Origin of the sequence: Streptomyces sp. NPDC060002, from assembly GCF_042737245.1 — a bacterium.
Lineage (GTDB): Bacteria > Actinomycetota > Actinomycetes > Streptomycetales > Streptomycetaceae > Streptomyces.
The window spans coordinates 55216-111957 of sequence record NZ_JBHWUW010000024.1 but is presented as its reverse complement, the minus strand read 5'-3'; the positions used below and the strand labels follow the sequence as shown (position 1 = coordinate 111957).

The 56742-nt window shown below is 72.1% G+C and carries 48 protein-coding genes, 7 pseudogenes and 1 riboswitch (2 of these 56 cut by a window edge); of the genes and pseudogenes, 37 read left to right on the top strand and 18 right to left on the bottom strand.

Annotation, left to right across the window (positions count from 1 at the left end; genetic code table 11):
- The 20 genes and pseudogenes from pgm to ACFWBD_RS21920 form a co-directional block, all read left to right on the top strand.
- A protein-coding gene (gene pgm / locus ACFWBD_RS22015; RefSeq protein WP_385669168.1) for a phosphoglucomutase (alpha-D-glucose-1,6-bisphosphate-dependent) crosses the window boundary here: on the top strand, positions 1-312 show its final stretch. Its footprint begins 1329 nt before the window's first position; the window shows 312 of its 1641 coding nt (coding positions 1330-1641); the start codon falls outside the window, past its left edge; it ends in the stop codon at positions 310-312.
- A gap of 138 nt (positions 313-450) precedes the next feature.
- The gene (locus ACFWBD_RS22010) at positions 451-720 is read left to right on the top strand and encodes a hypothetical protein (RefSeq protein ID WP_385669165.1); all 270 of its coding nucleotides are present in this window, start codon (positions 451-453) and stop codon (positions 718-720) included.
- Positions 717-2990 carry a heavy metal translocating P-type ATPase gene (locus tag ACFWBD_RS22005; RefSeq protein WP_385669162.1) on the top strand — a complete coding sequence of 758 codons (2274 nt, stop codon included), beginning with the start codon at positions 717-719 and terminating at the stop codon, positions 2988-2990. The genes ACFWBD_RS22010 and ACFWBD_RS22005 overlap by 4 nt, the downstream gene beginning before the upstream one ends.
- A complete protein-coding gene (locus ACFWBD_RS22000) occupies positions 2987-3511 on the top strand; it encodes a copper chaperone PCu(A)C (RefSeq protein WP_385669159.1) in 525 nt (174 codons plus the stop codon). The genes ACFWBD_RS22005 and ACFWBD_RS22000 overlap by 4 nt, the downstream gene beginning before the upstream one ends.
- A gap of 336 nt (positions 3512-3847) precedes the next feature.
- The gene (locus ACFWBD_RS21995) at positions 3848-5305 is read left to right on the top strand and encodes an MFS transporter (RefSeq protein WP_385669156.1); all 1458 of its coding nucleotides are present in this window, start codon (positions 3848-3850) and stop codon (positions 5303-5305) included.
- A gap of 168 nt (positions 5306-5473) precedes the next feature.
- Positions 5474-5593 (top strand): annotated as a pseudogene (locus ACFWBD_RS21990) (3-oxoacyl-[acyl-carrier-protein] synthase III C-terminal domain-containing protein); the annotation flags it as partial.
- Positions 5590-5829 carry an acyl carrier protein gene (locus ACFWBD_RS21985; protein WP_385669154.1) on the top strand — a complete coding sequence of 80 codons (240 nt, stop codon included), beginning with the start codon at positions 5590-5592 and terminating at the stop codon, positions 5827-5829. The pseudogene ACFWBD_RS21990 and the gene ACFWBD_RS21985, both read left to right, overlap by 4 nt.
- 101 nt (positions 5830-5930) lie before the next feature.
- On the top strand, positions 5931-6821 hold the full coding sequence (locus ACFWBD_RS21980; protein WP_385669151.1) for a TauD/TfdA dioxygenase family protein: 891 nt from the start codon (positions 5931-5933) through the stop codon (positions 6819-6821).
- Positions 6818-7315, top strand: a complete 498-nt coding sequence (locus ACFWBD_RS21975; RefSeq protein ID WP_385669148.1) for an FcoT family thioesterase — start codon at positions 6818-6820, stop codon at positions 7313-7315. The genes ACFWBD_RS21980 and ACFWBD_RS21975 overlap by 4 nt, the downstream gene beginning before the upstream one ends.
- A gap of 21 nt (positions 7316-7336) precedes the next feature.
- Positions 7337-8905 carry a long-chain-fatty-acid--CoA ligase gene (locus ACFWBD_RS21970; RefSeq protein ID WP_385669145.1) on the top strand — a complete coding sequence of 523 codons (1569 nt, stop codon included), beginning with the start codon at positions 7337-7339 and terminating at the stop codon, positions 8903-8905.
- Between the two features lie 33 nt (positions 8906-8938).
- Positions 8939-9184: a phosphopantetheine-binding protein gene (locus ACFWBD_RS21965; RefSeq protein WP_385669142.1), complete on the top strand. Its 246-nt coding sequence runs from the start codon at positions 8939-8941 to the stop codon at positions 9182-9184.
- Positions 9181-13446 (top strand): amino acid adenylation domain-containing protein, encoded by a 4266-nt coding sequence (locus ACFWBD_RS21960; RefSeq protein ID WP_385669139.1) that lies wholly within the window; start codon positions 9181-9183, stop codon positions 13444-13446. Before ACFWBD_RS21965 ends, ACFWBD_RS21960 begins: the two co-directional genes overlap by 4 nt.
- A gap of 90 nt (positions 13447-13536) precedes the next feature.
- Complete coding sequence (locus tag ACFWBD_RS21955) at positions 13537-14580, top strand: ABC transporter substrate-binding protein (protein WP_385669137.1); 1044 nt, start codon at positions 13537-13539, stop codon at positions 14578-14580.
- Between the two features lie 56 nt (positions 14581-14636).
- Positions 14637-15611: a FecCD family ABC transporter permease gene (locus ACFWBD_RS21950; RefSeq protein WP_385669218.1), complete on the top strand. Its 975-nt coding sequence runs from the start codon at positions 14637-14639 to the stop codon at positions 15609-15611.
- Positions 15608-16408, top strand: coding sequence for an ABC transporter ATP-binding protein (locus ACFWBD_RS21945; protein ID WP_385669134.1), 801 nt, complete (start codon positions 15608-15610; stop codon positions 16406-16408). The genes ACFWBD_RS21950 and ACFWBD_RS21945 overlap by 4 nt, the downstream gene beginning before the upstream one ends.
- Before the next feature lie 83 nt (positions 16409-16491).
- Positions 16492-16757 (top strand): annotated as a pseudogene (locus ACFWBD_RS21940) (ABC transporter substrate-binding protein); the annotation flags it as partial.
- A gap of 3 nt (positions 16758-16760) precedes the next feature.
- Positions 16761-17098, top strand: a pseudogene (locus ACFWBD_RS21935) (urea ABC transporter permease subunit UrtC); the annotation flags it as partial.
- A 189-nt stretch (positions 17099-17287) separates the two neighbouring features.
- Complete coding sequence (locus tag ACFWBD_RS21930) at positions 17288-18136, top strand: PP2C family protein-serine/threonine phosphatase (RefSeq protein WP_385669131.1); 849 nt, start codon at positions 17288-17290, stop codon at positions 18134-18136.
- 50 nt (positions 18137-18186) lie between these two features.
- Complete coding sequence (locus ACFWBD_RS21925) at positions 18187-19239, top strand: MASE1 domain-containing protein (protein WP_385669128.1); 1053 nt, start codon at positions 18187-18189, stop codon at positions 19237-19239.
- A 132-nt stretch (positions 19240-19371) separates the two neighbouring features.
- A complete protein-coding gene (locus ACFWBD_RS21920) occupies positions 19372-20826 on the top strand; it encodes a WGR domain-containing protein (protein WP_385669125.1) in 1455 nt (484 codons plus the stop codon).
- Between the two features lie 42 nt (positions 20827-20868).
- Here the strand turns inward: ACFWBD_RS21920 and ACFWBD_RS21915 are convergent, their stop codons facing one another.
- The 8 genes from ACFWBD_RS21915 to ACFWBD_RS21880 all read right to left on the bottom strand — a co-directional run bounded on the left by ACFWBD_RS21915 (position 20869) and on the right by ACFWBD_RS21880 (position 29706).
- Positions 20869-21936 (bottom strand): LLM class flavin-dependent oxidoreductase, encoded by a 1068-nt coding sequence (locus tag ACFWBD_RS21915; RefSeq protein ID WP_385669122.1) that lies wholly within the window; start codon positions 21934-21936, stop codon positions 20869-20871.
- Between the two features lie 47 nt (positions 21937-21983).
- Positions 21984-22808 carry a DUF1684 domain-containing protein gene (locus ACFWBD_RS21910; RefSeq protein WP_385669119.1) on the bottom strand — a complete coding sequence of 275 codons (825 nt, stop codon included), beginning with the start codon at positions 22806-22808 and terminating at the stop codon, positions 21984-21986.
- Positions 22805-24655: a dipeptide ABC transporter ATP-binding protein gene (locus ACFWBD_RS21905; protein WP_385669116.1), complete on the bottom strand. Its 1851-nt coding sequence runs from the start codon at positions 24653-24655 to the stop codon at positions 22805-22807. Before ACFWBD_RS21905 ends, ACFWBD_RS21910 begins: the two co-directional genes overlap by 4 nt.
- 38 nt (positions 24656-24693) lie before the next feature.
- Complete coding sequence (locus tag ACFWBD_RS21900; RefSeq protein WP_385669114.1) at positions 24694-25683, bottom strand: ABC transporter permease; 990 nt, start codon at positions 25681-25683, stop codon at positions 24694-24696.
- Complete coding sequence (locus ACFWBD_RS21895) at positions 25680-26639, bottom strand: ABC transporter permease (RefSeq protein WP_385669111.1); 960 nt, start codon at positions 26637-26639, stop codon at positions 25680-25682. The genes ACFWBD_RS21900 and ACFWBD_RS21895 overlap by 4 nt, the downstream gene beginning before the upstream one ends.
- Positions 26640-26647: 8 nt before the next feature.
- Positions 26648-28270, bottom strand: a complete 1623-nt coding sequence (locus tag ACFWBD_RS21890) for an ABC transporter substrate-binding protein (protein ID WP_385669108.1) — start codon at positions 28268-28270, stop codon at positions 26648-26650.
- A gap of 213 nt (positions 28271-28483) precedes the next feature.
- Positions 28484-28600, bottom strand: coding sequence for a putative leader peptide (locus ACFWBD_RS21885; protein ID WP_385669105.1), 117 nt, complete (start codon positions 28598-28600; stop codon positions 28484-28486).
- Positions 28601-28634: 34 nt separating this feature from the next.
- A riboswitch (SAM riboswitch) is annotated at positions 28635-28744 on the bottom strand.
- 146 nt (positions 28745-28890) lie between these two features.
- Positions 28891-29706: an SAM-dependent methyltransferase gene (locus ACFWBD_RS21880; RefSeq protein ID WP_385669102.1), complete on the bottom strand. Its 816-nt coding sequence runs from the start codon at positions 29704-29706 to the stop codon at positions 28891-28893.
- 240 nt (positions 29707-29946) lie between these two features.
- Here ACFWBD_RS21880 and ACFWBD_RS21875 point away from each other — a divergent pair.
- Both ACFWBD_RS21875 and ACFWBD_RS21870 read left to right on the top strand, forming a co-directional pair.
- A pseudogene (locus ACFWBD_RS21875) lies at positions 29947-30183 on the top strand (kinase); the annotation flags it as partial.
- A 261-nt stretch (positions 30184-30444) separates the two neighbouring features.
- A complete protein-coding gene (locus ACFWBD_RS21870) occupies positions 30445-30996 on the top strand; it encodes a YciI family protein (protein WP_385669099.1) in 552 nt (183 codons plus the stop codon).
- Between the two features lie 103 nt (positions 30997-31099).
- On the opposite strand, the gene ACFWBD_RS21865 is transcribed toward ACFWBD_RS21870, so the two are convergent.
- Positions 31100-31417 (bottom strand): antibiotic biosynthesis monooxygenase family protein, encoded by a 318-nt coding sequence (locus ACFWBD_RS21865; RefSeq protein WP_385669096.1) that lies wholly within the window; start codon positions 31415-31417, stop codon positions 31100-31102.
- 276 nt (positions 31418-31693) lie between these two features.
- On the opposite strand from ACFWBD_RS21865, the gene ACFWBD_RS21860 reads away from it, so the two are divergent.
- The 3 genes and pseudogenes from ACFWBD_RS21860 to ACFWBD_RS21850 form a co-directional block, all read left to right on the top strand.
- Positions 31694-32971, top strand: coding sequence for a ricin-type beta-trefoil lectin domain protein (locus tag ACFWBD_RS21860; protein WP_385669093.1), 1278 nt, complete (start codon positions 31694-31696; stop codon positions 32969-32971).
- Positions 32953-33387, top strand: a complete 435-nt coding sequence (locus ACFWBD_RS21855; RefSeq protein WP_385669090.1) for a ricin-type beta-trefoil lectin domain protein — start codon at positions 32953-32955, stop codon at positions 33385-33387. The genes ACFWBD_RS21860 and ACFWBD_RS21855 overlap by 19 nt, the downstream gene beginning before the upstream one ends.
- A pseudogene (locus tag ACFWBD_RS21850) lies at positions 33300-33593 on the top strand (RICIN domain-containing protein); the annotation flags it as partial. The gene ACFWBD_RS21855 and the pseudogene ACFWBD_RS21850, both read left to right, overlap by 88 nt.
- Before the next feature lie 266 nt (positions 33594-33859).
- Here ACFWBD_RS21850 and ACFWBD_RS21845 read toward each other — a convergent pair.
- From ACFWBD_RS21845 to mmsA, 3 genes are all read right to left on the bottom strand, one after another.
- Positions 33860-34969, bottom strand: a complete 1110-nt coding sequence (locus ACFWBD_RS21845) for a substrate-binding domain-containing protein (RefSeq protein ID WP_385669087.1) — start codon at positions 34967-34969, stop codon at positions 33860-33862.
- Positions 34970-35053: 84 nt separating this feature from the next.
- Positions 35054-36352, bottom strand: coding sequence for a multiple monosaccharide ABC transporter permease (mmsB, locus tag ACFWBD_RS21840; RefSeq protein WP_385669084.1), 1299 nt, complete (start codon positions 36350-36352; stop codon positions 35054-35056).
- Positions 36349-37899: a multiple monosaccharide ABC transporter ATP-binding protein gene (mmsA, locus tag ACFWBD_RS21835; protein ID WP_385669082.1), complete on the bottom strand. Its 1551-nt coding sequence runs from the start codon at positions 37897-37899 to the stop codon at positions 36349-36351. Before mmsA ends, mmsB begins: the two co-directional genes overlap by 4 nt.
- 213 nt (positions 37900-38112) lie before the next feature.
- Here mmsA and ACFWBD_RS21830 point away from each other — a divergent pair, with 213 nt between their 5' ends.
- The 3 genes from ACFWBD_RS21830 to ACFWBD_RS21820 all read left to right on the top strand — a co-directional run bounded on the left by ACFWBD_RS21830 (position 38113) and on the right by ACFWBD_RS21820 (position 41467).
- Positions 38113-39381, top strand: a complete 1269-nt coding sequence (locus ACFWBD_RS21830; RefSeq protein ID WP_385669079.1) for an ROK family protein — start codon at positions 38113-38115, stop codon at positions 39379-39381.
- 51 nt (positions 39382-39432) lie between these two features.
- Positions 39433-40191 (top strand): IclR family transcriptional regulator, encoded by a 759-nt coding sequence (locus tag ACFWBD_RS21825; RefSeq protein WP_385669076.1) that lies wholly within the window; start codon positions 39433-39435, stop codon positions 40189-40191.
- A 229-nt stretch (positions 40192-40420) separates the two neighbouring features.
- Positions 40421-41467, top strand: a complete 1047-nt coding sequence (locus ACFWBD_RS21820) for a PP2C family protein-serine/threonine phosphatase (protein ID WP_385669215.1) — start codon at positions 40421-40423, stop codon at positions 41465-41467.
- 91 nt (positions 41468-41558) lie between these two features.
- Here the strand turns inward: ACFWBD_RS21820 and ACFWBD_RS21815 are convergent.
- Positions 41559-41732, bottom strand: a pseudogene (locus ACFWBD_RS21815) (alpha-N-arabinofuranosidase); the annotation flags it as partial.
- A 92-nt stretch (positions 41733-41824) separates the two neighbouring features.
- Between ACFWBD_RS21815 and ACFWBD_RS21810 the strand changes: the two are divergent.
- The 6 genes from ACFWBD_RS21810 to ACFWBD_RS21785 all read left to right on the top strand — a co-directional run bounded on the left by ACFWBD_RS21810 (position 41825) and on the right by ACFWBD_RS21785 (position 49794).
- On the top strand, positions 41825-43648 hold the full coding sequence (locus tag ACFWBD_RS21810; protein WP_385669073.1) for a glycoside hydrolase family 15 protein: 1824 nt from the start codon (positions 41825-41827) through the stop codon (positions 43646-43648).
- 325 nt (positions 43649-43973) lie between these two features.
- Positions 43974-46130 (top strand): SpoIIE family protein phosphatase, encoded by a 2157-nt coding sequence (locus tag ACFWBD_RS21805; RefSeq protein ID WP_385669070.1) that lies wholly within the window; start codon positions 43974-43976, stop codon positions 46128-46130.
- 154 nt (positions 46131-46284) lie between these two features.
- Positions 46285-47136, top strand: coding sequence for a restriction endonuclease (locus tag ACFWBD_RS21800; RefSeq protein ID WP_385669067.1), 852 nt, complete (start codon positions 46285-46287; stop codon positions 47134-47136).
- A gap of 141 nt (positions 47137-47277) precedes the next feature.
- The gene (locus tag ACFWBD_RS21795; RefSeq protein WP_385669212.1) at positions 47278-47943 is read left to right on the top strand and encodes an alpha/beta fold hydrolase; all 666 of its coding nucleotides are present in this window, start codon (positions 47278-47280) and stop codon (positions 47941-47943) included.
- 223 nt (positions 47944-48166) lie between these two features.
- A complete protein-coding gene (locus ACFWBD_RS21790) occupies positions 48167-48406 on the top strand; it encodes a hypothetical protein (RefSeq protein WP_385669064.1) in 240 nt (79 codons plus the stop codon).
- Between the two features lie 158 nt (positions 48407-48564).
- A complete protein-coding gene (locus tag ACFWBD_RS21785) occupies positions 48565-49794 on the top strand; it encodes an aminotransferase class V-fold PLP-dependent enzyme (protein ID WP_385669061.1) in 1230 nt (409 codons plus the stop codon).
- A 10-nt stretch (positions 49795-49804) separates the two neighbouring features.
- Here the strand turns inward: ACFWBD_RS21785 and ACFWBD_RS21780 are convergent, their stop codons facing one another.
- The 3 genes from ACFWBD_RS21780 to ACFWBD_RS21770 form a co-directional block, all read right to left on the bottom strand.
- Positions 49805-50704, bottom strand: coding sequence for an SDR family oxidoreductase (locus ACFWBD_RS21780; protein WP_385669058.1), 900 nt, complete (start codon positions 50702-50704; stop codon positions 49805-49807).
- A 105-nt stretch (positions 50705-50809) separates the two neighbouring features.
- A complete protein-coding gene (locus ACFWBD_RS21775; RefSeq protein ID WP_385669055.1) occupies positions 50810-52441 on the bottom strand; it encodes a phytoene desaturase family protein in 1632 nt (543 codons plus the stop codon).
- On the bottom strand, positions 52434-52943 hold the full coding sequence (locus ACFWBD_RS21770; RefSeq protein ID WP_385669052.1) for an SRPBCC family protein: 510 nt from the start codon (positions 52941-52943) through the stop codon (positions 52434-52436). The genes ACFWBD_RS21775 and ACFWBD_RS21770 overlap by 8 nt, the downstream gene beginning before the upstream one ends.
- A 198-nt stretch (positions 52944-53141) precedes the next feature.
- Here ACFWBD_RS21770 and ACFWBD_RS21765 point away from each other — a divergent pair, with 198 nt between their 5' ends.
- The 3 genes and pseudogenes from ACFWBD_RS21765 to ACFWBD_RS21755 all read left to right on the top strand — a co-directional run.
- Positions 53142-53729: a cell envelope biogenesis protein OmpA gene (locus tag ACFWBD_RS21765; RefSeq protein WP_385669049.1), complete on the top strand. Its 588-nt coding sequence runs from the start codon at positions 53142-53144 to the stop codon at positions 53727-53729.
- Positions 53730-53943: 214 nt separating this feature from the next.
- Positions 53944-54087: a hypothetical protein gene (locus ACFWBD_RS21760; RefSeq protein ID WP_171401420.1), complete on the top strand. Its 144-nt coding sequence runs from the start codon at positions 53944-53946 to the stop codon at positions 54085-54087.
- Positions 54086-54378, top strand: a pseudogene (locus tag ACFWBD_RS21755) (SGNH/GDSL hydrolase family protein); the annotation flags it as partial. The gene ACFWBD_RS21760 and the pseudogene ACFWBD_RS21755, both read left to right, overlap by 2 nt.
- 40 nt (positions 54379-54418) lie before the next feature.
- On the opposite strand, the gene ACFWBD_RS21750 reads toward ACFWBD_RS21755, so the two are convergent.
- A complete protein-coding gene (locus ACFWBD_RS21750; protein WP_385669046.1) occupies positions 54419-54892 on the bottom strand; it encodes an MSMEG_6728 family protein in 474 nt (157 codons plus the stop codon).
- Between the two features lie 85 nt (positions 54893-54977).
- On the bottom strand, positions 54978-56742 hold the 3' portion of the coding sequence (locus ACFWBD_RS21745; RefSeq protein WP_385669043.1) for a catalase. The gene runs 512 nt beyond the window's last position; the window shows 1765 of its 2277 coding nt (coding positions 513-2277); its start codon lies off the right edge, out of view — the gene reads right to left on this strand; its stop codon occupies positions 54978-54980.

The window sequence follows — 56742 nt, the reverse complement described above, 5'->3', positions numbered from 1 at the left end:
CCCGCCTACGCGCGCATCGACGCCCCGGCCACCCGGGAGGAGAAGGCGCTCCTCGGCAAGCTCTCGCCCGCGCAGGTCACCGCCGACACCTTGGCCGGGGAGCCGGTCACCGGCGTGCTCACCGAGGCCCCGGGCAATGGCGCGTCGATCGGCGGCATCAAGGTCACCACCGCCAACGCCTGGTTCGCGGCCCGCCCCTCGGGCACCGAGGACGTCTACAAGATCTACGGCGAGTCCTTCCTCGGCCCCGACCACCTCCGCCGGGTCCAGGAGGAGGCCAAGGACGTGGTCGACGCCGCACTGGGCGGCTGAGCCGCCCGGGGCGAACAGGCATCCATGTGACGCGCGCCACACCCATGCTCCGGAACCCGGTCGGCGGCCGCTCCGACTACTGAAGCGGTACGGCGCGATCCCGGCGACGTCGTACGACGTGACCTGGAGACGCGGCTGATGGACGTATCCCGGAATTCCGCCTTGTCCGGCGTGGGCGCGGCCTTACGGAGGGCGGGCCCCCCACCCGCCCTCTGCGGCTTCCTCCTGCTCATGGCGCTGATCTTCTCGGTGTCCTACGCCGTCGGCGCCGCCTCCGGCCCCGTGGCGCCCGGCATGCACGGACCCGGGACGAACAGCGACGGTGGCGGCGGCGGGGGAGTGGAAGACGTCGACGACATGGGTGACATGGGCGGCATGGCCGACATGCAGGGGGGCGGCCACGGATGAGCACGGAACCGGTGACCGCTCCGGTCACCACCGATCTGACCGTCGGCGGCATGACCTGCGCGGCCTGCGTGACCCGGGTCGAGAAGAAGCTCGGCAAGCTGGACGGCGTCACGGCGACCGTCAATCTGGCCACCGGGCGGGCTCGAGTGAGCCACCCGGCGGACATCGGCCCGGACGAACTCGTCGCGACCGTCGAGCGGGCCGGCTACACGGCCGCCCTGCCCGAGCCGCCCAGGAGCAAGGAGCCCACGGACGGCGGCGACGCGTCCGAGGGGACCCGGCGGGAGCGGCACCGACTGGTCGTCACCGCCCTGCTCGCGCTCCCCGTGCTCGTCCTGTCCATGGCTCCCGGCCTCCAGTTCCGCAACTGGCAGTGGCTGTGCTTCGTGCTGGCCGCACCGGTCGCCGTATGGAGCGCCCGGCCCTTCCACGAGCGTGCCGCACGAGGACTGCGGCACTCCGCCGCGACCATGGACACGCTGGTGTCGCTGGGCGTGGTCGCGTCCTTCCTCTGGTCGGCGTACGCGCTGTTCCTCGGGGGCGCCGGCGACCCCGGCATGCGGATGCCGTTCACGCTCGTGCCGACCGCCTCGGACGGCGTCGCGCACATCTATCTCGAAGCGGCCGTCGGGGTACCGCTGTTCGTGCTGGCCGGACGGTTCCTGGAGGCGCGGGCCCGGCACGGAACCGGGGCGGCGCTGCGCTCGCTGGCCCGGCTCGCCGCGAAGGAGGTGTCCGTCCGCGACGCCGACGGGGGCGAACGGCTGGTTCCCATCGAAGAGTTGATGGTCGGTCAGCTCTTCATCGTGCGGCCGGGGGAGCGGGCGGCCACCGACGGCGCGGTGGTGGAGGGCAGTTCGGCCGTCGACCTGTCCCTCGTGACCGGCGAGAGCGAGCCCGTCGAGGTGGGACCGGGATCCGCGGTGGTCGGCGGCGCCGTGAACGCCGGCGGGCTGCTGCTCGTACGGGCCGAGGCCGTCGGGTCCGACACCCAACTCGCCCGGATCACCCGGCTGGTGACCGAGGCGCAGGCCGGGAAGGCGCGGGCGCAACGGCTGGCCGACTCGGTGGCCGGGGTCTTCGTGCCCGTCGTGCTGGCGCTGGCCGTCACCGCCCTGGGGTTCTGGCTGGGCGCCGGGGCCGATCCCCAGGCGGCGATCACCGCGTCCGTGGCCGTCCTGGTCGTGGCCTGCCCGTGCGCGCTGGGCCTCGCGACCCCGACCGCGCTGATGGCCGCGACCGGCCGGGGCGCCGAGCTGGGAATCCTGGTCACCGGTCCGCAGGCGTTGGAGGGGCTTCAGCACCTCGACGTCGTCGTCCTGGACAAGACCGGCACGCTGACCTCCGGACACATGAGCGTCGCCCGGGTCACCGCGGTACCGGACGGCCTCGGCCGCGACACGGCACTGCGGCTGGCGGGAGCCGTCGAGCAGGGCTCGGAGCATCCGCTCGGCCGCGCCCTCTGCGCGTACGCCCGACGCGAGTCGGACGAGCGGCGGCTGCCCAGGGTGAGCGAGTTCGGCGCGCTGCCGGGGCGGGGAGTGCGCGGCCGGGTCGAGGGGCGGTTCGTCGAAGTCCTCGCGCCGGACGAGGAGTTGCAGGGCGCCCTCCGGGACGCCCTGGCGGCGGCCGAATCCGCCGCTCGTACGCCCGTACTGGTCCGGGTGGACGGCAGGGCCGAGGCCCTGATCGAGGTCGGGGACGTCGTACGCCCCGGAAGTCATCACGCGGTGGACCGGCTGCGGCGGCTCGGTGTGCGCCCCGTACTCGCCACCGGCGACCGGGAGGCGCCCGCGCGTGCCGTCGCCCTGGCGCTCGGCATCGAGGAGGTGCATGCCCGCCGCAGTCCCGAGGACAAGGCGGCCCTCGTGCGCGAGTTGAAGGAACAGGGCTACCGGGTCGCGGTCGTCGGGGACGGGGTGAACGACGCCGCCGCACTGGCCGGCGCGGATCTCGGGATCGCCATGGGCAGCGGCACGGACGTGGCCATCGGAGCGGCCGACGTCACCCTCGTCCGCGGCGACATCGAGGCTCTGGCGGACGCGGTCCGGCTCGCCCGGCGCACGCTGGGCACGATCCGCGTCAACCTGGTGTGGGCCTTCGGCTACAACGTCGTCACCGTCCCGCCGGCCATGGTCGGCCTGCTCAACCCGATGGTCGCCGCGGCGGCCATGTCGGCGAGCTCGGTGCTGGTCGTCGCCAACAGCCTGCGGCTGCGCGCCTGGCAGCCCTCGCGCTCGCGGGTGGCGGCGCGAAGGGGCACCCGATGACCGAACAAGGAAGGTGGCGGCCCTCGCGCCGCCGGCTCACCGACACGCTGCTCGCCGCGCTCGCGCCCGTCGCCGTGTGCGGCCTCGCCCTCGGCGGACTGAGCACGTGGACCGCCTACGGCAACGCCGGCAGCCCGGCCCGGATCAAGGTCACCGACGGCAAGGTGTTCCTGCCTTCCGCCGGCGTCTTGGAAACGGCCGCGTTCTTCCGGGTCACCAACAGCGGGGGCTCGGCGGACCGGCTGCTGAAGGTGACCACCGCCGAGGCCGGCGCAGGCTCGCCCCGCCTCAGCCGGCACCTCATGACCGGCACCAACTCGGCCTCCGCGCGGCCGGTCGGCTCCGTCACCGTCCCGGCCGGCGAGAGCCTCGACATGTCACCGAACGGCCTCGACGTGATACTCCCGGCGAAGCAGGGCTGGCGGTCCGGCGACCTCGTCGCGTTCACCCTGCACTTCGAACACGGCGGGGCGGTCCGCACGCTCGCGGTGGTGGTCCGGCCGGGCCAGGACACCACCTGACCCGGCCGGGGAAATCGATCCGGAATCCCGGGAACTCGGGGACGCCCATGGCCGACTACTGATTCGGGACGACCGTCCCGAAAGGAGGGGGCAGGAATTCGCCAGGCGTAATCCCTGGTTTTCGACCTGGTATTCCCTGTCCGACAGTTTCCGGCTGTCGGTCCGTCATGCTGCCCAGAAATTTCGGAAACGGCGACGACACGGAAATACGGACTGCGGGAAAACAGCCATTCCCAATCCGGATTCCGACTGCTACGGTGACGGAAATCGATCGACCGGCCGGAATTCCGGTCCAAGGAATTCCGAATACTGTGATTCTGAGGGGGGTGATGGATGATGTCCCTGTTCGTTCTGGCGTTGGGGCAGCTCGTCATCTCGCTCGACTACAACATCGTGTACGTCGCCCTGCCGGACATCGGCGCGGGCCTCGGGTTCTCCGACCACGACCTCCAGTGGGTGGTCAGCGCCTATGTCGTGGCCACCGGAGGCTTCCTGCTCCTGGGCGGCCGGGCCGCCGATCTGCTGGGCCGGCGCCGGATGTTCGTCCTCGCGGCACTGCTGTACGCGGCTTCCTCCCTGGTGGGCGGCCTGTCGGAGACATCGGGGGTCCTGGTCGCCGTCAGGGCGGTCCAGGGCATCGGCGGTTCCCTGCTGTTCCCGGCGACGCTGTCCCTGATCAACACCCTGTACGCGGAAGGGCCCGAGCGGAACCGGGCCCTCGCGGTGTGGGGCGCCGCCGGAGCCGCCGGGCTCTGCTTCGGGTCCCTGCTCGGCGGGGTGCTGGTGCAGGCGTTCGGCTGGCCCTCGGTGTTCTTCGTCAACGTGCCCGTCGCGGCCGCCCTCGCGGTGGCCGGCCGGCTGCTCTTCCCTCCGGACGCGCCGTGGGACCGCTCGCGGCGCTTCGACGTGGCGGGCGCGCTGACCGCGACGGGCGGGGTCACGCTCCTGGTGTTCCTGCTGGTGCGGGCCCCGGCGAAGGGCTGGCACTCGCCCACGGCGCTGACCTGCGTGACGCTCTCGGCCGTCCTGCTGACGCTGTTCGCCGTCGTGGAGCGGCGATCGCGTGAACCGCTCGTCCCGGCACGGCTGTTCGCCCATCGCGGGCTGTCGGTCGCCATGGCGGTGACAGCCCTGTTCAGCGCCACGTTCAGCTCGGTGCCGTACTTCCTCACCCTGTACTTCCAGACCGTCTACGGCTACAGCGCCGTCGCGACCGGCCTCGCCTTCCTCGTGCCCGCCCTGGTGATCGCCGCAGGCACGCAGGCCGGTGGACGGGCCGTGGCCGCCTTCGGCGTGCACCGTGTGCTGGTGGGCGGCATGGCGCTGGGGGCGGTCGGCGCGGCGGCACTCGGCCTGGGGCTCACCTCGGACGGCTCGTATCCACGACTGCTGCCCGGGATCGTGCTGCTCGGGCTGGGGCAGGGTGCCGCGTGGACGGCGATGTGGATCGCCGCGTCCGCCGGAGTGGCCGCCGGCGACCAGGGCGTCGCCTCCGGACTGGCGTCGACCACCCTCCAGGTGGGCGGCGCGGTGGGCCTCGCCGGCCTGGTCGCGCTCGCCGGAGGCGTCGGGCAGAGCGCTTCGGGCCCCGGGCTCCTGGACGGCATCCGGACCGCCGTGTTCGCGACGGCGGGAGCCATCGCCCTCGGCGCCGTCGCACTGCTCGCCCTCCGCGGGAGCGCCGTGACCGCCGGCCCCGCCGAAGCCCTCGCGGAGGGCGGCGATCCCGACGGGGCCGGCCGGCTCGGCGGCAGCGCCGACGACACCCGGGCCCCCGGCAGCGCGAGTCCCTAGGCACCCGCTCCCGACCCCTCTGTCCGACCCACCTCCCGACCCGCACCCCCGACCCGCCCCGCTGTCTCACCTCCACCCGCCGCCTCCGTCTCACCGCTGACCCACCTCCTTTCCCCTTCCCCGGGCCGTCCGGCCCGCCCTCCGTCATGCCAGGAGCAGACCCATGTCCGTCGAACCGTCCGGTCCGGCGACCGGCTTCTGCTCACCGCCTTCGGAGGCGGCCTCACCTGGGGTTCCTGCCTCCTGACCTGGCCCGCGCTCCACCGACAAGAACGGACGACGCCATGAGCACCACCTACGAGCAGCTCGTCGACATCCTCACGGGACTCCACGACGCCCCCGCCGACCGCATCCGCCCCGGGGCGACCCTCGGCGAACTGGGCGTCGACTCACTGACCACGGTCGAGATCAGCATCCGCATCGAGCGCGACCTCGGCGTGACGGTCGGCGAGGACGAACTCGGACCCGAGCTCACCCTCGGCGACATCGCCGGACTCGTGGACGCCCGCCAGACGGCCGCCTGAACCCCGATCGTCTGAATCCACGACCACCTGAGCCCACGACCACCTGAGCCCACGGCGGCCCGAACCCACGTCCGCCCGAACCCATGGAAGGAAGCACCGGTATGCAGATCGAGGAACAGCCCGGCGACGCGATCGGCGCCACGGTCGAGGGCTTCGACCACACCACCGCCTCGGACACCGACATCGAGGCGCTCAAGAGCACCGTCTACACCAGGAAGATCGTCGTCCTGAAGGGGCAGGACCTCTCCCCGCGGGAGTTCCTCGCGCTCGGCAGGCGGCTGGGCCGCCCCGAGACCTACTACGAGCCGATGTACAGGCACCCGGAGGTCCCGGAGATATTCGTCTCCTCCAACGTGCCGGAGAACGGCAGGCAGATCGGCGTGCCGAAGACCGGCAAGTTCTGGCACGCCGACTACCAGTTCATGCCGGACCCCTTCGGCCTCACCCTGATCCACCCCCAGGTCGTGCCGGAGAAGAACCGCGGGACGTACTTCATCGACATGGGACGGGCCTACGAGGCACTGCCCGAAGAGCTGAGGAAGGAGATCGCCGGAACGTACTGCACCCACTCGGTGCGCAAGTACTTCAAGATCCGGCCGCACGACGTCTACCGTCCGCTCTCCGAGATCATCGACGAGGTCGAGCGCAAGACCCCTGCCGTCGTCCAGCCGACGACCTTCACCCACCCGATGACCGGCGAGACGGTTCTCTACGTCAGCGAGGGCTTCACCGTCGGCATCCAGGACGGGGACGGCAACCCGCTCGACGAGGAGCTGCTCAAGCGGCTGTTCGAGGCGACCGGCCAGCTCGACGAGACCTTCGCGCACGACGGCATCCACCTCCAGGGCTTCGAGCGGGGCGACCTCCTGATCTGGGACAACCGCAGCCTCGTCCACCGCGCCCGGCACACGAGCACGCCGGAGCCCACCGTCTCCTACCGGGTCACCGTGCACGACGAACGCCGGCTGCACGACGGGATCAAGGCGGTATGACGGACGAAGCCCTGCTGGCGCAAGTGCTGACGCCGTACAAGGACCACTGCAGGTACCTGCGCTCGGCCGTCGTGACGGAGATCGACGGGCGCGCCACGGCCCGCTGCGAGTTCGCGATCCCCGAGTCCTGCTACATCGACGACACCGGCCATCTGAATTCCGTCGAGGTGAACATCTGCTTCAACCAGATGATGTATTTCCTCGTCGCCAAGTGCGTGCAGGAAGGACTGGGAGCGGGATTCGAGTCCTGGACGCTGGACGACTTCTTCGAGCGCCAGCTCCCGGACATTCTCATCGCCCGGTTCGCCGCCAATTTCCGGCGCCCGATCGATTCCCGGGCGTTCTCGGGGGAGATGGAATTCCGTTCCGTCACCCGGCGCGTCCCGGCGGCCGGTCTCCCGTTCCTCCACGCCGAGACCGCCTACCGCTACCGGGACGCCGGCTCGGGCCGGTGCGACGGCGTGGCGACCCTGGCCTTCGTCAACCTCCCCTGACCCGAGGCGAGAGAAGAATCCATGACCACCGACAGGCTCCACCACCCGGAACTCCGAACGCTCGTCCAGACCACGGGCTTCCACGCCCGGCACCGGCCCACCACCCCCGCGATCCTCTGCGAGGGGCGCACGCTGACATACGGGCAGCTGCACCGCGAGAGCGACCGCGTCGCCCACGCCCTCCGGGCCGCCGGACTCACCCCGGGCGACCGGGTCGCCTACCTCGGCAAGGAGTCCGAGCACTACTACGAGATCCTCTTCGGCTGTGCCAAGAGCGGCACGGTGCTCGTCCCCGTCAACTGGCGGCTCACCGCGCCCGAGGTCGGCCACATCCTCCAGGACTCCGGCACCCGACTCCTTTTCCTGGAGGACGAGTTCGCCCCGATCGTCGACAAGATGCCGACCGCGCCCCCCGAGTCGGTCGTCGCGCTCGGCGAGCGCTTCGCCGCCTGGAAGGCGCCCCACCCCGACACCGGACTGCCGGACATCGCCACCCCGGACACCCCGGTGGCCCAGCTCTACACCAGCGGCACGACCGGACTGCCCAAGGGTGTGGTCCTCGCCCACCGCAGCTTCTTCGCGATCCGTGACGCCCTGGCGAGCGAGGGGCTGGACTGGATCGACTGGCGCGCCGGGGACATCGCGCTGATCGGCATCCCCGGGTTCCACGTCGGCGGTCTGTGGTGGGCCGCACAGAACCTCAACGCCGGAACCACCGTCGTCGCGATGCGCGCCTTCGCCGCACGCCGGGCCGTGGACCTCATCAGGGACCTCGGCGTCACCACCGCCTGCGTCGTCCCGGCCATGCTCCGCATGATGCTGACCGAACCCGGCGTCCGCGCCGAGGACTTCACCACCCTGCGCAAGACGGTCTACGGCGGTTCCCCGATCTCCGAGGCCCTGCTGGAGGAGAGCCTCGCCGTCCTCGACTGCGAGTTCGCCCAGATCTACGGCCTCACCGAGACCGGCAACACCGCCGTCTGCCTGCCCCCGGCCGCCCATGTCCCGGGCGGCCCGCTCATGCAGGCGGCGGGACGCCCGTACCCCGGCGTGCGCGGCAAGGTGATCGACGGGGAGGGCCGGGAGCTTCCGCCGGGCGCGGTGGGGGAGGTCTGTCTGGCCACGCCCGCCCACATGGTCGAGTACTGGGAACTGCCCGAGAAGACCGCCGAGACCCTCGTGGACGGCTGGATCCACACCGGGGACGCAGGCTTCATCGACGAGGACGGCTACCTCTTCATCCGCGACCGCATCAAGGACGCGATCCTCGTCGCGGGCGAGAACGTCTATCCGGCCGAGATCGAGAACGCGCTCGAAGCCCATCCCGGCGTCGCCGAGGCCGTCGTCGTCGGCGCCCCCGACGAGCGCTGGGGCGAGTACGTGCACGCCTTCGTCGTCCCGGCCCCCGTCCCCGCCGGGCCGCCCAGCCCCCGGGACCTGCACACCTTCCTCGTCCCACGGCTCGCGGGCTTCAAGCTGCCCGCCCGCTACGAGTTCATCGACGTCGTACCGCGCAATCCCAGCGGAAAGATCCTGCGCCGTGAACTGCGCGACCGCTTCTGGCGCGACGCCGCACGCAAGGTCAACTAGCGCCCCATCAGGCCGGACCGAGAGAGAAACGACATGCCTGCTCCCCTCACCCTGGACGGCTTCCGCGCGGACCTGGCGGAGTACCTGTACCAGCGGCCCGACGAAGTCGACCTCGACGAGCACCCCCTCCAGGCGGGCCTGGACTCCCTGCGGATCGTCACCCTCCTCGAACGGTGGCGGGCGGCCGGCGTGGACGTCACCTTCGCCGACCTCGCCGAATGCACCTCGTTCGCCCAGTGGTGGCAGCTGCTCTCGACGCGCCGGGGAGGGACGACGTGACCGTGCGCCGTCCGCTGCCGCCCGCTCAGGAAGGCGTGTGGACCGGACAGCGGCTCGACCCGGACAGCCCCGCGTACAACACGGCCGAGTACGTGCACATCCACGGCCCGGTGGACGCGGCCCTCTTCGACGAGGCCCTGCACCTCGTGGTCGCGGAGACGGAGGCCCTGCACGTCGTCTACGGGGTCGACGAACAGGGCCGCCCCTGGGAGACGGACGCCCCGCCCGCCGACTGGCGCCTGCACACGGCCGACCTCACCGCCGAACCCGACCCGCACACGACGGCTCTGGCCTGGATGGACGAGGATGTGGCCCGCCCCGTCGACCTCGCCCGCGGCCCCGTCTTCGGCCACGCGCTGCTGCGGATCGGGCGGGAGGAACACCTCTGGTTCCACCGCGTCCACCACATCGCCCTCGACGGCTTCGGTCTGTCGCTGGTGGCCCGCCGGGTCGCCGAGGTGTACACCGCCCTGGTCGCGGGGGAGCCGGTGCAGGGCAGCGGTTTCGGCACCCTGGCCTCGGTGCGGGACGAGGAGTGTGCCTACCGCGAGTCGCCCCGCTTCGCCGAGGACCGCGCCCACTGGACGGACCGGTTCGCGGACCGGCCGCCCGTGGTGACCCAGGCCGGCCGCGCGGCGCTGCCCGGGCGCACCTTCCGCCGGCGGGTCGCCGACCTCGACGCGGCGCGGACGGAGGCGCTGCGTGCCGTCGCCCGCGACCTGCGGGTCACCTGGTCCGAGCTGCTGCTGGCGGTCACGGTGGCCCGGCTGCACCACACGACCGGCGCCCCGGAGATCGTTCTCGGCCTGCCGGTGATGGGCCGCCTCGGCTCCGTCTCCCTCCGCGTCCCCTGCATGGTCCGCAACATCCTGCCGCTGCGGGTGACGGTCACCGCCTCGGACAGTCTGCGCGACCTCGCCGCCCGGATCTCCCGCGAACTGCGGGCCGGACTGCCGCACCAGCGCTACCGGTACGAACAACTGCGGCGCGACCTCAGACTCCTCGGCGGACAACGGCGGCTGTCCGGCCCGGGCGTCAACATCATGCCCTTCGCCTACGACCTGCGGTTCGCCGGACACCGCAGCACGGTCCACAACGTCTCCGCCGGCCCCGTCGACGACCTGTCCGTCAACGTCTACGACCGCTCCGAGGGCGCTGGCCTGCGCATCGCCGTGGACGCCCACCCGGACCTCTACGACGAGGCGGACGTCACCGCGTTCCAGGAGGGGCTGCTCGCCCTGCTCGCGGCGGCCGTCGCCGCTCCCGACCGGGCGCTGGGCGAGCTGGGGGCCCGCAGGGCCGTCCCGGTACTGGACGGGGGACCGCTGCCCGGCCCGGCACGTCCGGTGCTCGGCCTGATCGCCGAGCATGCCGCCCGGAGCGGCCAAACGGTCGCCGTCGAGCACGACGGCCGCAGCGTGACGTACGCGGAACTCCTCGGCTCCGCGCGCGACCTCGCCCGCCGGCTGGCCGTCCGGGGGGTGGGCCCCGGGGACCTCGTGGCACTCACCCTGCCACGCGGCATCGACGCCGTCACCGCCGTCCTCGGCGTTCTGCTCAGCGGGGCCGCCTACTGCCCGTTCGACCCGACCGCGCCACGGGCGCGCGGCGAGGGGTTGCTGGAGGAGGTCCGGCCCACGCTGGTCCTGACGGCCGACGCCTACGCCACCTTGCCGGCCGACGACCGGCCGGACCCCGGCACGGCTCCACCGACCGCCCCGACGGCCCCGACCGCATCTACGCCCGACGACCTCGCCTACGTGCTGCACACCTCCGGCTCCACCGGCCGCCCGAAGGGTGTCGAGATCGGCCACCGGGCCCTCGCCCACTTCGTCGCCGGCGCCTCGCACCGCTACGGACCGCGACGCGGCGACCGGGTGCTCGGGTTCGCGCCCCTGCACTTCGACACCAGCGTCGAGGAAATCTTCCTCACCCTGTGCGCGGGCGCCACGCTCGTGGTCCGCACCGACGACATGACCGACTCGGTCCCCGCCTTCCTGGACGCCTGCGCCCGGCTGCGGATCAGCTTCCTCGACCTGCCCACCGCCTACTGGCACGAGGTGGCCCACGCCGTCTCGACCGGAGCCGCCGCCCTCCCCACCGAGGTGCGGACCGTCGTCATCGGCGGCGAGGCCGCCCTGCCCGAGCGGGTCGACCGCTGGCGCAAGGCCGTCGGCACGTCCGTGCGGCTGCTGAACACCTACGGCCCGACCGAGGCCACCGTGGTCGCCACCGTCGCCGACCTCCACGATCCCGGCCTCGCACCGGGTGACGTGCCCATCGGGCTTCCGCTGCCCGGCACCGGCGCGGCGGTCGTCGACGGCGAACTCCATCTCCTGGGCGGCAACCTGGCCCTCGGCTACCGGGGGGACCGGCCCCCGGACGCCGCCCGCTTCGCCCCTCTCGACGCCCTGCCCGGAGCCCCCCGCGCCTATCGCACCGGCGACCTGGTCCGCATCGGCGACGACGGGCAACTGCGCCATCTGGGCCGCTCGGACACCGAGTTCAAGATCAGCGGACACCGGGTGCACCCCGCCGAGGTGGAGAGCGCCCTCCTGGGCCATCCGGGAGTGCGCGACGCCGTCGTCGTAGGGCAGGTGCTTCGGGGCGGGGCGCGACGCCTGGTGGCGTACGTCGTCCCGGACGGGCCCGCCCCGGCGGTGGCCACGGTCAGGGAGCACCTGCGCGCCGCGCTGCCCGCTGCGATGATCCCGTCGACGGTCGAGTTCCTGGACCACCTGCCCCGGACGGGCTCGGGGAAGATCGACCGCACCGCGCTCGCGGCGGAACTCCCCGTCACCCCGAGCGCCGTCTCCGGCACGCTGGAGCACACCGTCGCCGCCGCCTGGCAGGAGGTGCTCGGGGCGGCGACCCTGTCCGCGCAGGACGACGTGTTCGAGCGGGGAGCCCAGTCCCTCCAGGCCATCCAGGTCGCCAACCGCCTCGGCGTCGCACTCGCCCGGGAGGTGAAGGTCGCCTGGCTCTTCCAGCATCCGACCGCCGCCGAACTGGCCGGCTTCCTGGAGCAGCGGGCGCGGCCGGTGACGGTCGGCCTGCCGGAGACCCTGCTCGCCGACGCCGTCCTCGACCCCGGCGTCCGACCCGGCGACGGTCCCCGGGCGGGCGGCACACCGGATCGGATCCTGCTCACCGGCGCCACCGGTTTCGTCGGCGTCCACCTGCTGGCGGAGCTCCTGACGAGCACCGGCGCCGAGATCGTCTGTACCGTCCGCGCCCCGAGCCTCGCGGCGGCCACGGAGCGTGTCCAACAGGCCCTCGACACCCATCGGATCGGCCTCACGGACGCGGCACGCGACCGGGTCACGGCGATCCCCGCGGACCTCGCCCGCCCCCGACTCGGCCTGGACGAAGGAGAGTTCGCCGAACTCGCCCGTACCTGCGACGCGATCCTCCACAACGCGGCGAACGTCAGCATCCTGCGCGAGTACGCCACCCTCCGCGCCGCCAACACCGACTCGGCGCGGGAGCTTCTGCGCCTGGCGGCCCCGCGCTCGGTCCCCCTGCACTTCGTGTCGACGCTCTCCGTCGCCCCGCCGCTCGCCCTCGCCGCCGAGGTACCCGAGGAGTTCCTCCCACCCCACCCCGGGCTGCGCAACGGCTACCAGCAGTCGAAGTGGGCGGCCGAGCAACTGCTGCGCCAGGCCGCCGAGCGGGGTCTGCCGGTCACCGTGCACCGGCTCGGCCGGATCGTCGGCCCGGCCGCCACCGGCCATGTGAACGAACGGGACTTCCTCTGGAGTGTGCTGCGGGCCGGGATCCCCGCCGGCATCGTCCCCGATCTGTTCGGGGAGGAGATCTGGACACCGGTCGACCACACCGCGACGGCGCTCGTCCGTCTCTGCCTCGGCCCCGCCGGTGCGGCGACCGTCTTCAACCATGCCGCCACGGCCCCGGTGCGGCTGAGTGACGTCTACGACTGGCTGGAGGAGTACGGCTACCCGCTGCGGCGCCTGACCCTGGACCGGTGGCGTGCCGAGGTGCCGAGGTCCTCCGGTGCCGCCGCGACCACGCTCGCCTTCTTCGACGCCCGGGACGCGGACCCGGGCGATGCCACCGGCTCCGACCTGCGCCTGGGACGGATCCACGCCGACAACGTCGTGAACGCACTGCGCACCGGCGGCATCACCTGCCCGCCCGTCGACAGGGACCTCGTCCACCGCTACCTCGACCACTGCGTCAGCACGGGCAAGCTGCCCGCTCCCACCGGACGGCGGAGCCGTCCGGCAACTCCCGCGAAGTAGTGGGGCATTGCCGGGAACTCACGGGCACCGCCCCCCGACTACTGCAACAGAACCCGTCGTGTCCCGAGCCCCACGCTGCAAGGAGCCCGCATGTCGAAGAAACGGCCGGTCGCCGTCGCCCTGGCCGGCGCCCTCTGTCTGGTCACCACGGCGTGCGGCGCCGGCTCCGCGACCGACACGGCCGACGGCGGCGACAAGGCGTCCGCGGCCGCCGCGAAGACCGGCTACCCGGTGACGCTCGAGAACTGCGGGGCCACCGAGAAGTTCGGCGAGGCGCCGAGCCGGGTCGTCGTCATGAACGGAGCCTCGGTCGCCGAGGTCTCCACGCTCCTCTCCCTCGGCCTCGAAGACAAGATCGTGGCCAACCAGCAGACCTACGGAATGTCCGAGGTCGCGGGACGCGCAGCCGCCATCAAGGCGCTGCCCACCGGTGACGTCAAGCTCAACGACGCCTACGACATCCCGCGCGAGGCGATGATCGGACTGCGCCCGGACCTGGTGCTGTCCACGACCTCGTACGGCTTCGACGAGAAGAACGGCTTCGCCACCCGGGAGCAGTTGACGCAGGTCGGCGCCAACACGTATGTCTCACCTCAGGGTTGCGACCAGGACACCACGAAGATGACCATCGCCGACAGCTACACGCTGCTGCGCGACCTGGGCAAGGTCTTCGGCGTCGGCGACCGGGCCGAGAAGATCGTCGCCGCGTCGCAGAAGCGCATCGCCGACGTCGCCGCGAAGGTGAAGGGCGAGCAGCGGCCCAAGGTCATGGTGCTGTTCTCCAACATGGCCATGGGCGGCAACGACTTCAGCTCGGTCGTCGCCAAGGGCATCTACAACGACATCCTGGCCAAGGCCGGCGGCTCCAACGCCTTCGAGTCGGCCTCCGAGACCTCCTTCGCCGACCTGAGCAAGGAGAAGGTGGCCGCCACCGACGTCGACGCCCTCGTCGTCATCGGCTACAACGACCCCGACCCGGCGGCCTACGCCGAGAAACTGCTGAAGGAGTTCCCCCAGTGGCCCGCCGCGAAGAACAACACGTACGTGGCCCTGTCGGACTCGATGTACCTCGGCCCGAGCAACGACCTGGCGGTCGCGAAGATCGCCGGGATGCTGCACCCCGACAAGGTCTGAACGGACCGAGGCTGTCTCTCGCCGTCGGCGCCCTGCTGGTGGTGCTCGCTGCCGTCATGGTGGCGGCGGTGAGCATCGGCGCGGTCAACATCCCGGTCGGCGACGTGTGGGGGATCCTCCTGCACCACCTCACCGGGCAGGGAACCACCGCCGACCCGGCCCTGGACCAGATCGTGTGGACCTTCCGGGCCCCCCGGGTCGCCCTGGCCGCCCTGGTCGGCGCGGGCCTGGCCGTCGCCGGGGCGGTGCTCCAGACCCTGGTCTCCAACCCGCTCGCCGACCCCGTCGTCCTCGGCTTCTCCTACGGCGCTTCGCTCGGCGCCGTGCTGGTCATCACCCTCGGCGGGGCGGCGCTCGGCGGACTGGGCGGACTCGGGGTGTCGGGCGCGGCGTTCGTCGGCGCGCTGGCGGCCGGCGCCCTGGTGTTCGCCCTGGGACAGCGACAGGGGCGGCTCGCCCCCACCCGGCTGGTGCTGGCGGGGGTCGCGGTCGGCTACGTCCTGCTGTCCGTGACCAGCTTCGTCCAACTGCTCGCGACGCCCACCGAACTGCGCACGGTCATGTTCTGGATGCTCGGCAGCGTCGCCGGCGCCCAGTGGAGCCAACTGCCGACCGTCACGGTGGTGGTCCTGACGAGCACGGCCCTGCTGACCCTGTTCGGACGGCGGCTCAACGCCCTGCTCGCGGGCGACGAGCCGGCCACCGCGCTCGGCGTGGACGTCAACCGGCTGCGCGCCGTCCTGCTGGTCATCAGCGCGCTCCTGACCGGCACCGTCATCGCCGTCGCGGGCGGCGTCGGCTTCGTCGGTCTGATGATCCCCCACCTGGTCCGCCTCACCGTCGGAGCCGACCACCGCCGGCTGCTGCCGCTGAGCGCGCTGCTGGGCGCCGTCTACCTGGTCGTGGTGGACCTGCTCTCCCGCACCGTCAACCGCCCCAACGAACTGCCGCTGGGCATCCTCACCGCCCTGCTCGGGGCTCCCTTCTTCCTGTGGCTGCTGCGCCGCAACAAGGGCCTGGACACCGTATGAGACTGACCGTGGACCAGCTCCACATCACCCTGGACCGCAAGGCGATCCTCCGCGAGGTGAACCTGGAGGCGGCGGGGGGTGACATCGTCGGACTCGTGGGTCCCAACGGCAGCGGCAAGTCCACCCTGCTGCGCACCGTCTACCGCTCGCTGCGCCCGGCCGACGGAGTGGTGCGGGTGGGCGGCGACGACGTGTGGGAACTGTCGGCCCGCGCCGCGGCCCGTCGCACGGCGGCCGTCCTCCAGGACGCCGGCACCACCACCGGCCTGACCGTGACCGAGATCGTCGCGCTCGGCCGCACGCCCCATCACGGTCTGCTGGGCCGTGACGGCGCCGAGGACCGCGAGGCGGTGGCCGAAGCGGTCGCCCGCTGCGGAGTCACCCCCTTCGCGCACCGGGACTACGCCACCCTGTCCGGCGGCGAACGCCAACGCGTCCTGCTGGCCCGGGCCCTCGCCCAGCGCCCTCGGCTGCTGGTCCTGGACGAACTCACCAACCATCTCGACATCCGTGCCCGGTTCGAACTGCTCCACCTCATCCGCGGCACCGGCGTCACCACCCTCGCCGTCCTGCACGACCTCGACCTGGCCGCCCGCCTCTGCGACCACCTCGTGGTGCTGCACGAGGGCGCGGTGGTGGCGGCCGGCCCCGTCCTGGAGGTCCTGACCCCGGACCTCCTGCGTGACGTGTTCGGCGTACGGGGCGACACGGAACGGCATGCCGACGGCGTCGTCCGCATCACCTACGCGGCCGAGCCGCTCGCCCTGGACCGGGAGGCCGAGCCCGCCGAGCGGTGACACGCGTCCGGGCCCCGACCGCAGGTGTACGAATGGGTCTCGATCCGGGCCGCGGCTTGGGCCGCGGGAGCGGGGTGGCAATCATGGGGGCCACGCACCGGCCCGTCCGTCTCCGTACCCACGAGTGGTTCACGGTCGACGACTCGACCCTGAACGTCGCGCTCGTGTACCCGATGCAGGGGCCCGCCGGGGTGTTCGGACCACCTGCGAGACCTGCGCCCGGCTGGCCGCGGAGGGGATCGGCAAGACGGGCGGAGTGCTCGGCAAGGAGCTGCGGCTCATCGAGGTCGACGGGGGCGCCGAGCCGCAGCAGGTCGCGAAGGAGGTGGAGGCGCTGGTGGCCACCGGGCCGTTGGACGATCCCGTGAACCAGCGGATGGTGTGCTTCGTCATCGCGGCCTGCTGCTGATGGCGGGCGCCCACCGGCTGTTCGTCAGCCGGGACGGCGAACTCCTGGTCGCCGTACGCGACTCCGAGGAGCGGGTCCGCTTCCTCGGCCACAACCCGGGCAACGTCGAACTCGTCGCGTACGTCGTCGCCGCCGGCATGGCGAACCAGGCCGGGGCCCTCTTCGTCCCGGCGGTGGGGATCATCTCGCCGGCGCTGATCGGGATCGTGCCGTCCATCGGGTTCGTCATCGGCGCCGCGGTCGGCGGCCGGGCCTCACTGGTGGGCGCGGTGCTCGGAGCGACGCCGTCGTCCGGGCGCGTGCCCACAGGATCACGAGGGTGAGTGTCGCGCACCTGTCGTCGAAGGTGTGTGCGAGGCCGGCTCCGTAGGGCCGTGCCTCAAGGCCGCTATCATCTTGTAAAGATAAAATGTGAGGTTTGCCCGATGAGGCTGCCCTCCCGACGAGCTGCCGTCCCGCCGGAGTGATCAATGTCCCGCAAGCGCCCCACGGACGACGGCGACGAGCTGCTGGCCAGACTCGGTTCGCTGACCGCCCAGGCGCGCGAGCGCGCGGAGCTGCAACGCTCCCGCGTGGAGCTGGCCCTCGCCCTCCAGCGCGGCATGCTGCCCAGGGACCTGCCCGCGGCGCCCGGCTTCCGGCTGGCCGTGAAGTACGCGCCCGCCTGCCACGGCCTCAACGTGGGCGGCGACTGGTACGACGCCTTCGCGATGCCGGACGGGCGCATCGGCCTCTCCATCGGCGACGTCCAGGGCCACAACATAGAGGCGACCGCGTTCATGGGCCAGGTGCGGGTCGGTCTGCGGGCCCTCGCCTCCGTCACCAGCGAGCCCGGCGAACTCCTCGCCCGGACCAACGACCTGCTCCTCTCCCTCGGCAGCGACCTCTTCGCCACCTGCACCTTCATGCGGCTGGACCCCGCCACCGGGGTTCTGGAGAGCGCCAGGGCCGGGCACATCCCGTGCGTGTGGGCCACGGCGGACGGCAAGTCCGGCGTCGCCGAGGACGAGGGCGGACCGCCCCTGGGCGTCCAGGAGGGCATCGACTACCCGGTCACCCGCTACCGGCTCACCAAGGGCGGAGTGTTCGTCCTGCTCACGGACGGCGTGGTGGAGGGGCCGACGCTGAGCGTCGAGGAGGGCCTCGACCAGGTCGTACGGCTCGCCGGTATCGCCGCCGTCGCGGGCATGACAGCGGGCTCCCTCGCCGCGGCGGTGATCCAGGGCGCCGAGCGCGTGGGACACGAGGACGACGCGGCCGTGCTGGTGGTGGGACACGACGGGCTGACGGCGCCGGACGTCCCCCTGGTTCAGCCATAGGGCCGGACAGCGCGCGTCTCGCCTCGCCGACGGGGCCGCCCAGGTGTCTGATGGCTGCTGTGGTGGGTACCCCGGATCTGCGTCGACCAGCCGTCTTCGCCGTGCGGACGCTGGCGGTCGCCCTGGGCTACTACGCGGCCGGGCGGCTGGGGCTCGTGCGCGAGCTCGTCGTCGAGGGCGCGGTGTTCACCCCCATCTGGCCGCCGACGGGCGTGGCGGTGGCCTGTCTGCTGATCCTCGGGATCCGCGCCTGGCCGGGCATCGCGCTCGGCGCCCTCCTCGTCATCATGTCCCTGACCTCGTTACGGCCCGTGGTGATCGGCAACCTGATCGGCAACACCGCCGCCCCCGTCTGCGCGTACCTCATGCTCCGCAAGGTGGGCTTCCGCAACGACCTCGCCCGCTTACGGGACGGCCTGGCGCTGGTCTTCCTGGGCGCCCTCACCGCCATGCTGCTGAGCTCGACCGTCGGCGTCGGGCTCCTCGTCCTCACCGACAAGCTCGCCGCCCACAGCTTCTGGCCCGTCTGGCTGGCCTGGTGGGTCGGCGACGCGATGGGTGTTCTGATCGTCACTCCGGTCCTGCTCGTGCTGTACACGATCACCCGGCCCCTGCGGCTGTCCCGCTGGAAAGAGGCCGTGGGACTCGCCCTCATCTCCTGCGCCCTCGTCCCCCTGGCCACCCACAGCCGCGTCAGCCTGCTCTTTCTCGTCTATCCCCTGCTGATCTGGGCGGCCCTGCGCTTCCAGCTCGCCGGCAGCATGCTGTGTGCCCTCTTCACCTCGGTCATGGCCACCGTCGCCGCGACGGACAGCGTCGGACCCTTCGAGCGGCTGAGCCGCGTCGAAGTGATGGTCAAGCTCCAGGCCTTCAACGGCACGATGGCCCTGACCGCCCTGCTGCTCTCCGCGGTGATCACCGAACAGCACAACACCAGACGCTCCGTGGAACTCGCCTGCCAGGAACTGGTCGAGGTCCTGGAACACCTCACCGCGGGCGACGCCCCACCCGGCCGACCGCCGAAGGACATCCAGGACACGAAGAGCCCGAAGAGCCCGAAGAGCCCGGAGGACACGGAGGACACGGAGAACACGAACAGCTGACGGCGCCGGCGCGTGCACCGCCGCCGGGGCCTGGCCAACGCCGGCTGACGTGATTGTCAGTGCCTGCGCCTACGGTTCGGGGAGTGGGATTCGCCGGAACGGCCGCGGGTCCACCCTGGGGAGGGTTTTGTCATGGCTACCGGGTCCAGCACCGTGTCGACGACGTATCTGGAGCTGTCGCAGGACGACGGCGCCGCGCACAAGTTCTACGAAGTGGCTGTCGACGGCGTGGTGGTGACGGTGCGGTACGGGCGGATCGGCGCCTCCGGGCAGCTGCAGACGACGACGTTCCCCACCACCGAGAAGGCCCGGGCCGCCGCCGCGCGGAAGGTCGGGGAGAAGGTCCGCAAGGGGTACGCCCCGGCCGTCGCCGGGCAGCGTCCCCCACGTTCGGTGACCCGCCGTCAGGTGGCCTCGGCGCCGTCCACCGCGCGCGCCGTGGCCCCGGTGCTCTGGCGGTTCCGTACCGGTTCCTCGGCGTTCGGCATCCACGTGGACGACGACCGCTGCTGGGTCGGCAACCAGTCCGGCGACGTCTACACCCTGGACCACGAGGGTGGCGTCCTGGCCCGCTTCAGCCTGCCGGACGGCGTGAAGTGCCTGGTCGCCGACGACTTCTGGATCTACGCGGGCTGCGACGACGGCAAGGTCTACGACCTGTCCTCGAAGCTGCCGTTCGCGGCGTACGACATCGCGGCGGACGTCGACATCTTCTGGCTGGACATCCACGAGGGCCTGCTGAACGTCTCGGACCGCGACGGCCGGCTCACCGTCATCGACCACGAGGACGAGCACCAGTGGGCCCGCCGCAGCCAGGGCGAGCACGCCTGGATGGTCCGTGCGGACGACCGGGCCGTCTACCACGGTCACCACCGGGGCGTCACCGCCTACGCGCCCGACGGCGGCGGCGAACTCTGGCACACCCCCACCCGCGGCGGCGTCCTGTTCGGCTGGCAGGAGGAGGACGCCGTGTACGCGGGGACCGCGCACAAGGTGGTGCAGCGGCTGTCGAAGGCGACCGGCGCGGTCGAGGCCACCTACGGCTGCGACAGCGCCGTGTACTCGTGCGCCACCTCGCCCAACGGGCGCTTCGTGTTCGCCGGTGACTCGTCGTCGTCCGTCTACTGCTTCGACCGGGACGGCACCCGCCTGTGGAAGCTCGGCACCGGCGGCGGCTCGGCCCTGTCCATGCAGTACCGCGGCGAACGGCTGTATCTGGTCACCACCGACGGCTCGCTGGTGTGCGTGGACGCGAGCGAGACGGCCGTCACCGCCGCCCAGCAGGGCACGGTGCCGGTGGCGCGGGACGTCAAGCTCGCCGAGGCCCTGCCGACGTATGTCCCCGCCACGGCCGCGGCCACGGTGGCCACCGTGGCCCACGCGCCCTCCGGCACGGTCGTCGTCGAGTGCGTCCAGGAATCCGGCCGGGTCCGGGTCCACGTGGTGTCCGACGGCTACGACACGTCCTGGAACGTCCAGTTCCCGCGCGAGATACGAGAGCCCGGCGCACGGTACGTGGTGGACGCCCTGCACACAGCGGCCGGCGGCTTCTACCGGGTCCGTGGCGACATCCGACGGCTGCTCTGACCGGACGGCTCCCTCCCTGCCCCGCTCATCGGCCGGTCCCGTTCATCGCCCGGCCCCGCCCCGGGCGGCGACCGGCCGCGGGGCCGGGGCGGCCGCACCGGCGGGCCGCCAGCCCAGCTCCGGCGCGATCGAGTGCCGGACATCGTGCAGGATCTGCTCGTAGTCGGCCCGGTGGAACTCGTACGGCAGCTCCAGGCGCAGCTCCGACACGGCCGAGACCACGGGATCGGCCGCCAGCTGCTCCAGGATCTGCTCCGCCGTCCCGACCACGTCCGGCGCGAACAGGGTCCGGTTCCCGCCCTGCGGCGCCAGGGTGCGCGCGTGCCGGGCCGCCGCGTACTCGCGGTACCGGGTCCGGGTGGCGGCGTCGGCGCCGTCGAACGGCACGATCACCCGCCCCAGAGCCACCCGCGCCGGACGAGCGGCTGAGACCGTGCGCCGGTACTCGGAGAGCAGGGTGAGCTGGGCCGCGGTGAAGTCGTCGGTGCCCTCACCGGTGACGATGTTGCCGCTGAGCAGATTCAGGCCGTGTTCCGCGGCCCACCGGATCGAGCGCAGGCTGCCGCCCCCGTACCAGACACGGTCCAACAGGCCCGGGTCGTGCGGCTGCAGCCGCGGCCGTTGGGTGTTGCCCGGCGACTGGATCACGGTGTCCGGGCCCCCGAGGTAGTCCCCGCGAAGGTTGTCGACGACACGGGCGATCCGGCCGTACGACAGGTCGAAGCCGCGCCAGTCCCCGTCGTACACCAGATCGCCGAGCAGCTCGGCGTGCGGCATGCCCGTGCTGAACCCGGCCTGAAGCCGGCCGCGGGACAGCACGTCGGCCAGCGCCAGGTCCTCGGCCAGCCGGAACGGGCTCTCGTACCCGATCGGGATGACCGCGGTCCCCAGCTCGATCCGCTCGGTCCGCTGGCCCGCGGCGGCGAGGAACACCGCGGCCGAACCCACCCCGTGTTCGAGATGGCGTTGCCGGACCCAGGCACCGTCGAAGCCGAGCCGCTCGCCGTACTCGAACAGCTGAAGCGTCTCCTCCAGACCGGTGTAGGGATCGTCGTCGGCGAAGTTGCCCGGGGTGAGAAACGCCAGCGAGGTGATGGAGGGGATGCTCATACGGTGCCAGTCCTCAGGGTCGGGGTCGGCTCATCGGCGCTCGGCGGTCAGGACCCGCCGCGCTCGCGGGGGATCTTCTCCCCGGCCTCGACCGGCACCGGCAGCCGGTTCTCCGCGGGCGGCAGCGGGCAGGTGGCCAGATCGGTGTAGGCGCACGGCAGGTTCGCCGCCCGGTTGAAGTCCAGAACGACCGTGCCGTCGGCGGCGGGTGCGTCCAGCGCGAGGGCGCGGTTGGCCGCGTACGTGCTGACCCCAGAGGTCGCGTCGGTGAACAGCACGAGCAGACTCCCCGGGCCGTGACCGGGGAACGCGGTCAGCGCCAGCGGACGCCCGTTCAGCTCGAACTCGACCCGGCCCGGAGCGTCGTACACGTGCTCCAGTCCCTCGACCGCCGCGCCCACGGTCGTCGGCCGGGGCTCGTCGAACGCCGTGTAACGGCCGGTCACCACCCAGCGGGGGTGCGGGGCGTAGGCAGGCGTGCCGGTGAAGCCGGTGCGCAGCGGTGTGTCCGGGTGCCGCGGGCGGATGATGTCCTGCCCGCCGCGCTTGGCCACCTCGATGACGGCGTCGCCCCACACGGCGTCGACCCCGCCGCGCTCCGGGATCACCCCGAAGCGGTGCTCGCCCCGGACGGCCGTCCCGTCGACGAGCAGTTCCTCGCCTTCGTCGAGGACCACGACGATTCCGTCGGCGTCGGTCGACCACGCTCCCGGCGCGTCCGGGAAGCGTTCCGGCCGATCGCTCAGCCAGTGCAGGCCGGTGATCGCCAGGAAGCCGTGCGGGTCGGCGAGTCGTGCCTCCTGCCGGCGATGCCACTCCTGCCAGTCGTCGACGAAGGCGTCGAGGTCTGCCGATGTGTCGTGAACGGTCACTGGTGCTCCTTCGGTTCGGGCGAGGCGGCCCCGGCCGACGCGTGGCGGCCGCCGGGGATCGCCGCGAGCAGTTCGCGGGTGTAGTCGTGGCGCGGGTGGGTGAACAGGTCCTCGGCGGTGCCCGTCTCGACGATGCGGCCGGACCGCATGACGGCGACCTGGTGCGCGATCTGACGTACGACGGCCAGGTCGTGGGAGATGAACAGGTACGCCACTCCCGTGTCGGCCTGGAGCTCGGCGAGCAGGTCGAGCACCTGGGCCTGGACGGACACGTCGAGCGCCGACACGGGTTCGTCGCACACCACCAGGTCGGGCGAGAGCGCGAGGGCGCGGGCGATGGCGACGCGCTGCCGCTGTCCGCCGGACAGTTCCGCCGGGCGGCGGTCCAGCAGCGAGCCGGGCAGCGCCACCCGGTCGAGCAGCTCCCGGGCCCGGGCGAGCCGGGAGGCGCGGTCGCCGACCCGGAACGCGCGCAGCGGCTCGGTGATCACCTCGCCGATCGAGAACCGGGGATCCAGCGAGGCGTACGGGTTCTGGTAGACGAGCTGGGCCCGCCGGCGCAGCCGCCGGGCTCCCGCCCCGCGTGCGGTCGTCACATCGGCGCCGTCGAACAGGACGCTCCCGGAGGTCGGATCGACCAGCCGCAGCACCAGGCGGGCGGTGGTGGACTTGCCCGAGCCGGATTCGCCGACCAGGGCCAGCGTCCGGCCGCGGTGCAGGGTGAGACTGACGTCGTCGACCGCGCGCAGGGTGCGGGCCGCGCCCGCGGCGGCGGGCAGCCGGAACTCCTTGACCAGGTTGCGCGCCTCCACCAGCGGCGCCCGGTCGGGAGCAGGCGCGGTGACCGGGGCCGTGGCGCGCGGCCGGGCCGTGGTGAGGCTGGGCGCGCTGGCCAGCAACCGCCGGGTGTACGCGTGCTGCGGGTTCCCCAGGACGCCCCGGGTGGGGCCGGCCTCGACGACCCGGCCCTCGGCCATGACCACGATCCGCTGCGCCCGGTCGGCGGCCACGCCGAGATCGTGCGTCACCAGCAGCACGGCGGTGCCGGACTCCTCGGTGAGGTGCTGGAGGTGGTCGAGGATGACGCGCTGCACGGTGACGTCGAGCGCGCTGGTCGGCTCGTCGGCGATGATCAGCCGCGGTTTCGCTGCGATGGCGACCGCGATCAGGGCCCGTTGGCGCATCCCACCCGACAGCTCGTGCGGGTACTGCCGGGCGCGGGTGGCCGCGTCGGGCAGTCCCGCCTGGTCCAGGATCGCGATCGCGGCCGACGGAGCGGAGCGGCGGGTCGCCAGCCCGTGGATGCGCAGCACCTCGGCGACCTGCTCACCGATGCGTTTGACGGGGTTGAGCGACACCGTCGGGTCCTGCGGCACCAGACCGATCTGTGCGCCGCGTACGGTACGCAGTTCGCGCTCCGACAGCGCGGTGAGGTCGTGCCGGCCGAAGCGGACGGTACCGGTGTCGATGCCGCCGTTGGCCGCCAGCAGCCGGGTGATCGCGTGCGCGGTCGTGCTCTTCCCGGAACCCGACTCGCCGACCACCGCGGTGACCTGCCCCGGCCATACGTCGAGGTCCACACCCCGCACCGCGCGCACGGTGCCGCCACGGGTGCGGTACGAGACGGACAGGCCCCGCACCTCCAACAGCGCGGACCCGTCCGCCGGAGCCGCGTCCGCCGGAGCCGCGTCGGCCACGGCCTCGTCCGTCGGGGCCTCGTCCGTCGCGGCCTCGTCGGTGGTGGGCCGACCCCTCGGACTGTGGTCGGTCGCGCTGTGGCCGGGCACGGGCCGGTCGGTCACGGCCTCGTGGGTCACGGCCTCGTGGGTCACGGTCTCTTCCGTCACGGGTACGTCCGTCTCGGGTTCGTTCGTCGTGGGGCCGGTCATCGCTGTCGGGACCATTCGCCGTCCAGCGCCCGTGCGATGCGGTTGGTGGCGAGGCCGGTCGCCGCGATCGCCAGTCCGGGCAGCGCGGTGAGCCACCAGGCGTTGGCCAGGTAGTTGCGCCCGTCGGAGATCAACGTGCCCCACTCCGGCGCCGGTGGGGGCGCCCCGTAGCCGAGGAAGCTGAGCGACGACACGGCGAGGATGGCGGCGCCGAACTCGAGGGTGGCGAGCACGACGACCGGGCCCGCCGCGTTGGGCAGGACGTGCCGGCCCAGCACCGAGTACCAGCGGGCTCCGCAGGAGCGCGACGCCTCGACGAAGACCGCCTGCCGCACCCGCAGCACCTCCGCGCGGGTCACCCGGGCGAAGCCGGCCACGCTGGCGATGCCGACCGCGACGGCCACCTTCACCGTTCCGTAGCCCAGCGCGGTGACCAGGGCCAGCGACAGGAACAGCGACGGGATCGACAGCAGTACGTCGACGAAGCGCATCAGCACGTCCTCGACCCAGCGGCCCACGAACCCGGCGACCAGGCCGATGAGGCCGCCGACCACGAACGCGAACCCCACCGCGATGAGAGTCGCCTTCAGCGACAGCTGCGCACCGTGCACCACCCGGGAGAACACGTCACGTCCCAGTTCGTCGGTGCCGAACCAGTGTCCGCCGCCGGGGCTGCGGAAGTTCTCCGCGGGCACCCCGTGCAGCGGGTCCTGCGAGGTGAACAGCCCTGGCCAGAACGCGGCCAGCACCACCAGCACCACTACCAGGACCGAGGCCAGCAGGCCGGGCCTGCGCAGCAGGAACAGCGGGAACCGTCGTGGTCCGGCTCCGCGCCCGGCACTCGCGGGGCCCGGCTCGGCACCGGGATCGACCGGCCGGGCCAGGCCGGCCAGGGCTTCGACGGGTCCCGCCGCTTCGGCAGCTCCCGCCGTTGCGGCCGTTCCGGCGGCTCCGGCGGTGGCATCGTCGGCAAGTGTCCGGCTCATGCGGGACGCACCTTCCTGCTCGCCGCCACCACGATCCGCGGGTCCAGCAGCGGGTAGACGAGATCGACGATCAGATTGGCCGCCACGAAGATCAGCGCCCCGAACACCACGACCCCCTGGACCAGCGGGATGTCCTGGACCGTGACCGCGGCGGCGGTCACCCGGCCCAGACCGTCGCGGGAGAACACCGTCTCGACGACGACCGAACCGGCGATCAGCTGACCGGCCAGCAGTCCGACGACCGTCAGAGCCGGCAACGAGGCGTTGCGCAGCGCGTGCCGCAGATGAATCCGCAGCCGGCCGGCGCCCTTGGCCCGGGCGGTCTCCACATAGGCCTGGTCCAGCGCCGTGAGCAGGCTCTTGGCCAGCACCTGCGCCACCAGGGCGCCGGTCGGGATCGCCAGCGTCACCGCGGGCAGCACCAGGCCACGCAGCCCGTCGTTGCCGAACGCGGGGAACAGCCTCGTCCGGAAGGAGAACAGCTCGACGAGCACCAGCCCGACCCAGAACGTCGGCACCGACACCCCCAGCGGTGGCAACGACAGCAGCAGCTGCCGCAACCACCGCTGGGTGGTGTGGGTCGCCAGGACCGCCAGGCCACCGCCGAGGACCACCGCGAGCAGCAGCGCAGCCCCGGTCAGCTGGAGGGTCTGCGGCAGCGCGTCGGCCAGCGTCGAGGTCACCGGCCGGCCGGTGGACACCGAGTCGCCGAAGTCGCCGCGCACCGCCCTGCCGAGATGGTCGGCGTACTGCGCGAGAACCGGTTTGTCGAAGCCGTACTCGTGCCGCAGCGCGGCGAGTTGGGCCGGATCGACCTGCCCCGTGTCCGCTCCCGCGCCGGCCATCGCCGAGACGGGGTCACCGGGCAGGTAGTCCAGCACGAGGAAGGACACCGTGTAGGCCGCCCACAGCACCCCGAGGGCCTGCGCGAGACGCTTGACCACGTAGAGACGCATGCCGGCCGCTACCCGATCCAGGTGTCGTGCAGCTGGATCCGGCTGGAGGCCTCGAAGGCGAGGTTGTGCACCTTCTTCGCCACCCCCAGCTGGGTCTGCAGCTCCACCACGGGTACGACATACGCGTTCGAAACAATCAACTGCTGTGCCTGGGTGACGAGTTGCTTGCGCTTCGCCGCATCCGTCGTCGCGGCCTGCTGGGTCAGCGCGGTGTCCAGCGCGGTGGCCGGCAGGTGGTAGAAGTTGGCCAGCTGGGTGGAGTACGAGCTGCGCAGGATGTCAGGGTCGGCCCGGGTCACGTTGCCCCACACCGCGTCGAAGTCACCGGACTGAAGGGTGGGGGAGAACTGGGCGATCTGGAGCTGCTTGAGCACCACCTCGACACCGACGGCCTTGAGCTGCTGCTGGATCAGTTCCAGCGCGGGCTGGTTGGTGGCCGCGTTGGCGAACCACTTGACGGTCAGGCTCAGCTTCTTGCCGCCCTTGACCCGGACGCCGTCGCTGCCCGCCTTCCAGCCGGCCGCGTCCAGGAGGGACTTCGCCTTGGCGGCGTCGAAGGCCAGGTCGGCGCCGAGGTCGGTGTAGTCCGGTGTGGTGTGCGCCAGGATGCTGGTCGCCGGCTCGGTGCCGGTCGGGAACACGGCGTCGACGATCTGCTGCCGGTCGATGGCGAACAGGATGGCCTGACGTACCTTCGCGTCCTTGAAGAGCGGCCGGGAGTTGTTGAGCCCCAGGTTGAACACCACGCCCGGGTTGGCCCGTGCCTGGAGGTTCACCGCACCGCCTTGGAGTGCCGCCTCGTTGGCCCGCCCGACGCTGCCGATCGCGTTGACCTGGCCGGACTGGAGGCTGCCGGTGCGCACGCCCGCCTCGGGCACCACCTTGAACACCAGCTTGTCCAGGTACGCCTCGCCCTGCTTGGTCCACAGCGAGGAACCCCAGGCGTACTCGGCGCGCTTGGCCAGGGTGATCGACTGGTTCTGCACGTAGCCGTCCAGCACGAACGGCCCGGATCCGACCACTCCCTTGCTGCACTTCTCCTGCGGGCTCTTGAGCACGCTCGCCGACGACTCGATGCCCAGCGAATGCGTGGCCGTGGCCTGGAGGAACTGCGCGTTGGGCTGCTTGAACTTCACCCGCACCGTGAGCGGGTCCACGGCGGTGGTGCTCTCCACACCGCTCAGGTATCCCTGGGCGAGCGTGCCCAGGGCGCCGAGCTCCGGCACCGCGTCGAAGTTGTCCTTGACCACCTGCCCGGTCAGCGGTGTCCCGTCGCTGAAGGTGACGCCTGATCTCAGGTGGAACGTGAACGTCGTGGTGTCCGAGCTGACGTCCCAGCTCTTCGCGAGCCACGGCACTGTCTTGCCGGTCTTGGGGTCCTGGTCGGTCAGGGAGTCCACGACCTGACGCAGTGAGTAGATGGTGTCGTTGCTGCCCACCTGCTGCGGATCCACGCAGCCGGCGTCGGAACCCACCGCGAAGGTCAGGGTGCCACCCGACTTCGGGCTGCCGCCCGCGCCGCTCGAGCCGCCGCTGTCGCCCGACGAGCAGGCGCTGAGCAGCAGGCTGCCGGTCACGAGTGCGGCGAGCGCCGCCCACCGGTGGGTACGGGAATCCGGATGCGCTGTCACGGGGAGGTTCTCCTACTCCAAGGTCACCGCGCACATGCCGGAGCGGAACGCGGCCATGGCGATGCGCGGAGGGTGCCGGCCACGCACGGGGCACGGACCGACACTGCTCAGAACTGTTCAGGGGGAGGGGGCGTCGATGACTGTGTCGACGGCCATGTCGATGACGGCGTGACCGCGCCGTGGGCGGGGGTCAGCCTGCGAGGTGGGGCGTGATCAGCCCTGACACAGACAGCTGGCGGAACGCTGCAGGTCGATGTGGCGTCGGCGCGAGAAGTTGGAGAACGGCGCCGCGGTCGCGCTCGAGGCACTCAGGTTGCCGCTGTGCCGCACGCTGGACCTCCACCTCTCAGGCCCCTGAACCGGAGCCACGCGCTTGCAGAGTCGGTGACCCTGCCGGGCTTTCACCTGGAGCACCCCACCGCGGAGGAGGGTTGCCGGTCAGCTAGCCAGGGCTTGACGCTGACACTCAATGCCGGGGTCGATCTTACGGAGCGCTGACATTATCCGTCAATATCGGCAGGAGAGTTGAACACCTCCGCCGCACCCGCCGTGACGGCGGGTGCGGCGGAGTGTGATGAGCGCGGGCCGCCCGTCCGGTGAGGGGGCGCCCGCGTAAGTGGCTACGGCTTGCGGGCGAGGCCGCCGTGCTCGGCGATGACGGCCGGGGCGGGGGCGGTTGCCTCCGGGCGCCAGAGGGGGACCGGGACGACCCCGGGCTCCAGGAGTTCCAGGCCGTCGAAGTACGCCGTGATCTCGTCGACGGAGCGCAGGTTGTACGGGACGGCGCCGCTCTCGTTGTAGGCGTCCTGGGCCGCTTCGAAGACCGGGTCGATGCCCCGCGAACCGTCGTTGACGGAAAGGTAGCTGCCGGACGGCAGGGCCGCCATCAGACCGGTGACGATGGAGCGGGCCTGGTCGTAGTCGGCGACGTGGCCCAGGATGTTGCTGAGGATGAGCGCGGTGGGACGGCTGAAGTCGAGCGTCTCGGCGGCGCTCGCCAGGATGCGCTCAGGCTCCAGCACATTGGCGTCGACATAGGAGGTCGCGCCCTCCGCGGTGGAGTAGAGCAGGGCGCGGGCGTGGGCCAGGACCAGCGGGTCGTTGTCCACGTAGACGATCCGGGTCTCGGGAGCGAGACGCTGGGCGACCTCATGGGTGTTCTCGGCGGTGGGCAGGCCGGTGCCGACGTCCAGGAACTGCCGTATGCCCGCCTCGGAGACCAGGTAGGTGATGTTGCGGCGCAGGAACGCGCGGCTGCTGCGGGCGATGGTGACGATGCCGGGGAACACGGCGGTGTAGGCGTCGCCGGCCTGCTCGTCGACGGGGTAGTTGTCCTTCCCGCCCAGCCAGTAGTTCCAGATGCGGGCCGAGTGCGGTACGGAGGTGTCGATCTTCTGATGTGCCGCTGGTCCGGGCGTGGTCACATGGTCGGTCATGAGGGGCGTCCGTCTTTCAGGCGAGGCGTGGGCAGTTCGAGCCACAACTTACGTCCCAACGACCCCGGTACGTACACCCGTTCACATTTTCGATGGGTTCGAACAGTGCCCTCACGGAAGATTCCCGGTTTACGCCCCCATGCGGGCCGGTGCGTCCGTACCGTCGCGCGAGCCGCCGCAGCTCTCCCGGGCCCCCCACCTCGCCCTGTGCGTACCGGTGGTGTCCGCCGTGCCGGTAGCGTGGCCGCCGTGACGGTGGGTACCCCCGAGACCCGGTTGGTCGTCCTGCGCGGCAACAGCGCCTCGGGCAAGTCGGCGGTGGCGGCCGGTCTGCGCGAGAGGTTCGGCCGGGGCCTGGCCCTGGTCGCGCAGGAGAACCTCCGCCGGATCGTGCTGCGCGAGCACGACCGGCCCGGCGCGGCGAACATCGGGGTGATCGAGGCCGTTGCCCGCCATGCCCTGGACGCGGGCATCCACGGCTCCGGTTCCGTGGCGTTCACCACGACGAACGGCAAGCACTCCCTCGCCGCAGACGTCAACGGCGACTGGGCCGGCGACCGGTGAAGATCATCGAGGTGGAGTTCCGCGGCAGGTAGCCGTCCGCCGGACGCGAGGCGGGCGAGGGCTCTCCGGGATCGGTGACCGTCGAGTCACCGAGCCCCCCGGAAGCCCCGCCCGTGGTCGTCCTCGCCGAAAGCCTGTTGAGATACCGGGCCGAGTTGGTAAGGGTCTGCCGGTATGGAGTTCTTCTGCTATCACCGTGATCGGCCCGCCTCCGCCGCCCTGCGCGACGAACTGCTGGAGAAGCACTGGTCCTACATGGACCGGTACGCGGAGCGGATGATCGCCCGGGGCCCGACCTTCGCCGCCGACGGCGACGCGCCCACCGGCAGCGTGCACATCGTCGACCTGCCGGATGCGGCCGCCGCCCGCGGGTTCGCCTTCGACGAGCCCAACTACCAGGCCGGCGTCTACCGGGACGTGCTGCTGCGCCGGTGGCGCAACATGCTGGGCCGCACCATGTGGGACTTCCCCGGTGGCCGCAGCGGCGGCGACCGGTACCTGGTGCTGGGCCTCGGCCCGGGAACGGACGACGGCCTCACCGTGCCGGCCGACCGGGACGAGCTGATCGCGTACGGGCCGCTGCTGTCCGACGACGGTGTCACCCGGGTGGGTACCGCGGTGCTGCTCAGGGCCCCCGACCCCGACTCGGCGCGCGCCGTCCTGGCCCCGCACCGGTACGCCGACGTCGAAGTCCACGACTGGCAGTTCGGCGGACGGCCGTCATGAACCCGGAGTCGCCCTTCGTCCGGCGCGAGGGAGTTCGCCCTGTTAGCGCCGGGTGAAGCCCGAGGCGGGTGGACGGCACGGCGTCCACCCGCCCTGGAGGCGACTACTCGCCCTTCGGCGCCGCCTGCTGCACCACCTCGAAGGACCACACCGAGGACCCGCTGGCCGCAGGCTTCGGACGGTCGCCGCCGCCCTGGTGGGCCGCCTTCATCGGGCCCTCCATCCACGCCTGGAACGACTCCTCGTCACGCCACCGCGTGTACACCAGGTAGTCGTCAGTCCCCTCGACGGGGCGGAGAAGCTCGAACCACTCGAAGCCGTCCGAGTTCTCGACGGCGTGGGCCCGTGCGGCGAACCGCTTCTCGAGGGTCTCCCGCTGTTCCGCCGGGACGGTCAGTACGTTGATCTTGACTACGCTCATGTTCCCATCCTGCCCTCCCGCGACGCCCGGGCGGCGGACCACCCCCTCCGTGAGGTCCGGCTCCGGCCCCGGCGGCCCCTTCTCTAGAATCTGGTCCAGACCAAACTCTTGACAGGGTTATTACTCACTTCTTAAATCACGTAGTGAACTAAGCCCCCGCCAGGGCTGGTTCGCACCCCCCACCCAATAGGCGCGGTCAGTGGCGAGCCGCCCGGCCGCGCCCACGGATGTCATGGCCATGTCGTGACAGCCGTCATGTGTCATGAAGGGAGAGCCATGGCCTCTCCGCGCCCCCGGCGCCTGCTGTTGTCGTTGGCCTCGCTCCTCGTCTTCGCGTCGCTGTCCACCGGGCCTGCGCTGGGCGTGTCCCCGTCCGCGGCGGAATCCTCCGCCCGCGCCGTCGCGGCGCCCCGGGCGGCCGCCGTCACGTTCGCCGAGGAGTTCGACGGGCCCGCCGGTTCCGCCGTGGACGGCGCCCGATGGCAGACCGAGACAGGTGACAACGTCAACAACCACGAGCGGCAGTACTACACCGCGGGCAACCGCAACGCCGCTCTGGACGGACAGGGCCATCTGATGATCACCGCCCGCCGGGAGAACCCGGGCAACTACCAGTGCTGGTACGGACGGTGTGAATACACATCCGCCCGGCTGAACACGGCCGGCAAGTTCACCACGACCCACGGCCGCGTCGAAGCCCGGATGAAGGTCCCGCGCGGGCAGGGCATGTGGCCCGCGTTCTGGATGCTGGGCAACGACATCGGCCAGGTCGGCTGGCCCGCCTCCGGCGAGATCGACGTCATGGAGAACGTGGGCTTCGAGCCGGCCACCGTCCACGGCACCCTGCACGGTCCGGGATACTCCGGCTCCGCGGGCATCGGGGCCGGGTACACCCTGCCCGGCGGGCAGGCGTTCGCCGACGCCTTCCACACCTTCGCCGTCGACTGGAGCCCGAACGCGATCACCTGGTCCGTCGACGGCACCGTCTACCAGCGGCGCACCCCCGCCGACCTCGGCGGACGGCAGTGGGTCTTCGACAAGCCCTTCTTCCTGATCCTCAATCTCGCGGTCGGCGGCTACTGGCCCGGAGACCCCGACGGCAGCACCGTCTTCCCCCAGCAGCTCCTGGTCGACTACGTCCGCGTGAGCACCGACACCGCCCAGCCGGGCGGCGCCGGCCCCATCACCGGCCTCGGCGGCAAGTGCGTGGACGTGGCCGGGGCCAACAGCGCCAACGGCACGGCCGTGCAGCTGTACGACTGCAACGGCACCGCCGCCCAGCAGTGGACGGTGGGCGCCGACGGCACGATCCGCGCGCTCGGCAAGTGCCTGGACGTCGCCTCGGGCGGCACGGCGGACGGCACCCCCGTCCAACTGTGGGACTGCAACGGCTCCGCGGCCCAGCAGTGGGCCGTCCCCGCCGCCCGGGACATCGTCAACCCGCAGGCGAACAAGTGCCTCGACGCCGCGGGCGGCAGCTCCGCCAACGGCACCCGGCTGCAGATCTGGACCTGTACCGGTGTCTCTCAGCAGAAATGGACGGTGACCCGATGACCAGGCGGTTCCCGCACAGCCGCGCGGCACGCGGCGCGCTGGGCGCGGCGTCCGCAGCCGCCCTGCTCACCGGCCTGACGGGCACACCGGCGAGCGGTGCCGCGGCGGCCGCCGGGCAGATCACCGGGATCGGCGGCCAGTGCGTCGACATCGCGGGCGCCGCCACGGCCAACGGCACGGCCGTGCAGCTGTACGACTGCAACGGCACCGCCGCCCAGCAGTGGACGGTGGGCGCCGACGGCACGATCCGCGCGCTCGGCAAGTGCCTGGACGTGACCTCGGGCGGCACCGCCGACGGAACGCGGACCCAGCTGTGGGACTGGGCAGCGCGGCCCAGCAGTGGAGGTTCACCCCGACCAGCGACGGCTTCGTGCGGATCGACAACCGCAACGACGCCCAGCAGGTCGTGGACGTGAGCGACGTGTCCACCGCCGACAACGCGGCCGTGTACGTGTGGACGTACGGCGGCGGCGCCGACCAGCAGTGGCAGGCCGTCGACGAGGGCGGTGGCGCCTACCACTTCGTCAACCGCAACAGCGGCAAGTGCCTCGACGTCCCGTCCGCCTCGACGGCCGGCAGCGTCCAGCTGGTCCAGTACACCTGCAACGGCACGGCCGCCCAGTGCGCTTCCAGAACATGGTGACGGTCTCGCTCGGCGGCACCGGAACCATCCGGCACGTCATCAACGACCGGGGTGGACCGTCCAACTCCACCACCCACGTGGCCAACCTGGTGAACTACCCGTGAGGTGAACCACCTACGAGCCGTCAGCTGCGGCGTGCTGCCCACGAGGTCGGAGCCACCACCCGCTTGAGCCGGCTGCCGGAGCATGACCGACCTCGCCCGCCCCGGAGAGCCTTTCGGGGCGGGCGAAGTCGGTGGTCGGTACTACTTGGTGAGCGGTGCCAGCTTGGGGTCGTTCGCGTAGGCCTCGGCCGCGTTCTCCTTCGTCACGATGACCGGCGGCAGGAGGTAGGACGGGACGACCTTCACGCCGTTGTCGTACGACTTGGTGTCGTTGATGGTCGGCTTGTCGCCCTTCTGGAGGGCCTTGACCATGTTGACGGTCTCCGCGACGAGCTTGCGGGTGTCCTTGTTGATGGTCGAGTACTGCTCGCCCGCCATGATCGACTTCACCGACTCGACCTCGGAGTCCTGGCCGGTGACGACCGGGACCGCCTTGCCGGCGCCCTTGACCGAGGTGAGGATCGCGCGGGCGAGGGTGTCGTTGGGGGACAGGACGCCGTCGAGGGTCTTCTTGCCGCCGTAGGCCGAGGTCAGCAGCGAGTCCATGCGCTGCTGGGCGTTCTCGGCCTTCCAGCCCTGGGTCGCGGTCTGCTTGATGTCGGTCTGCTTCGAGCCGACAACGATGTCGCCCTTGTCGATCAACGGCTTCAGCACCTCCATCGCGCCGTCGAAGAAGACCTTGGAGTTGTTGTCGTCCGGCGAGCCGGAGAACAGCTCGATCGTCCAGGGGCCCTTCGGCTTCTTCGCCTTCATGCCGTCGATCAGGGCCTGGCCCTGGAGCTGGCCGACCTTGAAGTTGTCGAAGGCGATGTAGTAGTCGACGTCGGGGGTGTTGGTGATGAGCCGGTCGTAGGCGATGACGGTGACGCCCTCGTCCTTGGCCTGCTTCACCTGGGTCGCCAGCTGCGAGGCGTCGGTCGCGCCGATGACGATGACCTTCGCGCCCTTGGTGACCATGGAGGAGATCTGCGCCTGCTGGTCGGCGACGGTGGTCGAGGCGCCCGCGTACTGGACGTCGGCCTTGAAGCCCGAGTCCTTCAGGCCGCTGGTGAACAGGTCACCGGCGAGCACCCAGTTCTCCGAGGTCTTGGCGGGCAGGGCGACGCCGATCAGGGAGTCCTTCGCGAAGCCCTTGCCGTCGGCGCTGTCGCTGCCGGTGGAGCCCTCGCGTTCGTTGGAGCAGGCCGTGCCCAGGGTGAGCAGGGCGACGGCGCCGACAGCGGCGATGCTTCTGATGACGGATGTGCGCATGGTGGAGTTGACCCCTTCGTACGGTGCTGGTTGCGGGAGTGCGGTGTGCCGTCGAGCGCGGCGGGGGCGGTGCGGACCCTGGGGTCAGCCCGCGATCTTGGCCTTGTCGGCGTCGGAGTCCGGGGCGCCCGGTGGAGCCGGGGCCGCCGGGTCGACCCGGCGGAACGGGCGCGTCAGCGCGCCGATGATGGAGAAGCGTCCCTGGCTCTTGTTGTAGACGTCGAAGGCGACGGCGAGCAGCAGGACCAGCCCCTTGATGATCTGGACCATGTCGGATCCGACGCCCTCCAGCTGGAGGCCGTTGTTGAGCAGTGCCATGACCAGACCGCCGACGATCGAGCCGCTGACGGTGCCCAGGCCGCCGGAGACCGCCGCGCCGCCGATGAACACGGCCGCGATGGCGTCCAGTTCCCAGCTCAGACCGTCCTGTGGCCCGGAGGCCGAGGAACGGGCGACGAAGATCATGCCGGCCAGTGCGGCCAGCACCGACATGTTCGTCATGACGAGGAAGTTGACCCGCCTGAGCTTCACACCGGACAGTTCGGCCGCTCGCGCGTTGCCGCCGACGGCGTAGATGTGCCGGCCGCCGATGGTGTTGCGGGTGTAGTGCGAGTACACGAGGACCAGGACGATCAAAATGATTCCGGAGATCGGCAGGCTGGTGCCGATCCGGCCGCCGGCGAAGCGGAGCGTCGCGAAGACGATCACGCCGAACATGACGGCCAGGCGGATGCCCGTGACCCACATCGGCGCCAGGTCGGCCTTCATCTCGCGGCGGGTCCGGCGCGCCGTCCACTCACGCCACAGCACGCCCGCGCAGGCGGCCGCACCGAGCAGCAGCGTCAGGTTGTTGTACCCGGTGTCCGGCCCGACCTCGGGCAGGAAGCCCGCGCCGATCTTGCGGAAGCCCTCGGGCACCGGAACCGTGTCGGCGTTGCCGATGTACTGGTTGCCGCCGCGGAACAGCAGCATCCCGGCGAGGGTCACGATGAAGGCCGGCACGCCGATGTAGGCGACCCAGAAGCCCTGCCAGGCCCCGATCGCCGCGCCGACGAGCAGGCCGAGCGCGATGCCGAGGGGCCACGGCAGGTCGTACTCCTGCATCGCCTTGGCGACGACGATGCCGGTGAACGCGGCGACGGAGCCGACCGACAGGTCGATGTGCCCGGCGACGATCACCATCAGCATCCCGATGGCCAGGATCAGGATGTAGGAGTACTGGCTGACGACCGCGATGAGGTTGCCGGACGTGAGCGTCAGGCCGTCGGTCCAGATCTGGAACAGCAGGACGATCGCCACCAGGGTGGAGATCATGCCGAACTGGCGGGCGTTGGAGGTCGTGCCTCCGAAGAGGTTCTTCTGAAGGTCGGTTATTCGGCTCATGGAGTGGGGCTCTTCTTGGTAGCGGTCATCTGCTTCATCAGGAGTTCCGGGTCGGCGTCGCCACGCGCCACATCGCCGGTGACGGTGCCCTCGAACACCGTGTAGATCCGGTCGCACAGGCCGATCAGCTCGGGCAGCTCGGAGGAGATGACGACGACCCCCTTGCCCTGGGCGACGAGCCGCTGGATGATCCCGTAGATCTCGAACTTGGCGCCCACGTCGATGCCGCGGGTCGGCTCGTCGAGGATCAGCAGGTCCGGGTCGGTGAACATCCACTTCGCGAGGACGACCTTCTGCTGGTTGCCGCCGGAGAGCTTGACGACACCCTCGTCGACGCTGGGGGTCTTGATCCGCAGGCTCTGGCGGTACTCCTCGGCGATCCGGTGCTCGCGCACCGGGTCGATGACGCGGCGCCGGGCGATCTTCGACAGCTTGGCGGCCACCATCGAGGTCTTGATGTCGTCCAGCAGGTTGAGGCCGATCGACTTGCGGTCCTCGCTGACGTAGGCCAGTCCGTGCCCGATGGCGTCCGACACGGTCTTCAGCCGGACCTCCTCGCCGTCCTTGAAGACCTGACCCGACAGCCAGGTGCCGTAGGAGCGGCCGAAGAGGCTCATCGCGAGTTCGGTGCGGCCCGCGCCCATGAGCCCCGCGAAGCCGACGATCTCCCCGCGGCGGACGTGGAACGTCGAGCCCTTGCACACCATCCGCTCGTCCGAACTGGGGTGCCGTACCGTCCAGTCGCGGACCTCGAAGAAGACCTCGCCGATGTCGGGCGTGCGGTCGGGGAAGCGGCTGTCGAGTTCCCGGCCGACCATGCCCCGCACGATGCGGTCCTCGTTGACGCCGTCGGCCCGTACGTCGAGGCTCTCGATGGTGCGGCCGTCACGCAGGATCGTGATGGTGTCGGCGACCGCCTCGATCTCGTTCAGCTTGTGCGAGATGATGATCGAGGTGATGCCCCGCTCGCGGAAGCCGCGCAGCAGGTCGAGCAGGTGCTGCGAATCGGCCTCGTTGAGGGCCGCGGTCGGCTCGTCGAGGATCAGCAGCCTCACGTCCTTCGCGAACGCCTTGGCGATCTCGACGAGCTGCTGCTTGCCGACGCCGATGTCCTTGATCAGGGTGTCCGGGTCCTCCCGGAGCCCGACCCGCTCCATCAGCTCCAGGGCGCGGCGCTGGGCCGTCTTCCAGTCGATGGCGCCGCGGCGGCGCGGCTCGTTCCCGAGGAAGAGGTTCTCGGTGATCGACATACCGGGCACCAGGGCCAGTTCCTGATGGATGATCGCGATACCGGCCTGCTCGCTGGCCCGGATGTCGTGGAACCGGACCTGCTCGCCGCGGTAGACGATCTGGCCGGTGTAGCTGCCGTGCGGGTGCACCCCGCTGAGCACCTTCATGAGGGTGGACTTGCCGGCGCCGTTCTCGCCGCAGATCGCGTGGATCTCGCCGTCCCGTACGACGAGGCTGACGTCGGCGAGCGCGGTGACGCCGGGGAAGGTCTTGGTGATCGACCGCATCTCCAGCAGGGTCGTCGCGGTGGGTGTCATGAGTGGTGCTCCCCACCGCCGGGAACGCGCTGAGGCGTACCCGACCCTTCGGGCCTGCGGCATTGCATGGACATCAACTTGCCTCCGATGGCACTGCCCTGTGCCTTCGTGTCCGAGATTTCGTCTGCGGGACCGGACACTAAATCCATTTGTTTTACTAAGTCAATGGGCTGCGGGAGATAGGTTGTAGGGGGAAACGAGAGAGGACCGTGCGTGCGGCAGGCAGGAACGAACCTTCCCAAGGTCGGGCGATACAACCGGGCCGTCGTCCTGGACCAGGTCCAGCTCGCCGACGGCATCAGCCGGGTCGAGATCGCCCAGCACACGGGGCTCACCCCGCAGACGGTCTCGGGCATCGTGCGGCGTCTGCTCGACGAGGGCATTGTGCGGGAGGACGGCGCGAGCAGGGTGTCCAGCGGCGGGAAGCCCCGCACCACCCTGCGGATCAACGCCGAGGCGGGCAACGCGGTCGGCCTCCACTTCGATCCCGTGGAGCTCAGCTGCACCGTGGTCGACCTGCTCGGCCGGCCGCTGGTCGTCAAGAAACGCCCCACCGACCCCGGCACCGACCCTGCCCAGGTCGTCAAGGACATGGCGGACCTGGTCGCCGACGTGCTGGCCGAGACGGGCGTCGCCCGCGACAAGGTCCTCGGGCTGGGCCTCGCCACCCCCGGGCCGATCGACCTCGAGGCGGGCGCGATCGTCGGCGCTCCCCAGCTCGCCCGCTGGACGCGCGTGCCGGTGCAGCGCATGCTGAGCGAGGCGACCGGCCTGCCGGTGACCCTCGACAACGACGCCACCGCCGCCGCGGTCGGCGAACGCTGGTCGGGCAAGGGCAAGGGCGTCGCGGACTTCGCCTACTTCTTCTTCGGCACCGGCATCGGCGGCGGCCTCATCCTCAACCACCAGGTGTACCGGGGCGGTTCACTCAACGCGGGCGAGTTCGGGCACTCCTCCGTGCTGCCGGACGGCCCGGAGTGCTACTGCGGCAACCGGGGCTGCCTGGAACGGCTCGTGAACCCCACGGCGATCGTCGCCGAGGTGCACCGCAGGCTCGCCGCGGGACCCCGTCCGGACAGTGCGCTGGCGAAGCTGTTCGCCGAACATCCCGAAGCGGTCGACCACGCCGCCATCGGGGTGGCCGCGGCGGCCGGCGACCCGGTCGCGGCGGCGGTCATCGACGAGACGGCGGAACATGTGGCCTCGGTCGCGGTCGACATCGCCAACTTCATAGACGTGGACCTGATCGTCCTCGGCGGCCACGGCATCCAGCACCTCGAGTCGCGGTACGTCGAGGTCGTCGCCGCCGCGCTGGCCAGCCGGCCGTTGTCCCGCCACATCCGGGTCGTCGAGGTGGAGGCGTCCTGGCTCGGCACGGACGCGGCGGTGGTGGGCAGCGCGGCCCTCGTCCTGCACGCCACGTACTCCCCGCAGCTGTCGGCCCTGCTGGGCACGGCCGGGGCCCCCGGCGGGATGCGCTAGCCGGGCCCCGCGCGCCTTGCCGGGGCCGGGTGGCGGGCGCAGGCTGGTCCTATGGGTGTGCGGGACGGCCCCACGCTCATCACCTCCGTGCAGCGGGCCTTCCGCTTGCTGGAGGCGGCGAGCGCACACGAGAACGGCGCGCCGGCGAAACAACTGGCGCGCGAGACGGAGCTGCCCCTGGCCACCGCCTACCACCTGCTGCGGACCCTCGTGAACGACGGTTACCTGCGCAAACTCCCGGACGGCGGGTTCATCCTGGGGGACCGGCTCCAGACGCTGCACACCGCGGGCCGCGGGCAGGCGCTGCTCAGCCGGGTCCGGCCCGCCCTCGCCGCCCTGCGGGACGAGTTCGCCACCGCCGCCTACCTCACCTTCTACGAGGAGGGGGAGATCCGGGTCGCCGAGATCGTGGACGGCCCCCGGGCGCCCCGCGTGGACCTGTGGGTCGGGTTCGAGGACGCGGGACACGCCACCGCGCTCGGCAAGTCGGTGCTGCGGGAACTGGACGAGGAGGCCCGCAAGGAGTACCTCTCCCGCCACCACCTCGCCGATCTCACGCCCAGGACCATCACCAGCGCCCCCGAACTGCTGCGGCAACTGGACTCCTCGCCCGTGGCCCCGGCCGTCACGGACCTGGAGGAGTACGCACTCGGCACGGTCTGCGTCGCGGTGCCCGTGTACAGCGGCGACACCCTGGGCTCGCTCGGCGTCTCGCTGCCGGTCGACCGGCTGCCGCGGCTCGAACAGGTGCGGGCCCGGCTGCTCCCGACCGCGAGCCGCGTGACCAGGGGTCTTTCGCTCACCATGTGATCGTTCACTATCTGAAAATCTGATCCTTGTGACGAGTCGGGTCGAACCCGTTTCCTAGAGGAAACGGACATTTCCGAAGTGCCCCGGCGCACGCACAGGTGAGGACTGCGGACAGAGCATGAGTCATGCGCGCAACCACGGCGGCGATCACTGCCCGACACGGCTGTTGAAATCGTTCCGACACCGGGTGGCAGGGCCTCTGCTGCCGGTCCTGATCCTCCTGGCCATCATGCTCGTCGGCCTCTTCGGTGACGCGGGGATGATCTGGCTGCCCCTGCTGTCGGCGGGGCCCGCGCTGGCCGCCACGACCAACGGCCCGCGCGGTGTCCTGTGCGTCGGCCTCCTCGCCGCGGTGGTCGGCGCGACGCTCGGCGCCAGGGCCGGTGCCCCCGGCCGCGAGGTGGCCGCCGTACTGGCCGCCCTGGTCGCCGTCACCCTGGCGAGCGGCCTGGCCAGCGCGCTGCGCGGGCGCCGTGAGCGGGTGCTCGCGGACGTCCGGTCGGTCGCGGAGGCCGCCCAGCACGCGCTGCTCAGGCCGGTGGCGGCGACCGTCGGTCCGTTCGAGGTCGCCGTCCGTTACAGCGCCGCTGCCGCGGAGGCCCGGATCGGCGGCGATCTCTACGCGCTGGTGCCCACCCCGTACGGCGTACGGCTGATAGTCGGCGATGTACGGGGCAAGGGACTGCCCGCCGTGGGGACCGCCGCACTCGTCCTCGGTGTCTTCCGGGAGGCCGCCTACGACGAACCCGATCTCCTCGCCGTCGTCGACAGGATCGAGCGGAGCCTCGCACGCAACCTCGGTACCGACGACTTCGTGACCGCCGTGGTCGCCGGATACCCGCGATCCGGCCAGCTGGAGGTGGTGAACTGCGGACACGCGTCACCGCTGCTGGTGGGCGCCTCCCGAAGCGTCGTGGCGGTGGAGCCCACGCAGCCCGCCCCGCCCCTCGGACTGCGCGCCCTCACCGACCAGAGCCCGAGCCTTCAGGTGCTGCCCTTCGCCGACGGTGACCAACTGCTGCTCTACACGGACGGGGTCATCGAGGCCCGGGACCGAGACCGGGAGTTCTACCCGCTCGTCGAGGGCCTCGAGCGCCACCTCTGCGACGATCCGGCGCTCACGGTCGGCGCGATCCACGACGAACTGCTGGCGCACGTCGGGGGACGACTGCACGACGACGCGGCGCTGCTCCTGATCCGCAAGCCCGCCGTCTCCGCCGCCACGATTCCCCAACCGGCCCTGCCCGAAAAGCTGTTGGGAGACCAGGCGGCGTGAACACCGTGTCGCTTCCCGCCCACTGCGCCGACGGCCGACGACACGCGTCCTGCGGGGCATCGACGCGATGCCCCGCAGACGACGGGTCCGGCTACTCGCCCGACGGGGCGGTCAGCGTGACGCCGAGGGCCACCGGCGTGCCGAGGTTCCGCGTGCCGTCGGCGTTCCAGGTGAACTTCCGCGCCCTCGTCGTCCGGTGCATGTCGCAACCACCGCCCGTGGAGTCGTTGGCGTGGTAGACGATCCGGTCCTCGCTCCCGCCGGGGGGATCCGACGTGCCGGGGCACGCGGGCGGCGTGATCCTTGTGGTGGCGGACGCGGTCCGGCCGGAACTCGGAGCAGGCCGAGAGGATCACCATGCGCCGTTATCCCCCCATCGCGGACCACGGGCTGGTCGGAGACCTCCAGACGGCCGCCCTCATCTCGTCCGACGGAGTGGTCGACTGGTTCTGCGCCCCCCGCTTCGACTCGCCCAGCCTCTTCGCCGCGCTGCTGGACCACGAGCGGGGCGGTCACTTCGCCGTCACGGTCGACGGGGCTGACGTCACCACCCGCCAGCTGTACCTGGCCGACACCGCCGTCCTGATCACCCGTTTCCTCACCCCCGGCGGGGTCGGCGAGGTCGTCGACTTCATGCCGGTCGAGCGTCCGGAGACCGCGACGGACCGGCACCGGCTGGTCCGGGTCATGCGGGTGACCCGCGGCCGGGTCCGCTTCGCGCTGGCCTGCCGCCCGCGCTTCGACTACGGCCGCGCCGTCCACCGCCTCGACCTGCACCCGGGCATCGCGCACTTCTCGGGCCCGGGCACCGACGCGTTCCTGCGGAGCGCGGGGCCGGTGACGCTGCAACGGGACGGCGAGGACGTCCGGGGCGCCGTCGAGCTGGGCCACGGTGAGCGGGCCGCCGTGGTCCTGACCGTGTGCGCGACGGGAGCCGAGCCGCCCGCCCCGCCGACCGCCGAGAGCCTGCGCGCGGACTTCGACGGAACCCGGGGCTTCTGGTACCGCTGGCTCCGCCGCAGCCGCTACCGGGGCCGCTGGCAGGACACGGTCAACCGGTCCGCTATCACGCTGAAGCTGCTCACCTACGCCCCCACCGGCGCCCCCGTCGCGGCGGCGACGGCCGGCCTGCCCGAACAGCCCGGCGGCGAACGCAACTGGGACTACCGCTACACCTGGGTGCGTGACGCCTCGCTCTCGATGCAGGCACTGCTCGGCCTGGGCTTCACCGACGAGGCCCTCGCCTTCCGGCACTGGCTCGGGGAGCGCGTGCGGGACGGCCGCACGGTCACCGGCGAACCCCTCCAGATCATGTACCGGATCGACGGCGACCCCCACCTCGACGAGGAGACCCTCGACCACCTGGAGGGCTACCGCGGTTCGGCCCCCGTCCGCGTCGGCAACGGCGCCGCCGGCCAGCTCCAGCTCGACATCTACGGCGAGGCGGTGCACGCCCTCACCCGCACCGACGACCTCGTCCACGGCGCGGGCTACGACGGATGGCTGGGCCTGGCCAAGCTGCTGGACTGGCTCACGGAGAACTGGGACCGCCCCGACGAGGGCATCTGGGAGACCCGGGGCGGCCGGCAGGACTTCACCTACAGCCGCCTGATGTGCTGGACGGCCTTCGACCGCGGCATCCGCCTCGCCAGGGACTTCGCCCGCCCCGCCGACCTGTCCGGCTGGACCGCCGCCCGTGACGCCATCCTGCGCCAGGTGATGGAACGCGGCTGGAGCCGGCAGCGCGAAGCGTTCGTCCAGCACTACGGCAGCGAGGTCCTGGACGCCTCCCTCCTGCTGATGCCGGCGGTCGGCTTCATCACCCCGCGCGACCCGCGCTGGCTGTCCACCCTCGACGCCATGGAACGGGAACTCGTCTCCGACAGCCTCGTCTACCGCTACGACCCGGCCGCCTCGCCCGACGGACTGCTCGGCAGCGAGGGCACCTTCTCCCTGTGCAGCTTCCTGTACGTCGACGCCCTCGCCCGGGCGGGCCGCGTCGACCAGGCACGCTACGCCTTCGACAAGATGCTCACCTACGCCAACCATGTCGGCCTCTTCGCCGAGGAGATCGGCCCCACCGGTGAACAACTCGGCAACTTCCCGCAGGCGTTCACCCACCTCGCTCTCATCGGGTCCGCCCTCGCGCTCGACGAGGAACTGGCGCGCACGCAGCGCTGAGCCGCCGTGCGCTCACGGAAAGTTCCTCAGTCGGTTCCGGGTTGGACGAGCTTGAAGAGGAGGCGGGCGCCGACGCGCCGGGCGGACCGGCGCAGGCGACTGACCCGCGCGGCCGGACACAGCCTCCCGGCCCGGACGACGGCTTCCGGGCCGGGCGGAGGCGAGGGCCCCGCGTCCGCGTGAGCGTCTGGAACGACCGCTACGGGAGGCATGGCCGGCTGGTCCCGTCGATCCTTCGGCGGACCGGGTCCGGCAGGCGTCGCCGCCCCCGGACGGAACGCCTTTCGACGAGGCCTGCGCGCCCGTACGGCGTAACGTCGTCCTTGTGGACCTGACGGCTGCCGGTCTCGTGTCCCGTGTCGTACGCGAGCTCGGTTCACGAGCGGACGAGCTGATCGCCGAGGTGGAGCGCCGCCTGCGGCGAGAGCTTCCCGAGCTGTGGGACGACCCCGACATCGCGCGCATGGCGTCGGACAACGTCGCCGATCACATCGCCGCCGGACTGTTCGGCCTCGAGCACGCCATCGAGCCGAGCCTGATCGAACCACCGCCCGCCGACGTGGAGCGCGCGCGCCGGCTGGCCCGGCACGGCACCCCGCTCGGCACGATGCTGCGGGCCTTCCGGCTGGCGCAGGCCATCGTCCTCGACCGGCTGCTCGCGGAGATGCCCCGGTTCACCGAAGACGCCGAGCTGGTCAGCGCGGCCACCCGGCAGGTGATCGAGACGTCGGCCGCGTACGTGGACCGCACCTCGGAGCAGGGCGTCGTCGCGTTCCAGGAGGAGCGGGACCGCCGGCTGCAATGGCGGCTGTCGATGGTGAACGAGGCGGGCGTGCGCATCGGCACCACCCTGGACATCGGCCGCACCACACAGGAGCTGGCCGACCACGCCGTCGAGCACTTCGCCGACCTCGTCACCGTCGACCTGCTCGACGCCGCGCTGCACGGCCACGAATCCCCCGACGACGGCCCCCTCCTGCTCCGCCGGACCGCTTGGGCACCAGTGGCCGAGGGCGATCCGGAACCGGGCGCCGCACCGCAGCGGCTCCACATCTGCCCGGACGGATCGCCCGAGGCTCGCGCCCTGGCCACCGGACAGCCCGCCAAGCACCACGGCGACCCGGCCGACGCCGACGCCCCCCGCATCCACTCCGTCCTGGTGGTGCCGCTGCGCGCCCGCGGCGCCACGCTCGGCGTCGCCCGGTTCTCCCGGCACCGCAACCCCGTCCTCTACGACGACGAGGACCTGCTCCTCGCCCAGGAGATCGCCGCCCGGGCGGCCGTGGCCGTCGACAACGCCCGCCGTTACAGCTACGCCCGCGCCACCGCCCTCGCCCTCCAGCGCAGCCTGCTTCCACGCGGCGCGCCGCTGCAGTCCGCTGTCGAGGTCGCCTACCGCTACCTTCCCGCGGGCGACCGGGTCGGCGTGGGCGGCGACTGGTACGACGTCATCCCGCTGTCCGGAGCCCGGGTCGCCCTCGTGGTGGGCGATGTCGTCGGCCACGGCATCCACGCCGCCGCCACCATGGGCCGCCTGCGGACCGCCGTCCGCACCCTGGCCGACATCGACCTGCCGCCCGACGAACTCCTCACGCACCTCGACGACATCGTCCTGCGTCCGTCCGGCGAAGCCTGCGACGACGTGGACGGCGAAGGCATTGCCGACGTGGACGGCGAAACCGCCGGGGACATGGGCGCCACCTGCCTGTACGCCGTCTACGACCCCGTCTCCCGGCGCTTCACCGTGGCCCGCGCGGGACATGTGCCGCCCGCCCTGGTGACCCCGGACGGAACGGCCGAGATCCTGGATCTGCCGCCCGGCCCGCCGCTCGGCCTGGGCGGCCTGCCGTTCGAGGCGGCGGAGGCCGAGCTCCCCGAAGGCAGCCTGCTCGCCCTCTACACCGACGGCCTGGTCGAGTCCCGCGACCACGACGTCGACGCCGGTCTCGCCCGGCTGCGCCACGCGCTCGCCCAGCCGGCCGCCTCCCTGGACGCGATCTGCGACAACGTCATCGAGACCCTGCTGCCGGCCCGGCCGGACGACGACGTCGCCCTGCTCCTGGCCCGCACCCACGCCCTGGGCGCGGACCAGGTCGCCACCTGGGACCTGGCCGCCGAACCCGCCGCCGTCGCCCGGGCCCGCTCGGACGTGTCCCGGCAGCTGAGCGACTGGGGCCTCGAGGAGCTCGACTACACCGCCGAACTGGTCGTCAGCGAGCTGGTCACCAACGCGATCCGCTACGGCCAACCCCCCATCCGGCTGCGTCTCATCCACGACCGCGCCCTCCTCTGCGAGGTCTCCGACGGCAGCAGCACCACCCCCCACCTGCGCCGGGCCCGCGTCTTCGACGAAGGCGGCCGAGGTCTGCTCCTGGTCGCCCAGCTCGCCGAACACTGGGGAACCCGCCACGCCCGCCGCGGCAAGACGGTCTGGGCCGAACTGAGCGACTCCGCCGGACTCTCCCTTCCGGCGTTCTCCTAGGGCAGGCATCAGCAGCGGCGCGCAGAACAGGGCGTGATCGCCCTCGGTCCTCGGGCACGAACTCCTCCCCACCGCTCGCCTCCCGATAGAACCTCCCGGACCTGGGCACACGCTCGATGATCTTCGTTTCACGTACTCGGGAGGAAGCACCGCCATGGCCGTACCCCCGCACGTTCCGCAGCCCGCGCGTAGTCCGCGGCGGTTCGAACTCCGTTCCACGGCCGTGTACTTCGTGCTGCTCGCCATCCTGCTGACGCTGCTGGGCACGGTCGCCCGTACCGCCACGGCCGCGGCACAGAGCCGCCCCGGCTGGGCTGTCGCGCTCGTTCTCGTCGGAGCCGCCAGTGTCGTCGCCGGCCGTCGCGGACGGCGCGGAATCTCGGCGAGGAGGCTCGCGCGCCGCGCCGCGAAGTCCCTGGAGGCGGCCACGGAGACGGTGGTCGAGGCCCTCGACACCGCGCCGCCGGTCGTCGCCTCGGGCCCGGCCGTGTCCCGGGCGGAGTTCGTCGGCGGGGGACTCGACGTGGAACCGACGATCCCGCTCGGTCACTCCCTCGACCAGCTCTCCGGCCCTTCGCTCGACGACGTGCCGGCCGCCACCGAGGAGATCGAATACGAGGAGCTGGACCCCTACGAGTTCGAGGAGGCGATAGCCGAGCTGTGCCGACGCGACGGCTGCACCGAGGTGGAGGTCGTCGGCGGGGCCGGCGATCTGGGCGCCGATGTCGTGGGGAGGACACCGGACGGACGCGTGCTCGTCGTCCAGTGCAAGCGGTACGGCGACACCAACCGCGTCGGTTCCCAGGACATGCAGCGCTTCGGCGGGACGTGCTTCCCCGTGCACGGGGCCGAGGTCGCGGCGGTCGTCACCACCGCCGACTTCACGGCTCCCGCCGTCGAGTACGCGCAGCAATGCGGCATCGTGTGCGTGGACGGCGAGGACCTCGGGCGTTGGCAGGACGCGACGGGCCCGAGGCCGTGGGAGCCGGAGTTCGTGGCGGGCTGATCCGGTGACCGTCCGGAAGATCCGGGTGTACGGCGAGAGAGGTGGCGGGCAGTGCGCGAGGAGTCGGGCGGAGAAGCGGGCGGAGAAGCGGTCGAGGAAGCGGGCGGAGGAGGAAGCGGCGCCGCGGGGAGCGCGTCCGCGTTGGTGGTGCGGCACCGGCCGGCCGGCCCGCCGGGCGCCGCGGTCGTGGTTCTGCACGGCGGCCGGGAGCACAGCCGGGAGGCGTCGCGGGGCTGGCACCTGGCCGCCCTGCGCATGCGTCCCGTCCTCCGGGCGGCCGTGGCCGCGACCGACCGCCAGGACGTGCTGGTCGGCGAGGTGCGCTACCGCTACCGGGGCTGGAACGCGACCGCCGACCCCGTGCACGACACCGCACGGGCCCTCGACGAACTCCGCCGGACGGTCGGCGAGGTGCCCGTGACCCTGGTGGGGCACTCGATGGGCGGCCGGGCGGCGCTACGGGCGGCGGCCGACCCCATGGTGCACGGTGTCCTCGCGCTGGCGCCGTGGTGCCCGCCCGGCGAACCCGTCGACCAACTCGGCGGGAAGCGGATCGTCGTGCTGCACGGAGACCGTGACCGGGTGACCGATCCGGGGGAGTCCGCGGACTACGTCCGGCGGGCCCGGCGAACGGCGGCGCAGGCGGGCCTCGTCCTCGTCCGCCGCGGTGACCACGCCATGCTCCGGCGCTGCGCCGACTGGCACCGTGCCACCGCCGCGATCGTCGCCCAACTCCTGCGACCGGAGCGGGTCATGGAAGGCCTCGCGGGCGAGGCCTGCGCGGCGGACGGCCCCCTGCCGTGGTGACAGTGAGGGGACGCGACTCCGTCCGGCAACGGGTCGCTTTGAGGGCGGCCGGGGCATGTCCCGGGCGTCTCTTCGCAGTCCACCGCGACCGCTTGCGGGCCCCCATGGTCACCCGCACCCGGGCCATCGGGGACAATACGATGACGTCACCGCGGGCGGTTCGGCTGCCGAACCGTCAGGAGGCGTCACAAAAGCGCCGGTTCGACCCGTCGGATCGTCGGCCGTGTCCGAAGCAAGTCCTGCCGCGTCGGCCTGCCCGACCGTCCACGAAAGCAGAGCCCCCTCGGTGATCCCCGTCTTCGACGACACCCCGATCTACCACCGCCTCATCACCGAACGCGGCGATGTGCCCGCGCAGGTGAAGGGCGAGGCCGAACGCATCAAGCGAGACCTGGACCGGGTCATGAGCGCCCCGTCCTCCTTCACCCCCGGCCTGCCCGCGCAGCGGTCGTTCTTCTCGTGACGTCCTGAGGTCCTGACGTCCTGAGCTCCTTCGGGTCCCGAGGTCCTTCGGGTCCCGAGGTCCCGAGGACATGCGTCCGGAGTCCCCGCCCGCGCTGGGTATCGTGGGCCCGCCCGGCATCGGCAGGGCACCCGACCAGGGATGACCCGAGGAGATCCGTGAGCGAGGGCGAAGTCGTCACAGTGCCCCGACCGTTGACGCTGCCCGACGGGCGGCCCGCGCTGGAGGCCTGGACGCTCGACCCGGACCTGCGGCATCTCAACCACGGCTCGTTCGGCGCCGTCCCACGGGTGGCGCAGGAGCGGCAGAACGCGCTGCGGGCGGAGATGGAACGCGCCCCGGTCGCGTGGTTCCCGTCGCTCCCCGGCCGGATCGCCGCCGCCCGCGCGGCCGTGGCCGGTCGGCTGCGGACCGACGCGAAGAACCTGGCGCTTGTGCCGAACGCCAGTGCCGGGGCCAGTGCCGTCTATGCCGCGCTGGCGGCCCGGCCCGGCGGGGACATCGTGGTCACCGACCACGGCTACGGCGCCGTCACCATGGGCGCGGAGCGGCTGGCCCGCCGCTGGGGGACCGGTGTACGCACGGCCCGGGTGCCTCTGGCGGCCGACGCCGAGCAGGCCTACCGAGCGGTGATGGCGCAGGTGGACGAGGGCGTCGCCCTGATCGTCCTGGACCAGATCACCTCCGCGACGGCCCGGCTGCTGCCGGTCGGACGCGTCGGGGCCGAGGCCGCGCGGCGCGGGATCACCCTGCTCGTGGACGGCGCGCACGCCCCCGGTCTGCTGGCCGCGCCCCTGGACGGCCTGGTCTGCGACGCCTGGGTCGGCAACCTCCACAAATGGGGGTGTGCCCCGCGCGGCACGGCGGCGCTCGTCGCGCACGGTCCGCTGCGGGCGGACCTTCACCCGCTGATCGACTCCTGGGGTGCGTCCGAACCCTTCCCGGACCGCTTCGACCACCAGGGCACGCTCGACGCCACCGGCTTCCTGGCCGCGCCCGCCGCACTGGACTTCATCGACGACACCTGGGGCTGGGACACGGCCCGCCGGTACATGGGCGAACTGGCGGACCATGGCGCCCGGGTCGTGACGGAGGCCTTCGGCCGGACCGGGACCCCGGCCGGCTCCGTCGACGTCGGGATGCCCGTCCCGGGGATGCGGCTGGTCCGGCTGCCCGAGGGCCTGGGCACGAGCCGGGTCGCGGCGGACGCCCTGCGCGACCGTGCGACCGCCGAACTGGGCGTGGAGGCCGCCTTCACCAGCTTCGACGGACTCGGCTACCTCCGGCTGTCCGCCCATGTCTACAACACACCCGACGACTACGAGTACTTCGCCGAGACCTGTGTGCCCGTCGTCGAGAAGTGGGCCCGCGAGGCCAGGCAAGCGTAGGCCCCGGCACTCACCGCTCGTTCGGCGTGCCACGCCGCTGTGCCACCGCCGCTTGGTCGGCCCGGCCGCCGGCGCCGAGCGGCCCGGTGGGACGCCACGGTTCCGTGGCCTCCAGACGGGGCAGCGCGCGGCGGGACCGGCGTAGGACCAAGGCGGGCAGCGCGGCACGCGTCACCTGGACCAGGCGCAGTGAGGCCGGGACGTAGACGGCGGTGCGCCGGCGTTCCACGGCCGTGGCGAGGCGCGTCGCCACGAACTCCGCCGGGTAGACGCGGCGGGCGGGCGCAGGCATATGGGCGCGCAGCTCCCGCAGTACCGCATGCCGGTCGGCGTCCCGGATCATGTCCGTGTCGGTCCAGTTCAGATAGGCGATGCCGACGGCCACGCCGTGGTGGGCCGTCTCGGCCCGCAGCGCGTGCGCGAAGGCCTCCACGCCGGCCTTCGAGGCGCAGTAGGCGCTCATCAGGGGTGCGGCCCCCATCGAGGCCAGCGAAGCGATCTGGAGGTAGTAGCCCGCCGTCTCCACCAGGTCGGGCAGGAAGGCGCGTGCCGTCAGGGCGCTGCCCGTGACATTGACGTCGATCACCCGCCGCCAGGAGGCCATGTCCGCCGAGGCGAACGGGCCGCCCTCCGCGATTCCCGCGTTCGCGACGACGACCGAGGGCGGCCCCAGCCGTGAGCGGACGACCTCGGCGGCCCGCTCCAGTGCCTCGCCATCGGTGACGTCGGCCTCGACGGCCAGCGCGGGAGTGGGCAGCGACGCGGCCTCGGACCGCAGCGCCGCCCCCTCGTGACCGATCAGCGCCAGGCGCGCACCGCGCCGTGCGAACTCCCGGGCCAGCGCCGCTCCCACCCCGCGGGCGGCTCCCGTGACCACGACGGTGCGGTCTTCGAGGGGACTGTCATGCACGGCGTGCTCCGTTCGTCGGTTTCTCGGCTTTCCGGCCTCTTGGCTTCTTGGCTCCTTGGCTCTTCGGTTCCTCGGCTTCTCGGTGCTTCGGCGGGAGGGCACCGGTCAGCCGGCAGGCGGGTTCTTCGCGCCGGTGCGGTCCCGGCGGGCGAGCGCCCGCTGTACGAACGTCCCGCCGGGCGGACGGTGCCGGCGCAGCGCGGCCCGGGCGGCGTTGGCGCCCGGCGCGCCGTGGACGCCACCGCCGGGATGGGCGCCGGCGGAGGCCAGGAACAGCCCGCGCACCGGGGTCTCCGGGCGCCCGCTGCCGGGCAGGGGCCGGAACAGGAGCTGCTGGTGCAGCGCGGTCGTACCGCCGTTGATCGCGCCGCCGTGCAGGTTGGCGTCGAGGGACTGGAGCGTGGGCGGGGCGAGGACACGACGGGCGCGGATCAGGGACCGGAAGCCGGGTGCGAATCGTTCGACCTGGTGTTCGACCCGGTCGGCCATCCGTTCCTGCTCGCTCGCGTCCCAGGCACCGGTGATCCCCTCGTCGCCGGCGTCGCCCTCCACCAGCTGGGGCACATGGGTGTAGGCCCAGGCCGACTCGGTCCCGGCGGGGGAGCGGCTGGCATCGGAGGTCGTCATCTGGCCGAACAACGCGAAGGGGCGGTCGGGAACCTGCCGCATGGCGAGCTGGGCGGCGAACCGGGTGAGTTCATTCAGGCCGTCGGCCAGATGCACGGTCCCGGCACGACGCGCCGCCTCGGCCTGCCAGGGCACCGGCCCGTTCAGCGCCCAGTCGACCTTGAAGGTCGCGAAGTCCCACTGGAAACGCTCAAGGTCGGCCAGCAGCTGGGACGGCAGATGCTCCGGCTCCACCAAAGCGCCGTACAGCGCGGGGACGGAGACGTCGGCCAGCACCGCGCGGTCTGCGGCGACCTGCTCCCCGTCGGTGGTGCGCACCCCTACCGCGCGCCCGTCCCGGACCACGATCCGGCTGACCCGCTGCCCGCAGCGCAGTACGCCGCCGTGCGCGCGCAGCCGCCTGACCAGGGCCTCGGTGAGGGCGCCGGAGCCGCCGACCGGCACGGGAAAGCCGTAGGACTGGCCGAGCATGGCCATCAGCCAGCCGAAACCGCCGCTGCCCGCGGCCTCCGGAGCGAGATCGGCGTGCAGGGCGTTGCCGGCCAGGAGCAGCCGGCCGCCCTCGCCCCCGAACTCCTCCTCGCCCAGCCGCCGCACCGGCAGGGCCAGCGTCCTGGCCAGTCGCAGGCCGCCGGCGGCACGCAGCCTGGCCGCCAGCCGGGCCGTGGCCCGCACCGGCGGGAACGGGGTGAACAAGGCGTCGAGGATGTCCGGGCGGAGCTGCTCCCACACCTCGTGCAGGCGGCGCCAGGCGGCTCCGTCCCCGGCGTGGAAGGCGTCGAGGGAGCGGGCGGTGACGTCGAGCCTGCGGTCGAGGACCGCGCAGGCGCCGTCGGTGAGGGGGTGGGCCACGACACCGGGTGCATGGTTCCAGCGCAGACCGTGTTCGTGCAGCCGCATCCTGGACAGGACCGGCGAGGCGGCGGCCAGCGGGTAGAAGGAGCTGAAGAGGTCGCTCACGAAGTCGGGATCCACCGACCGGTCGTGCCGTACCGCGCCGCCGGGCTCGGGCTGTTCCTCGAGGACCTCCACGCTCCAGCCCGCGTCCGCCAGCAGGTTCGCCGCCACCAGCCCGTTGGGTCCGGCCCCGATCACCACCGCGTCAGGCATCGGCGCCTCCCTCGGCGTGCGGGCGCGCCGCCGCGGGCGTCTTCCGGCGGTCGTCGGACCGTCCGCCGCGCGCCTCGGACTCGCACACCTTCGCCAGCCGGCCGAGCAGGGCCCGGTGGCGGATCTGGGTCACCACCTCCACGGCGGCGTTGTGCAGCAGCCCGCCGACGCCCTGCAGCGGATGCTCGTCCAGGATCACCAGGCAGTGGCGGCCCCACGGCCGCAGCTCGAACGCGATCCGCGCCGTGCCGAGCACGCCCGCCCGTGCCTCCAGCTCCAGCACGTCCGGTTCCTCGCAACGCCGTACGACCGTCTCGTTGGACAGGCTGACGGGTCCCACCCGGACCGCGTAGGCGATCTTCGCGTCCACGTGTGGCCACTCGCCCGTCATCTCCTGGGTCGACGACGTGCCCACCACCCACTCCGCGTAGCGGTCACCGTCGGCGAGGACGTCCCACACCGTCTGCGGACTCGCTTTGACCAGCCGATGCCGTACCGCCACCGCGCACCTCCCGTAGTCGCTGACACGAGGCTCGCCGAGTGCCCGTATCGCCGGAGGTCAACCGCCGGGGAGCTCGGGCCGCGGCGCCGATGAACCCGCCCGTTGTCAGTGCCTTCAGGAAGGATGCCGCACATGAGATCAACTTCGGCTCAGCCGGGTAGTCGGTCTCATGTCCCTGCCGAGGAAAGGTCACCGATCATGCCGCCCACCGCCGTCCAGCCGCAGATCCTCGACGTACGTTCCGACGCACATCCCTGGTGGCGTCGTAACGAGGAGGTACCCGGCGCGGCGGGCGCGGTCGTCTTGGCGGCCGGCGTGCCGCGCCAGCGTGGCCCGCTCCCGACGGGCCGCGAGGAGAAGGCACGACCGGCCACGAATCCGGTACCGCGTGCGGCCCGCACGGGCGACGGCGGCGCGGCCCGGGACACGCGGCCCGCCCGCCCGCCCCGTCCCGGCGCCTCGCCGGCCCGCGCCGGGGCCGACGTGCTGCGCATCCTCGCCGATCCGCGCACGCCCGTGTTCGTCACCGAGCACGCCAGTGGACGCCGGGTGTACGGCTACTGGCGGCCGCTCGACGCCGACAGCGGCCGGGGAGGCTGCTATGTGGCGCTGTCCGCCACCGAGTGCGACGAGCTGTACGCGGCCGGCCGGATCACGGTCGGCGATCCCGTCACCGACCCGACGAAGACGACCTACCGGGTCCGCGCCGCCCGCACCCAGGGCGCGGGCGCCCGTCCCGCGGCCGCGCCGCTTCGGACGACGGCGGCGAGGGGACGAGCGGCGTGAGCGATCGGCCGGCGGCGGAGCGGTCCGAACGACCCGAACCACCCGCCCGACCCGAACCCGCCCGACCCGATGGATCCGCCCGCCCCGATCGTCCGGAAAGTCCGGAACGTCCAGAACGAACCCCCCGACCCGATCAACCGGTCTGATCGGCGCGTTCGGGGGTAGCCGGACGACCGGAAGAGGCGGTACGCCGTCAGACAAGGGGAGGACAAAGATGAGCGTCATCCAGCGAATCAAGGAGTTCGCCAGGAGCCCCCAGGGGCGGCGCACGATGGAACAGGCACGCCGTGCGGCGGCAGATCCGCGCCGTCGTGCCCAGGCGCGCGGCCTGCTGGCCCGCCTGCGGACACGACGCTGAGATCGTCCGCCGTGCGCACGCGGCCGGGAAGTGCGTCGTCGGCGCCACCGTGGCCCCCTTCGAGGGCTGGTCGGAGTGGGACCCGGCCGCCGGATCCGTACGCCGGGGCGTCAACGCGTTCCTCCGTGACAGCGGGGAGTACGAGGCCGTTACCGACTTCGACCGTATCCTGCGCAGCCCCTGCGACCCCGAGCGGATCCTGCCCTTCGTGGTGACCATCTGCACCCCAACGGCAAGGGGATGCAGACGACGGCCGACGCGGTGGACCTCACGGTGCTCGACCGCACCTGACGACGAGGGTCTGTGCGACGGGGAGGGGGAGGGCGGAGGCTCAACCCTCCAGGGGAGTGGTGCGGTCGGACGCCGGCCAGACGTACGGCAGATCGTCGGGCACGCCGGGGAACAGGGCCGTGTAGAACTCGGGATCCTTGCGCACGAGCGCCGACCGGTGACTGCGGTGGAACGCGGGATCGCCGAGCCACGGCGGCAGTTCGCCCGCCTCGGCGAGCCGCTCCTGGGTGCGGATACCGGCCGACTGCCCGGCGAAGCCGGTCACCAGCGAGGCGGCGCAGGTGTCCGCACGTCCGGTCGCCGTCCACACACCGCAGACCTCAAGGCCGTAGCGCACCAGCGCCTCCTCATACCCGGTCCACATGCGCACCGCCGGGTGGTGGCGCCATCCGTAGCCGACGACCGTCAGCCCCCGCAGCACCTGGAGCGCCTCGACGCGCTGCTTGCCCAGTCGGCGCGCGTCCAGTGCGGCTGCCGACTCGGTGAAGTCCGGGTACGGCAGGAACGTCTGCATGGTCCAACCCCCGTACGCCGCAAGCGTTTCCACAACACGGCCGGGGCGGCACACCGATCGACGGATGCCGCCCCGGCCGGACCGCTCAGGCCGCGGTGAACCTGTCCCACGCGCGGTGCTCGCCCAACAGGGTGACGAGCTGCTCCAGTGCGGCCGTACCGGTGTCGCCGACCACCACACCCGGCGCGCCGGTGGGTACTCCGGCCCCTTCGAGGACGGCTTCGCCGCCCGCCCAGGCGCCCACGGCCTTGCCGTGCCGGAACGCCTCGGACACCAGCAGGGTGACCCGGGGATCGCCCGTCAGCTGCTGTGCCGCCGCGGGGAACGCCTTGGCGTCACGGGCGCCGTACGCGTCGCTGCCCACCCCGGGCAGACCGGCCAGCAGCACCGCGTCGAACTCGACGGACCGCGCGGTGGCATACGTGCGCTGCACGGTCACCGCGCCCTCACCGGAGCCGAGCACGCCACCCGCCTGGGCGACGACCAGCGGGACCATGCCGCCCTCGACGATCGCCTCACGCACCGCGCGTACGCCGTCCAGGTCGCCGTCCGGGCCGACGACGATGCCGATGACGCGGCCGTCCGTCGGCCAGTTACGGCCGAGCTGCGACAGGGCCGGGCTGGGCTCGACGTCGGCGAGGGGAACGGTGGGCGCGGGCGCCGGCAGTCCGAGGCCCGTCGCCACCTCGCCGCACAGCTCCGGGTCGATGTTGGCCAGGACCTGCAGGGCCCGCTCCCGGATGGCCTGTTCGTAGCACTTGGCGAGCTCGAAGGTGTACGCGCCGATGATGTGCTCGCGCTCCAGCGGGGACATGCTGAGCCAGAACCGGCGGGGCTGGCTGAAGTGGTCCGCGAACGACTCGGGCGCCTCGCGGACCTTGGTGCTCTCCGGCACACGCACCGGAGCCTCGATGAACGCCCCGGTGTCCGCCCCCGCGAGGAACGGACAGCCGCCGTCGAGCGAGTTGGGCCGGTAGGGGGCGACCCCCCGGTGCACGGCCGTCTGGTGGAAGCCGTCGCGCAGCATGTCGTTGACGGGCGCGTGCGGGCGGTTGATGGGCAGCTGCGGGAAGTTGGGGCCGCCCAGGCGGGTGATCTGGGTGTCCAGGTAGGAGAACAGCCGGCCCGCGAGCAGCGGGTCGTCGGTGATGTCGACACCCGGCACGAGATGGCCGACGTGGAAGGCGACCTGCTCGGTCTCGGCGAAGAAGTTCGACGGGTTGCGGTCGAGGGTCAGCAGCCCGACCGGCTGCACGGGCGCGAGCTCCTCGGGCACGAGGTTCGTCGGGTCCAGCAGGTCGATGCCCTCGAACATCTGGTCCGGGGTGTCGGGGAACGTCTGGATGCCCAGTTCCCACTGCGGGTACGCGCCCGCCTCGATGGCGTCCGCGAGGTCCCGCCGGTGGAAGTCGGGGTCGACGCCGTTGATGATCTGCGCCTCCTCCCAGACCAGCGAGTGCACACCCAGCTTGGGCTTCCAGTGGAACTTCACCAGCGTCGTCGCACCCGCGGCGTCGACCAGGCGGAACGTGTGGACGCCGAAGCCCTCCATCGTCCGGTACGAGCGCGGGATGCCCCGGTCGGACATGTTCCACAGCGTGTGGTGGGTGGCCTCGGTGTGCAGGGTGACGAAGTCCCAGAAGGTGTCGTGCGCGCTCTGCGCCTGCGGGATCTCCCGGTCCGGGTGCGGTTTGCCGGCGTGGATGATGTCGGGGAACTTGATCGCGTCCTGGATGAAGAAGACGGGCATGTTGTTCCCGACCAGGTCGAAGACGCCCTCGCTGGTGTAGAACTTCGTCGCGAATCCCCGGGTGTCCCGCACCGTGTCGGACGAGCCCCGCGACCCCAGC

Coding starts and splice junctions, on each gene's coding strand:
- ACFWBD_RS21800 (WP_385669067.1), top strand. CDS start 46,285: ATGGCCGTACCCCCGCACGTTCCGCAGCCCGCGCGTAGTCCGCGGCGG.
- ACFWBD_RS21980 (WP_385669151.1), top strand. CDS start 5,931: ATGCAGATCGAGGAACAGCCCGGCGACGCGATCGGCGCCACGGTCGAG.
- ACFWBD_RS21810 (WP_385669073.1), top strand. CDS start 41,825: ATGCGCCGTTATCCCCCCATCGCGGACCACGGGCTGGTCGGAGACCTC.
- ACFWBD_RS21945 (WP_385669134.1), top strand. CDS start 15,608: ATGAGACTGACCGTGGACCAGCTCCACATCACCCTGGACCGCAAGGCG.
- ACFWBD_RS21855 (WP_385669090.1), top strand. CDS start 32,953: ATGGACGGTGACCCGATGACCAGGCGGTTCCCGCACAGCCGCGCGGCA.
- ACFWBD_RS21845 (WP_385669087.1), bottom strand. CDS start 34,969: ATGCGCACATCCGTCATCAGAAGCATCGCCGCTGTCGGCGCCGTCGCC.
- ACFWBD_RS21870 (WP_385669099.1), top strand. CDS start 30,445: ATGGAGTTCTTCTGCTATCACCGTGATCGGCCCGCCTCCGCCGCCCTG.
- ACFWBD_RS21895 (WP_385669111.1), bottom strand. CDS start 26,639: ATGCGTCTCTACGTGGTCAAGCGTCTCGCGCAGGCCCTCGGGGTGCTG.
- ACFWBD_RS21965 (WP_385669142.1), top strand. CDS start 8,939: ATGCCTGCTCCCCTCACCCTGGACGGCTTCCGCGCGGACCTGGCGGAG.
- ACFWBD_RS21820 (WP_385669215.1), top strand. CDS start 40,421: ATGCTCGTCGGCCTCTTCGGTGACGCGGGGATGATCTGGCTGCCCCTG.
- ACFWBD_RS21860 (WP_385669093.1), top strand. CDS start 31,694: ATGGCCTCTCCGCGCCCCCGGCGCCTGCTGTTGTCGTTGGCCTCGCTC.
- ACFWBD_RS21925 (WP_385669128.1), top strand. CDS start 18,187: ATGGCTGCTGTGGTGGGTACCCCGGATCTGCGTCGACCAGCCGTCTTC.
- ACFWBD_RS21930 (WP_385669131.1), top strand. CDS start 17,288: ATGTCCCGCAAGCGCCCCACGGACGACGGCGACGAGCTGCTGGCCAGA.
- ACFWBD_RS21760 (WP_171401420.1), top strand. CDS start 53,944: ATGAGCGTCATCCAGCGAATCAAGGAGTTCGCCAGGAGCCCCCAGGGG.
- ACFWBD_RS21865 (WP_385669096.1), bottom strand. CDS start 31,417: ATGAGCGTAGTCAAGATCAACGTACTGACCGTCCCGGCGGAACAGCGG.
- mmsA (WP_385669082.1), bottom strand. CDS start 37,899: ATGACACCCACCGCGACGACCCTGCTGGAGATGCGGTCGATCACCAAG.
- ACFWBD_RS21950 (WP_385669218.1), top strand. CDS start 14,637: ATGGTGGCGGCGGTGAGCATCGGCGCGGTCAACATCCCGGTCGGCGAC.
- ACFWBD_RS21825 (WP_385669076.1), top strand. CDS start 39,433: ATGGGTGTGCGGGACGGCCCCACGCTCATCACCTCCGTGCAGCGGGCC.
- mmsB (WP_385669084.1), bottom strand. CDS start 36,352: ATGAGCCGAATAACCGACCTTCAGAAGAACCTCTTCGGAGGCACGACC.
- ACFWBD_RS21955 (WP_385669137.1), top strand. CDS start 13,537: ATGTCGAAGAAACGGCCGGTCGCCGTCGCCCTGGCCGGCGCCCTCTGT.
- ACFWBD_RS21750 (WP_385669046.1), bottom strand. CDS start 54,892: ATGCAGACGTTCCTGCCGTACCCGGACTTCACCGAGTCGGCAGCCGCA.
- ACFWBD_RS22000 (WP_385669159.1), top strand. CDS start 2,987: ATGACCGAACAAGGAAGGTGGCGGCCCTCGCGCCGCCGGCTCACCGAC.
- ACFWBD_RS21900 (WP_385669114.1), bottom strand. CDS start 25,683: ATGAGCCGGACACTTGCCGACGATGCCACCGCCGGAGCCGCCGGAACG.
- ACFWBD_RS21975 (WP_385669148.1), top strand. CDS start 6,818: ATGACGGACGAAGCCCTGCTGGCGCAAGTGCTGACGCCGTACAAGGAC.
- ACFWBD_RS21775 (WP_385669055.1), bottom strand. CDS start 52,441: ATGCCTGACGCGGTGGTGATCGGGGCCGGACCCAACGGGCTGGTGGCG.
- ACFWBD_RS22010 (WP_385669165.1), top strand. CDS start 451: ATGGACGTATCCCGGAATTCCGCCTTGTCCGGCGTGGGCGCGGCCTTA.
- ACFWBD_RS21880 (WP_385669102.1), bottom strand. CDS start 29,706: ATGACCGACCATGTGACCACGCCCGGACCAGCGGCACATCAGAAGATC.
- ACFWBD_RS21970 (WP_385669145.1), top strand. CDS start 7,337: ATGACCACCGACAGGCTCCACCACCCGGAACTCCGAACGCTCGTCCAG.
- ACFWBD_RS21920 (WP_385669125.1), top strand. CDS start 19,372: ATGGCTACCGGGTCCAGCACCGTGTCGACGACGTATCTGGAGCTGTCG.
- ACFWBD_RS21915 (WP_385669122.1), bottom strand. CDS start 21,936: ATGAGCATCCCCTCCATCACCTCGCTGGCGTTTCTCACCCCGGGCAAC.
- ACFWBD_RS21985 (WP_385669154.1), top strand. CDS start 5,590: ATGAGCACCACCTACGAGCAGCTCGTCGACATCCTCACGGGACTCCAC.
- ACFWBD_RS22005 (WP_385669162.1), top strand. CDS start 717: ATGAGCACGGAACCGGTGACCGCTCCGGTCACCACCGATCTGACCGTC.
- ACFWBD_RS21995 (WP_385669156.1), top strand. CDS start 3,848: ATGTCCCTGTTCGTTCTGGCGTTGGGGCAGCTCGTCATCTCGCTCGAC.
- ACFWBD_RS21765 (WP_385669049.1), top strand. CDS start 53,142: ATGCCGCCCACCGCCGTCCAGCCGCAGATCCTCGACGTACGTTCCGAC.